This window comes from Streptomyces bicolor (assembly GCF_000719285.1).
Lineage (GTDB): Bacteria > Actinomycetota > Actinomycetes > Streptomycetales > Streptomycetaceae > Streptomyces > Streptomyces bicolor.
Map to the genome: position 1 here is coordinate 112,591 of NZ_JOFS01000009.1, position 57,671 is coordinate 170,261.

A 57,671-nucleotide genomic window follows, 5' to 3' on the forward strand; every position below is an offset into this window, starting at 1 on the left:
CGGGTCCAGCCCGGCTCCTCGCAGCCGACCGCGGTGATGCCCTCGGCACGCAGGCCGTGGCAGAGGCGCCGTACTCCGTCGGTCACGCTGGTGCACACCGTCACCTGGTCAGGGGTCGCCGTGACGCCGCGGGAACGGGCCAGGTACTCGACAAGCAGCCGCCTCAGCCGGGAGTGACCGCCGGCCGGCGGGTACCCGAACTCGGTGAACGGCGTGGTCGTCACCTGTGCCCGTACGGCCTCCGCCCACCGCCGGCGCGGAAACGCGCGCAGGTCGGGCAGACCGGGCCCGAGGTCGAAGCGGGCCTCGGGCGCGCGGCGCGGTGCGTGCCGCCCGGAGGCGGCGTCCGGGGCGTTCGTCCAGCGCACCCGCGTGGCCGAGCCGGTTCGCGCGTGAAGGTATCCCTCGGCGACGAGCTGGCTGTACGCCTCCGTCACCGCCCAGCGGGAACAGCCCAGGTCGGTGGCGAGCTGACGGCTGGGCGGCAGGGCGGTGCCGACCTCGATCCGCCCGTCCCTGATCGCCGCACGCAGCGCCCGCTTCACCCGCTCGTGCAGCGGCCCGTCGCCGGGCCGGCCCAGGTGCAGCAGAAGATCGCCCGCCAGATTGGTCTGTGATTCCCGCATGCCATTGGACGGTAGCAGCGAGCCATTGCTCGCTACCTTCGGATCATCGACGAGGGCGTGCATGGGTGCATGTACGGATGTGAAGGAGGCCGTCGTGGCCACAGTGAGGCGCTCGGTGCCGCTCCAGGACCAACACCAGATGTTCCGCGGCGTGTTCGACGACTGGCAGACCAGCTCCGGTGCCCTCTCGGCGCTGCCGGACGCACCGGTCGTGCCGGACGAGCCCCGGCAGGCGCCGACCGCGTGGCGTCGGCTGCGGACCCGCTTCGCACGGACCGCGCCGACCGGCCGGCCCGTCGCCCTCGACCGGCCGGCCGTGTGACGCGGTGCCGCTGACGACGCGAGGAGGGGCCGCCGGTGTGACCGGCGGCCCCTCCTCTCCCCTCCTGGTGCCGCGCATCCCGGTCCGTCACTACCGGGGCAGCACCACGACATACGCGGCCGGATCGCGGTCCGCCGCCGCCATCAGCGCCGTACGGACCACCGCCGCCTGCTGCTCCATCGCGTCCCGCAGCTTCTTCGGGGTGATGTACACGACCGTGATGCCCAGTCGCTCCAAGTGCTCACGCTTGCGGGCGTATTCGGACCAGAGCGCGTCGTCGTCCTGCCGGTCCCCCTGGCGCGGGGCCCGGGTGTCCAGCTCCACCGCCACCGCCTGCTCCGGCCAGTAGGCGTCCAGACCGCCGAGGTGGGGGCCGCCTGGCAGGCGCAGGTCGACGTTCCAGACGGGGTCGGGGAGGGCGAAGTCGTGGACCATCTCGTACAGCCGGTCCTCGGCGATCGCGCGGCCCTCGGCGAGCAGGGTGTCCACCGCGTCCACGACGTGCGGGCGGCTCAGCAGCTTCGCCTGGTTCAACTCCCGTACCACCGAAGCCGGTTCACAGTGCCCGGCGCGGACGGCCTCCGTCAGCAGCCGGCGTACGGCGCTCGCGTCCGTCAGCTCGGCCACCGCGTCGGCCAGGGCGCGCGGCACCGGGGCCACCGGGAGGCCCGTCACCTGCTGGGGGGTGGGCAGCGCGGGGGTGCGCAGGATGCGGACGCAGCCCGTGGAGCGCAGCCGGCGCAGGCGCGGGACCAGGACGTCGATCGTGTCCAGCGCGGTCAGCGGCGGGGTGGCCGAGAAGCCGTGCAGGGTGAGCGCCGCGAGGCCCGTGATCACCGCCTCGCCGTAGACCGGGGCGGTGTGTCCCTCGCCCGCGTTCGGCTGGGACGGCACCCCGGCCGTCCGCTCCCGCGCCGCGTACATCAGTACCGCGTGCAGGCGCTCCTCGCTGGTGGGCGGGCCGGGGTGGAGCAGGTAGACGCCGGGGAGGAACTGCTGCCAGGGCCCGCCGGGGCGGCACTGGTCGTTCATCTCGGCGGCCGAGATGCCGTGCGACTTCAGCTGTGCGGCGGTCATGACACGGCGGTGCACCTCGGAGAGGTGGCGCAGGGGGCGGGGGGAGAGCGGGGGGACCGGGGTGTTTTGGTTCATGACCCGGAGGTTCCCGCGTCCGATCGGCTCGCTAACCGCTGTTACACGTCCGTCGACAAAAGCGGACAACCTGGCACTAAAGGACGGGTGTTCGGATGCCGAGTAGGCACGGAAAACCCCTGGTCCGTTCGGGTTGGTCCAGGGGTTACGGCTGCTATTGCCTGAATTCCGTAACGGTCACGGAGGGCCGAGACCTTTGGCCAAAGGTGTCGGCTGGTTGACGCGGTTCGGACGACTCGTTCGCCTGCGGGGCGCTTTCAGCCCCTACGGCAGACCCGGGGCGGCTCACCCGCGCGCGTCACACTCCTGCCCCCGCAGCCCCCGCGCCAGATCGTCCCGCGCCTCCAGCACCAGCCGTCGCAGTGCCGGCGCCGCGTCCTCGTGGGCCGCGAGCCACGCGTCCGTCGCGTCCAGCGTGGCCCGCGACTGCTGGAGCGCCGGGAACAGGCCCCGGACCACGTCCATGCCGATCTGGATCGACCGCTCGTTCCACACCCGCTCGATCGCCGCGAAGTACTTGTCGGTGTACGGCGCGAGCAGCTCCCGCTGCGACGGCTGGGTGAAGCCAGCGATGGTCGCCTCGACCAGGGCGTTGGACAGCACGTCCGACTCGACGACCTGCACCCACGCCTGCGCCTTCACCGCCTCCGACGGCCGCGCGGCCAGGCAGCGCACCTGGTGCCGCTTGCCGGACGCGGTGTCGTCGCGGGCCAGCTCGGCCGCCAGCACCGACTCGTCGGCGACGCCGTGCGCCGCCAGCGGTGTCAGGAACGCCCAGCGCAGCTCCTGGTCGACGTCCAGGCCGTCGATCTTCGCGGTGCCCTCCAGCAGGTCCTTCAGCAGCTGGAGGTCGGACTCCTCGGACGCCACCGACGCGAAGAACCGCGCCCACGCCAGCTGCTGCTCGCCGCCCGGTTCGGCGGCCCGCAGCTCCCGCAGCGCGCCCTCGGCGAGCAGCCGTTCGCCGGTCGGACGCCACTCGGGCGCCACATAGTGGACCAGCGACGAGTTCGCCCACGCGTGCAGCATCTGCAGCACGCCGATGTCGGACTCGCGCCCCGCGAACCGCAGCACCAGATCCACGAAGTCCCGCGCCGGCAGCAGCGCGTCCCGCGTCATGTTCCACAGCGCCGACCAGCACAGGGCACGGGCGAGCGGATCAGTCAGCGAACCCAGGTGCTCGCGCAGCGTCGCCAGGGACGTCTCGTCGAAGCGGGTCTTGCAGTACGTCAGGTCGTCGTCGTTGACGAGCACCAGCTCCGGAGCCTCGGCGCCCGCCAGCTCCGCCACGACCGTCCGCGGCCCGTCGACGTCCACCTCGGCCTGCGCGTACCGCTCCAGCGCCCCGTCGGCGCCCCGCCGGTACAGGCCCACGGCGACCCGGTGCGGGCGCAGCTCGGGGTGGGACTCCGCCGCCTCCTGCACCACCGCCAGCTCGTCGACACGGCCCTCGGCGTCCAGCAGCACCTGCGGGGTCAGCGAGTTCACGCCCGCCGTCTGCAGCCAGGACCGCGCCCACGCGCCCATGTCCCGTCCGCTGGTCTCCTCCAGCACCGACAGCAGGTCACCGAGGCGCGTGTTGCCGTAGGCGTGCCGCTTGAAGTAGCGCCGCGCGCCCTCCAGGAACGCGTCCTGGCCGACGTACGCCACGAGCTGCTTCAGGACCGAGGCGCCCTTGGCGTACGTGATGCCGTCGAAGTTCAGCTTCGCGTCCTGCAGGTCACGGATGTCCGCCGTGATGGGGTGCGTGGAGGGCAGCTGGTCGGCGCGGTACGCCCACGCCTTGCGGCGGTTGGCGAAGGTGATCCAGGCGTCCTTGAAGCGGGTCGCGCCGACGTTCGCGAACGTGCCCATGAAGTCCGCGAAGGACTCCTTCAGCCACAGGTCGTCCCACCACACCATGGTGACCAGGTCGCCGAACCACATGTGCGCCATCTCGTGCAGGATGACGTTGGCCCGGCCCTCGTACGACGCCCGCGTCACCTTGCCGCGGAAGATGAACTCCTCCCGGAAGGTCACCATCCCCGGGTTCTCCATCGCGCCCAGGTTGTACTCGGGCACGAACGCCTGGTCGTACTTCCCGAACGGGTACGGGTAGTCGAAGTGGTCGTGGAAGAAGTCCAGGCCCTGCTTGGTGACGAGGAAGACGTCGTCGGTGTCGAAGTACGGGGCGAGGCCCTTGCGGCACATGGCGCCCAGTGGGATCCGCAGCGTCGTCCCGTCGGCGAAGGTGCGCTCGTAGGAGTCCGTGACGTAGTGGTACGGGCCCGCCACCACACACGTGATGTACGTCGAGATCGCCTTCGTCTCGGCGAACTTCCAGGTTCCGTCGGCGAGTTCACCGGCCCCGTTGCTCCACACGGTCCACCCCTCGGGCGCCCGCACCTCGAAGCGGAACGGAGCCTTGAGGTCCGGCTGCTCGAAGTTCGCGAAGACGCGGCGGGAGTCGGCCGGCTCGTACTGCGTGTAGAGGTAGACCTCGCCGTCCTCGGGATCGACGAAGCGGTGCAGGCCCTCGCCGGTGCGGGAGTAGGCGCACTGGGCGTCGACGACGAGCTCGTTGTCGGCGGCCAGCTCCTCCAGGGTGATCCGCGAGCCGTGGAAGACCTCGCTCGGGTCCAGGTCCTTGCCGTTGAGGGAGACGGCCGTCACGCTCGGCGCGATCAGGTCGGCGAAGCTGGTGGCGCCGGGCTCGTTGCAGCGGAAGCGGATCGTGGTGACCGAGCGGAAGGTGCGCGGCGCCCCGCTCTCGGAGTCCCCGTCGCCGACGGCGGAACGCACGTCGAGGGACACGTCGTACCCGTCGACGGACAGCAGGGCGGCCCGCTCCCGGGCCTCGTCGCGGGACAGATTCTCACCGGGCACGGTGGCACTCCCTCGGGGTGGTGTTCAGTATGCGGACAGCACTGATCCTGCCATGCGCTCCTGACGGTGAGCAGGGGAATGACATGCGGGCGGTCCTTGTTGCGCTTTCAAACGACCGCATCCAGAGGAGAGCCATGTCCGAGAGCGCGACCACCTCCGCGAAGACCCCCGTCGACTTCTGGTTCGACCCGCTGTGCCCGTGGGCCTGGATGACCTCGCGCTGGGTGCTGGAGGTGGAGAAGGTCCGCGACATCGAGGTCCGCTGGCACCTGATGAGCCTCGCCGTCCTCAACGAGGACAAGCTCGACGACCTGCCCGAGGAGTACCGCGAGCTGCTCGAGACCAAGGCGTGGGGCCCGGTCCGGGTCGTCGTCGCGGCCCAGGAGGAGCACGGCACCGAGGTGCTCGGCGACCTCTACACCGCGCTCGGCACCCGCATCCACAACCAGGGCGAGGGCCCCGAGAAGGAGACGGTCGCCGCCGCCCTGAAGGACGTCGGCCTGCCCGAGTCCCTCATGGAGCACTGGGACGGCACCGAGTACGAGCCGCAGCTGCGCGCATCCCACAAGGAGGGCATCGAGAAGGTCGGCCAGGAGGTCGGCACCCCGGTCATCGCCGTCCCCGGCGCCGACGGCGAGCAGATCGCCTTCTTCGGCCCCGTCGTCACCCCGGCCCCCAAGGGCGAGGACGCCGCGAGGCTGTGGGACGGCACCCTCGCCGTGGCCTCCGTGCCGGGCTTCTACGAGATCAAGCGCACCCGTACCAGGGGTCCGGACTTCAGCAACCTGTAGGGGTCACTTCTCGGCGGCCTCCTCACCGAACTGTTCGGGGAGGAGGCCGTAGCCGGCCTTGTTGAACTGGGGGAAGTACGTCCGACAGCCCTTGGCGGTGCAGCGCCAGAGGTTGTCCACGTAGTAGCGGGGATTCTTCATCTGCGCACGGACCGCTGCCCGCTCCTCCTTGTTGAGTTCCCGGAAGACCTGCATGGTGCCGCACTTCGGGCAGTCCAGTACGCGCGTCCCCATCAACCCCTCCTCGCCATCACTGCCAGATCCGGGAAGTCGGTCACCACGGCGTCGACCCCCAAGCCGTAGTACAGCGCGTACTCCGCGAACGCGTCCCCGAAATCGGTCGCGCCGGTACCCCGCCGCAACTCCGCCGGCAGGAACTGGTTCTCCGCGCGGAAGGTGTACGGCCCGATCCGCAGCCCCGCCGCATGCCCGTCCGCGACGAGGGACGTGCCGGCGACCGAGGACTTGTCCGGCCCGATCCAGTCCGCGTACCCGGCGATCCGCGCCAGCCCCGCCGGCGTCATCATGTCCCGGTACGTCGTCGGATCACCGGACGAGACCAGGTCGTACGGCCCACCCGTGGTCCCCAGCGCCTGCCACAGCGGTACGCCCAGACCGGTCATGCGCTGCAGGCTCGTCGGCTCGAAGGACTGCAGGACACACTCGCGCGGACCGAGCCGGTTACGGCGGACCGCGGACGCCAGCCTCGGCTCCAGCGGCAGGCCGATCGAGCGGAAGTACGTCGGATGCTTGGTCTCCGGGAAGACCGCAATCGTACGGCCGTAGGACCTGGACAGCCTGCGCGCCAGGTCCACCACCTCCTGGAAGGTGAGGATCTGCTCCCGGCCGTCGAAGACCGTGTTGCGGTTGCGGACGAGGGGGAGGCGTTCCACCGCCCGCAGCGTCTTCAGCTCCGCCAGCGTGAAGTCCTCGGTGAACCAGCCGGTCACCGCCCGACCGTCCACCGTCTTCGTCGTACGCCGGTCCGCGAACTCCGGGTGCCGTGCCACGTCGGTGGTCTGGGAGATCTCGTTCTCGTGCCGGACCACGAGCACGTGGTCCTTCGTCGGCACCAGGTCCGGCTCGATCCAGTCGGCGCCGGTCTGCACGGCGTACGTGTACGAGGACGCGGTGTGCTCGGGGCGCCAGCCGGCCGCGCCACGATGACCGATGACGATCGGGCCCGGCGGCCGGGAGCCGACGGCTTCGGAAGCGGTCGCCGTCGTGGGCACGGCAGCGGCCGCCGTGGTGCCGGCGGCCGCGAGCAGCAGGGATCTACGTCTCGGGTGCATACAACTCCCTTTCGTCGTACGGCTCTTCACGCGCGTGCCCGGCCGCGCGCCTGCGTCAGACGGGACAGGTGTTCCTCGTATCCCTTCGTGTAGTACGCCGCCCGCCCCTCGTCCGGCTCGACGACGTCCGTCGGCCGCGTCCACGCCTGAGCGTCCAGCGCCACCCCGTACCGCTCGGCCGCCGCCAGCACCGCGCCCCGCGCGCCGACCTCGCCCTCGACGACCCTGAGCGGGCGCCCGAGCACATCGGCGAGCAGCCGCATCCAGGCCGGGCTGCGGGTGCCGCCGCCGCACACGGCCAGCGTCCCGGTGAGCCCGGCCGCCTGCAGGCAGTGCCGGGCGGCATAGCCGATGCCCTCGCAGGTCGCCCGGACCAGGTCGGCGCGGGTCGACTCCAGCGATACGCCGGACAGTTCGGCGCGCAGACGTGGTTCGACGAAGGGGGCGCGTTCGCCGGAGGGTGCGAAGTACGGCAGTACGCGGACGCCATTCGCTCCCGGCGGGGTCTCGGCCAGCAGCCCGTCGACCTCCTCGTGCCGTACGCCCGTCGTCGACAGCACCCAGTCCAGCGCGGCCGTACCGACCATCGCGGGCATCGCGCGCAGCCAGTGCCCGGGCCGGTCGGTGTTGATGTACAGGCCGGCCGGTTCGCCGGTCAGGTCGAGGTCGGTGGTGGCGACCAGGCTGGCCAGACAGGTGCCGACGATGAGAAGACCGTCCCCGGGGGACGTCACCCCCGCGCCCAGCGCACAGGCCGGCAGGTCGTACGGCCCGTTCGCGATCCGCGTCCCGGACGGGAGCCCCTCGCCGCGCGTCCGAGCCGTCGAGACCGGGTCGCTGACCGGGGCGAGGAGCCCGCGCCGGTGGGTCAGCCCGAGCAGCTCGACGACCCCGTTGTCGTACGTCCGCGTCCGCGGGTCCAGGAAGGGCATCGACGCATCCGACACATCCGTTGTCGGGCCCGCGCCCGTCAGCCGCTGGAACACCATGTCCTTGCAGTACAGGGCGGCGATCGCGGCATCCAGCGCCTTCGGTTCATGGCTGTCAAGCCAGGCCAGCAGCGGCCCCGGACACCCCGGGAACATCGCGCTGCCCGTCCGCCGGAACACCGTCTCGAACGTGCCGTCCGCCAGCCAGCGGTCGACCAGTTCGTGTGCGCGGCCGTCCATCCAGGAGGCGGCTGGGCGTACAGCGCGGCCGTCTGTGTCGACCAGCCAGACGCCGTCGCCCTGGCCGGTGAGGCCGGCGAGCTCGACTGGTTCCGGGACGCGTTCGGTTACCTCTTGGAGTACGGCGACCACTGCGCCGTACACCTCGTCCATGTCCTGCTCGACGAGCCCGCCCTGCAGGCTGAGGCGCACCGGGCGGGATGCGACGGCCAGTTCACGGCCGGTGGCGTCGAAGGCGGCGGCCTTCACTGTGGACGTGCCTACATCTATGCCGACGTACATTCCAACCCACTTCTTGGCTCGGTCGGGTGTGCAGTGCCTTTTGCAGCTGGCGTGTCGAATATCTGGCTCGGTCGCCTTCGGGGCGCCACATGTCGGTGTCGTCGGCCCAGTCACGTTGGTGAGCTCTCACCCGAGGCTGGGCTCACGTCAGGCAGTGGGCCAGCGGTTCGCCGCGTGCCCAGCGGCCCACCTCCGCCGCCGCGATCGCCGCCGCCTTCTCCGCCACCGCCCGGCTCGCACCGCCCAGATGGGGAGTGAGGACGACACGGTCGCCGAAACCGAACAGGCGCGAACCGGGCGGCACCGGTTCCGTCTCGTATGTGTCGAGGGCCGCCGCCGACAGGCGCCCGCTCTCCAGCGCGTCGCACAGCGCGTCCTCGTCCAGCAGCGGGCCGCGGGCCACGTTCACCACCACCGCGCCCTCCGGCAGCAGGGCCAGTTCGCGGGCGCCGATCAGGCCTCGGGTCTCCGTGGTGAGCCGGGCGTGCAGGCTGATCACCCGGGATTTCCGCAGGAGTTCGTCAAGCGACGCGACCCTCAGGCCGTGGATCTCGCCGTGCACGTACGGGTCGAAGACCATGACCCGGGCCCCGAACGCGCACAGCACCCGCGCGACCCTGCTGCCCACGGCTCCGTAGCCGACCAACCCGACCGGCAGGTCCTCCAGCTCCAGTCCGCTGTGCTCGTACGTGTAGTACGTCGCCCCCTCCCAGCTCCCCTGCCGGGCAAGGAGTTCATGGGCCTGAGGAATGCGCCGCAGGGCCGCCAGCATCAGGCCGACCGTGAACTCGGCGGTGGCGGCGGCGTTGCGGCCGGGTGCGTAACACACGCGGACGTCATGTCGTTTGGCCGCGTCCAGGTTGACGTTCACCGGGCCGCCCCGGCACACGACCACCAGGCGCAGCTCCGGGCAGGCGTCGAGGACGCGCTCCGTCACCGGGCCCATCTGGGTGACCAGCACCCGCGCGCCCGTCAGCGCGTCGATCAGCTCGTCCTCGGCGTCGCTCGCCTCCGTCACCTCGGCCACCGGGCCGAAGGGCTCCAGTGGCCAGCCGAGTCGCAGTTCGCGTACGTCACAGGTGAGTTCGTGGTCCAGCGCCTGCCTGATGAGCGACGGCAGGATGAAGTGGTCGCCGGCGGCCACCACGCGCACGCGGTTCCCGTGGGTCATCTGAGGGAGTCTCCCGTCTCGGCGTCGAAGACATGGGTGAGGTGAGGGTCGGCGGTGACGTGGACCCGGTCGTCGTGGGCGAGGCGTACCTCGGGGTCGGTGAGGACGACGAGGGGGCGTTCGACGCCGTCGAGGGCGAGGGTCGCGATGCCCGATTCGAGGAGGGGTTCGTGCGCCACCACGCGGGCGGCGAGGCCGCCGTCCTCGCCGGTCAGGCTCAGGTCCTCCGGGCGGATGCCGACCACCACCTCCCGGCCCGCCGGCACCGGCATCGGCAGCGCGATCCGCACGGTGGGGGAGAGCCGGGCGTGGCCGTCCGCCTCCGCGATGCCGGGGAGGAGGTTGATCGCGGGCTCGCCCACGAAGTCCGCGACGAAGACGTTGGCGGGGCTGTCGTAGATCTCGTACGGGGTGCCGAGCTGCTGGATCACGCCGTCCCTCATCACGGCGATCCGGTCGGCAAGGGAGAGGGCCTCCTCCTGGTCGTGGGTGACCAGGATGGTCGTATGACCCAAGTCGCGCTGGATGCGCTTGAGTTCGCGGCGGGTCGTGTCGCGCTGGGCCGCGTCCAGGTGGGAGAGGGGCTCGTCGAGGAGGAGTACGTCCGGTTCGCGGATCAGGGCGCGGGCCAGGGAGACGCGCTGCTTCTGACCGCTGGAGAGGCCGGCCGGGCGGGCGTCGAGGATGGCGGTGAGGTCGACCCGTTCGGCGATCTCCTTGACCTTGCGGTCGACGTCGCCCCGGTCGGCCCTTCTGCGCGCCCGCAGGCCGAACGCCAGGTTCTCCGCCACCGTGAGCGGTGGGTAGAGGGCGTAGTTCTCGAACGCGACCCCGATGTTGCGCTGCTGGGCCGGTCGTGCGATCACCGATGAGCCGTCCACGAGGATGTCCCCGCCGGTCACCGTCTCCAGGCCGGCGATCATCCGCAGGGTGGTGGACTTCCCGCAGCCCGAGGGCCCCAGCAATCCCAGCAGCTCCCCTGAGCGCAGGGCCAGATCGATACCGCGTACGGCGTCGACCGCCGGGCGGCCCCGCGCCGAAAAGGTCTTGCGCAGATCACGTAGCTCCAGCTCGGTCATCGCTGCCCTTCGTCACGGTCGGTGCCTTCGCGCAGACTTCGTAGGTGACCTTGTGCTCGTCCAGGTCCCGCAGCGCCTCCGCCGACGCCCCGTCGTCCACCAGGAGCAGGTCGAAGCGGGAGAGCGGGACCACCCGGTGCAGGGCGACCCGGGCGAGCTTGGTGTGGTCGATCAGCAGGACGTTGCGGGCGGCCGCGTCGAGCATGGCCCGCTTCACCGACACGATGTGCTGCTCCTGGTGGTAGGCGTAACCCCCGTGCACGGCCGATGTGGACGCGAAGCACACGTCCACCCGCAGCTGCTCTATCGCCTCCACACAGGACACGCCGAGGAAGGAGGAGTGCAGCGGGTCGTAGTCGCCGCCGAGGGCCATGAGGTGGATGCCGCGCTGGTCGGAGAGGAGGTTGATCGCCTCCAGGAAGTTGGTGACGACCGTGAGGGGGGTCACCTCGCCGAGGCGCAGCCTGCGGGCTATCTCCAGGGTGGACGTGGAGTCGTCCAGCATGATCGCCATGCCGGGCTCGATCAGCTTCAGGGCTCGGTCGGCGACGGCGGCCTTCTCGGCGCGCATCGTCTTCAGCCGGTACTGCACGTTCGACTCGAAGACCCCGGAGGGCTGTGCGGTCACCCCGCCCCTGAACTTCCTTACGATCCCCTGCCGTTCGAGTTCGTCGAGATCCCGGTGGATGGTCATCAGGCTCACCCCGAACCGCTCGGCCAGCTCGGCGGCCGTCGCCGACCCGTCGGCGAGGACCTGCTCGGCCATGGCGGCCTGGCGGGCGGCGGGGCCCTGCTGTGCGCTGTTCATTGCCCGGTTCACTGTCCGATCCTTCGTCCTGGACGCTCCGGCCGGTCGGCCTCGAACAGGAGCAGGTTCTCAGGCCGGACCGACAGCCGTACCGGATCGTCGGGACGCAGCCCCGCCGTGTCGCCGCGCGGGGCGACCAGGGACACATGCTGCTCGCCGAGCCGGACGGTGACCTCGACGGACCGGCCGAGCACCTCGGTGACGTAGACCGTGCCGGCGAGTTCATGGCCGGAGCTCTCGCCGAGGGTGAGGTCGCGGGGCCGGACGCCGATCAGGACCTGCGTGCCGGGGGCCGCCTCGGCGCGGATCGGCAGCTCGACCTCGCCGTCCGCGGAACGGAAACCGCCGTCGGCGGCGATCGTCCCCGGCAGCAGGTTGATCCGGGGCCGCCCGAAAGCCCGCGCCACCTCCGTGTCGTACGGCCGGTACCAGATCTCCTCCCGCGTCCCCGTCTGCACGATCCGCCCGTCCCGGATCACCCCGATCCGGTCGCCGAGCGCCAGTGCCTCGACGGAGTCGTGGGTGACGTAGAGGGTCGTGGTGCGCCGCACCGCACCGATCGCCTTCAGCTCGGCCCGCATCTGCTGGCGCAGCTTGGCGTCGAGGTGGGACAAGGGCTCATCGAGGAGGAAGGCGCGGGCGGGCCGGACCAGGACGCGGCCGAGGGCGACGCGCTGGCGCTGGCCGTTGGACAGCCGGCCGACCGGGCGGTCCAGCAGGGCGGAGATGCCGAGGAGTTCGGCGATCTCGCCGATCCGCTCCCGGGCCTGCGCGGCGGGCAGGCGGTGGCGTGGGGAGCGCAGCGGCGAGGCCAGGTTGTCGTAGGCCGACTTGTGCGGATAGAGGGCGTAGCTCTCGAAGCACATCGCCACGCCACGGTCGTACGGCTCGACACCGCGCATGTCCCTGCCGTCGAGCTCGACCGTGCCGGCGTCGGGGGTCTCCAGCCCGGCGACGGTCTTCAGGGTGGTGGTCTTGCCGGCGCCCGATGGGCCGAGCAGGCAGAAGAACTCGCCCTCCCGGACGTCCAGTTCCAGGTCGTCGAGTGCGGTGACCTTGCCGTAGGTCTTGCGGACGCCGGACAGACGGATCACGACTTCACCGCCCCGAACGACAGGCCGCGCACCAGATACCGCTGGATGGTGAGGGCCAGCAGCAGCGGCGGTACGACGGAGACCAGCGCGGCGGCGGCCGTGAGGTTGTACTTGGGCCGGTCCCCGCCGAGGAAGGACAGCGCACCCACGGTCACGGTCTGGGCCTCGTTGGAGGTCAGGATGAGAGGGAAGACGAAGTTGTTCCAGGCGAAGATGAAGGCGAGCAGCGATACGGCCGCCACCCCCGGCTTGACCAGCGGCAGCGCCACCCTCACGAACGCCTGCTTGCGCGTGTAGCCGTCCAGCAGCGCCGCCTGTTCCAGTTCGGGCGTGAGATCGGCGAAGTACGACCGCATGATCCACACGATCAGCGGCAGGGTGACGAGCTGGAGCACCCACACCATGCCGACGTACGTGTCGAACAGTCCGAGCTTCTGGTACAGCACGAACAGCGGGATGATCACGGTCAGTTCGGGCGCGAACCGGAACGACAGCAGCGTGAACATCAGGTTCTCGGAGCCCTTGAACCGCCAGCGCGCCGACGCGTACGCCGCCGGAAGACCGACGATCAGCGAGAGGGCCACCGCGCCCAGCGACACCACCAGGCTGTTGACGAAGAACCGCACGAACGGGATGCCCTCGCTGTCGCCGAGGACGGTGCGGTAGCCGTCGAGGGTGGGGGAGAACGAGAAGTAGGTGGAGAAGAGTTCGTTCGTCGGCTTCAGCGACAGGATCACCATCCAGGCGATCGGGAACAGCGCGAAGAGGAAATAGAGGATGAGGGCGGCGTCCGCCAGCCACCCCAACAGCCGTTTCCTGAACATCATTTGGCAGCCACCTCCGCCGCCTTCCGCTGGATCTTCCCCAGGTGCTTCACCAGCACCATCGCGGCGAGATACACCACGGCCCAGAGCACGATCGTGTAGCTGATGCCGAACGAGTACCGCTGGAAGCGGATCGCCTCCAGATAGGCCCGGATCTGCAGGACGACGGTCGAGTCGCCCGGGCCGCCCTCCGTCAGGGCGTAGATGATGTCGAACACCTTCAGCGAGTCCATGAACCGGAAGATCACCGCGACGAGGACGTACGGCCACAGCATCGGCAGCGTCAGCCGCCGGAAGGTGTACCACCAGCCCGCTCCGTCGACGGCCGCCGCCTCGAAGGGGGAGGTGGGGAGTGACCGCAGCCCGGCGAGGGCGAGGATCGCCACGAACGGGGTGTAGACCCACACGTCCACGGCGATCGACGACAGCAGGGCGCCGGTCGGGGTGTCCGTCCACTGGACTCCGCCCAGTCCGAAGGGTCTGAGCAGGTAGTTCACGACCCCGACCGACGGCTGGAGCATCAGCTTCCAGATGATCGCCGCGATCACCGGGGCGATCATCAGCGGCAGGATCAGGATCTTCTCCAGGATCCGCCCGACGATCGTCGACCGGTGCAGCAGCAGGGCCACGGCGACTCCCAGCACCGTCTCCACGGCGGCGGCCCCGACCGCGTACAGCACCGTCACCCACGCCGAGTTCCAGAAGGCCTCCTGCGTGAACACGGTCTCGTAGTTCTCGAACCGCACCATGTCCGGCTGCGGTTTGCTCGCCGAGAAGTCGAACAGCGTGTAGTACAGGCCGAGCCCGAACGGATAGAGGATCCCGCAGGTCAGCAGCAGGGCGGGGACGATCAGGACGTACGGGCGAAGGGCGAGCCGCCATCCCATCGGGCTAGCCCACCTTGTCGGCGAGATCGCCCGCCAGCCCGTCCAGCACCGACTCGGCACCCTTGCCGCCGTAGATCTCCTGGAGGGCGGCGGCCCAGCTGGTGGTGGCGTCGAAGAACTGGGCCTGCGGGGTGAACTGGATCTTCGTCTGGTCGACGACGGTCTCGAAGGTCTCGATGAAGCCGGGGAGGTTCCTCATCTTGTTCTTGTAGGCGGCGTCATCGGCGATCGATTGGCGCACCGGGTCGATGTGGTTGTGCGTGATCGCGCTCTTGCGCAGGTGCTCCTTGCCGGTCGCCCACTGCAGGAACAGCCAACTGGCGCTCTTCTTCTTGCTCTTGGCGTTCATGCCGAGCGACCAGATCCACATGTTGGTGGCGAGCGACCCGTCCGGCCCCTTCGGTCCGGGGTGGAAGGCGATCTTCCCGGAGGCGGGACTCGCCCCCTCCACGGCCTGGAAGTAGGCGGCCGTGTCCGCGTCGAACAGCATCCCGGCCTTCTTCGCGCCGAGGTCGCTGGAGCACTGGTACCAGGTGTACGACGTCCAGGACGGCGGCCCGCCCTGCTTGACCATGCCGGCCCAGTCCTCGGTGAAGGCGACGGCCTCCGGGGTGTTCATGGCGGGTGTGAGCTTCCCGCCCTCGACCGTGAAGTCCTTGAGCCCGTTGCGCGCGTACATGGTCATGAAGCCCGGGTGGATGGTGGCCCAGCTCCGGGACCCGCGTACGGCGATCCCGTACATGCCGTCGAAACCGGCACCGGGCGCTTTCTGCTTGATGGTCCCGGCGATCTCACGCAGCTCGTCGAAGGTCTCCGCGGGTTTCAGGCCGAGCCGCTTGAAGACATCCGTGTTGTAGGCGACGACGTTCGTCTCCCAGCCCCACGGCAGCGCGTACTGCCCGCCCTGCCCGAGCGGCGCGCCCGCCTTCAGGGACCACTGGTCGGCCTGGAGGAGGTTCGGGAAGAAGTCGGCCTGGTCCCATTCGGCGCCGGTGGCCGAGGAGTTGCGCATCCAGGGGCCGAGGTCCTCCAGCCAGCCCGGCGGTCCGTACTGCCAGACCATGTACGCGCCGAGCATGAAGACGTCGTACGAGGCGCGTCCGCTGGACAGGTCGACGGTGAGCTTGTCGAAGTAGTTGTCCTCGGGGAAGACGTCGTACTCGACCTTGATGCCGGTCTTCTCGGTGAAGGCCTTCAGGTCGGCGACCAGGGCGTCCGTGTACGGGTGCTTGTTGAGCAGCGCCTTGACGGTCGTGCCCTTCTCGCGCTGCCAGTCGAAGGAGCCGGTGACGTCGTCCGCCGCCGAGCCGTCGCTCTTGCTGTCGTCACCGCCGAACCCGGCACCGCAGGCGGAGAGGAGGGGGGTGGCGGCGAGGGCGGCGCTCAGTGCCAGGAAACGTCGGCGGTCGTGCACGTGCGTGTCCATCCGTGACCTCCACGTGGGGCTGGGTCCGGTGCTCGGGGGTTAACACGGCGAGTCGACTCGCTAACCGAGGGTGGAACGGCGGAAGTTGGGCGTCAATCCCTCGCGCAAGGGAAAATCTCAGGGCAGAGTGTGAAGTTCACGGATCGAGATGTGCGGGAGCGAGCCGGAGGGGCAGAAAGCGCCCCGGAGGCGAACGACCAAAAGGGCGGGAGGTCCGGATGGAGCAGGACCAGGAGGCATGGCTCGGGATCGACCTGGGCACCCAGAGCGTCCGCGTACTGCTGGTCACCGGGGACGGCACGGTCCTCGGCAGCGGCTCGGCGCCCCTCGGCGGGCGGCGGGACGGTGTGCGGCACGAGCAGGATCCGGCCGAGTGGTGGGACGGGCTGTGCGCGGCGTCCCGGTCCGCGCTCGGCTCCTTGAGGGGCGTGCCGGTCGGCGGGCTCGCCGTGTGCGGGACGTCCGGGACCGTGCTGCTGACGGACGGGGCAGGGCGGCCGATGAGCCCCGCGTTGATGTACGACGACGGGCGCGCGACGGCTCAGGCGGCGCGGGCGCGGATGGCGGGGATCGGCGTGCAGGACACCTGGGCGCTGCCCAAGCTGCTCTGGCTGACCGAGAACTTCGGCCACGGCCGGGTCACCCACCAGCCGGACCTGATCGTCTCCCTCCTCACCGGCGAGCTGCCCCCGGCCGACTCCAGCCACGCCCTCAAGACCGGCTACGACCTGGAGCGCGACGCCTGGCCGGCCATGCTGCCCCGCCTCGGCCTGCCCGACACGGCGATCCCGGACGTCGTCCGCCCCGGCACCCCCCTCGGCGAGGTCTCCGCGACCGCCGCCGAGGCCACCGGCATCCCCGCCGGCACGCCCGTCATCGCCGGCATGACCGACGGCTGCGCGGCACAGATCGCCTCCGCCGCGCTGCGCCCCGGCTCCTGGAACTCGGTGCTCGGCACCACGCTGGTCCTCAAGGGCGCGGCCCCGGTCCCGGTCCGGGACCCGACCGGCGTGGTCTACAACCACCGTGCGCCGGACGGGAGTTGGCTGCCCGGCGGTGCCTCCAGCGTGGGCGCGGGCGTGCTCACGGCGGCGTTCCCGGGCGCGGATCCTTCGGCCATGGACGCGAGGGCCGCCGCGTACGAGCCGTCGGGGGCGATCACGTACCCCCTGGTGTCACCCGGGGAACGCTTCCCGTTCCTGGCCCCCGACGCCTCCGCAATCGTCCTCGGCGAACCGGAGGCGGACGCCGACCTGTGGGCCGCGCTCCTCCAGGGCGTCGCCTTCACGGAACGCCTGTGCCTGGACTACCTGCACCACCTCGGCGCCCCCCTCGACGGCCCCCTCACCTTCACGGGCGGCGCCGCCCGCAGCCCGTACTGGAACCAACTGCGCGCCGATGTCCTGGGCCGCCCGGCGAGGGTGCCGCAGCAGACGGAACCCGCCCTGGGGATGGCCGCGCTGGCGGCGTACGGCGCGGGCGCGGCGCCGGGCCTGCCGGAGGCCGCGGAGGCCATGGCCCACATCGCCACGACGATCGAACCCCGCCCCGACCGCACGACGCGCTTCGCGGAACCGTACGCCCGTCTGATCGACGAACTCGCCACTCGAGGCTGGCTGCCGCCATCGGTGGCGGCGCACGCGCATGCGCGCCTCGACATGGATACGTCGGCTCCATGAGCCCACCAGCTCGGGGCCTTGGGTTCGATGGCGGCTGCGGGTGGTATGTGGCTGGTCGCGCCCACGCGGCGGAGCCGGATATGTCACAGCCCCGCGCCCCTTGGGGTGCTGCAGCGCTGTCGGCTGTTCAACCCGCCCAGCCTGCGGGCAGTCGTGCCGCTGGGGCGGCTCCCGACCCACAGAAGGCGGCACCCCGTCAGCGCCGGGCTGCGCGACCCCCCGACCTCAGCCCTCACGCCGAGTACTGGACAGCCGATGACCACAGCCACGACCCTCCTCCTCGCCCGCCACGGCCAAACCACCTGGCACGCCGAGAACCGCTACGCCGGCATCAGCGACATCCCGCTCACCGACACGGGCCGAGCCCAGGCCGACGCCCTCGCCCGCTGGGCCGCCGCCCACCCGGTCGACGCGATCTGGACGTCCCCCCTCTCCCGTGCCGTCGCCACCGCAGAACCCGCCTGCCGCGCCCTCGGCCTCACCCCGCACCGCGACCCCGACCTCCGCGAATGCGACTTCGGCGTGCTGGAGGGCCGTACGCTCGCGGAGTTCGAAGCGGAGAACCCGACGGCCGCGGAGGCGTTCCGCACAGACCCGGTGGCCAACCCGTTCCCTCAGGCCGAGGACCCCGTCGCCGCCGCCGAACGTGGCGCCGCCGCCCTGCGCCGCATCGCCGCGGCCCACCCCGGCGCACGCGTCCTCGTCGTCGCCCACAACACCCTGTTCCGTCTGGTGCTGTGCACGCTGCTGTCCATCCCGGCGAGGGAGTACCGCAGAGTGTTCCCGAAGTTGCGCAACGTGGCGATCAGCGAACTCCGCATGAACCCCGACGGATCCGCCGCACTTCTCTCCCTCAATGTGCCCTGCGAGCCCGACCTGCCGTAGCACCATGGGCGCATGACGGAGATCGACACCTCGGTACCGCACTCGGCCCGCATCTGGAACTACTGGCTGGGCGGCAAGGACAACTACCCCGTGGACGAGGCGGCCGGCGACGCCTACACCGCCGTCTTCCCCGGCATCGTCACCATCGCCCGCAGCAGCCGGGCCTTCCTGGGCCGCAGCATCCGGTACCTGGTCGCGGAGGCGGGCGTACGCCAGTTCCTCGACGTCGGCACGGGCCTGCCGACCGTCGACAACACGCACGAGGTCGCCCAGCGCATGGCCCCCGAGTCGAGGATCGTCTACGTCGACAACGACCCCCTGGTCCTGGCGCACGCCCGTGCCCTCCTCACCTCCACGCCCGAGGGCGTGACGGCGTACGAGGACCTGAGCCTGTACGAGCCGGAGAAGATCCTTGAAGCGGCCTCGCGCACCCTCGACCTCTCCCGCCCCACGGCCCTGATCCTCAGCGGCATCCTCGGCCACGTCGCCGACTACGACCAGGCCCGCGACATCGTCCGCGGCCTCCTGGCCGGCCTGCCCTCGGGCAGCTACCTCTCCCTCAACGAGGGCTCCCGAGGCACCGACCCGGCCTACGAGCAGGCCCAGGACGCCTACAACGAGACCGGCGCCGTCCCGTACTTCCTGCGGCCCGTCGACCAGATCGCCGGCTACTTCGAGGGCTTGGATCTGGTGGACCCGGGCATCGTCTCCGTCCCCCTCTGGCGCCCCGAGCCGAGCGACGAGGACCCCCGCCCGATCGGCCAGCACGGCGGCCTGGGCCGCAAGCCCTGACGCCCGCTCTCCCGGCAAGGGGAAGCCCCCGCGAGTCACGTCCTCGCGGGGGCTTCCTTCTTTCCGCCTGCCGTTCGTGAAGGGTGAGAAGACGATCACGAGGCAGGACGACTCAGGGAAAACGGCTCAGGGGGCGAGCAGCAGCACATCGGCACGGGACTTGGCGGCCTCGTAACGACGGGCGACGTCCTGCCAGTTGACGACCTGCCACATCGCCTCGATGAAGTCGACCTTCTGGTTGCGGTACTGCAGGTAGAAGGCGTGCTCCCAGGCGTCGAAGACGAGGATCGGCGTCGCGCCCTGCCCGACGTTGCCCTGGTGGTCGTAGACCTGCTCGACGATCAGCCGCCCGCTCAGCGGCTCGTACGCGAGCACACCCCAGCCCGAACCCTGCGTGGTCGCGGCGGCCTTGGACAGCTGCGCCTTGAAATGGGCGTACGACCCGAAGGACTCGGCGATGGCGTCCGCCAGCTCGCCCACCCCGTCGGCGGCGAGCGGCTCGCCACCGCCGTCACCGGTCATGTTGTGCCAGTAGATGCTGTGCAGGATGTGCCCGGACAGATGGAAGGCCAGGTTCTTCTCCAGGCCGTTGATCGACCCCCACTGCTCCTTGTCCCGCGCCTCCGCGAGCTGCTCCAGGGTGTCGTTGGCGCCCTTCACATAGGCCGCGTGGTGCTTGTCGTGGTGCAGCTCGATGATCTCGGGGCTGATCACGGGCGCGAGCGCGGAGTAGTCGTAGGGCAGTTCCGGGAGTGTGTAGACGGGCATGAAGGGTCCCCTCAGAGCTCTTATTGCAAGTAGCTTGCAACAACAAGCTAACAGCAAAAAGCCCCCGTGTGGATCACACGGGGGCTTTGGTGCCGTCGCAGCGGTGTCGCGGGGCGTCAGCTCTTGGCGCGGGCCTTCTGCCAGGCGTATCCCACGACCGCCAGGAACAGCGTCATCCCACCCGTCGAGTACAGCTGCACACGCGTGTCCGGCTCCCGGGCCATCAGTACGAAGATCGCCACCATCCCCGCCAACGCGACCCACGTCAGCACCGGGAACGCCCACATCCGCACGACCAGCTTCTCCGGCGTCTCCCGCTCCAGCCGGCGTCGCAGTCGCAGCTGGGAGACGGCGATGAAGATCCAGACGACCAGGATGACCGCGCCGATCATGTTCAGCAGCCAGGGGAAGACATCGTCCGGCCGCCAGTAGCTCAGCACCACGCACACGAAGCCGAACACCGAGGAGGCGAGGACGGCGATCCGCGGAACCCCGCCCGACACCCGGCCCAGCGCCTTCGGGCCCTGCCCGCGCTGGACGAGCGAGTACGCGATGCGCGAGGAGCCGTAGATGTTGGCGTTCATGGCGCTCAGCAGGGCGACCAGGACCACCACGTTCATGAGCTGGCCGGCGCCGGGGATGCCGAGGTGGTCGAGGGCGGCGACGTACGGGCCCTTCTCGACGATCTCCTTCGAGTCCCAGGGGACGAGCGTGACGACGACGGCCATCGAGCCGATGTAGAACAGGGCGATGCGCCACATGGCCGTGCGGACCGCGCTCGCAACCCCGCTGACCGGGTTCTCCGACTCGGCCGCCGCGATGGTGACCGTCTCCATGCCGCCGTAGGCGAAGACGGAGGCCAGTAGGCCGATGATCAGTCCCTCGCTGCCGTTGGGCAGGAAACCGCCCTCACCGGTGAGGTTCGTGACGCCCGGCGCGTCCGTGCCCGGCAGGACACCCGCGATCGCCAGCCCGCCCAGCACCAGGAACAGCGTGATCGCGCCGACCTTCAGCGCGGCGAACCAGAACTCGAACTCGCCGAAGTTCTTGACGGCGGCCAGGTTCGCGCCGCAGAAGACGACCATGAACAGCGCCACCCACGCCCACTCGGGCGTATGCGGCAGCCAGGTCGTGACGATCTTCGCGGCGCCGATGCCCTCCAGGCCGACGGCTGTACAGAGCAGCACCCAGAACGACCAGCCGGCCGTGAAGCCCGCCCACGGGCCGATCGCCCGCTCGGCATGCGCCGAGAAGGAGCCCGAGGAGGGGTGGGCCGCCGACATCTCGCCCAGCATCCGCATCACCAGCATCACGAGGAGGCCGGAGAGGATGTAGGCGACGACGATCGACGGACCGGCGGCGGCGATACCGGCGCCGGACCCGACGAACAGGCCCGCGCCGATGACACCGCCGAGGGCGATCATCGACAGATGGCGCTGCTTGAGGCTGTGGGACAGGGTGGCGTCGTCCGCTTGTGGCGGCGTGTCGACCGTGGGGGTGCTGGGCATGGGCGCGGCTCGTCCAATGCGTGAGATGGGCAAAAACGCCCACAGTCTGGGCAGCCTCTCCGCTTGGAAGGAGAGGCTGCCCACTATGCGGACGCACTCGGCACCGGGTGTGACTACGCGGCTACGGATGTGTAGTGCGAGGCGTCGCCCTCGATCGAGTAGCTCTCCTTGCCCTCGATGCCGACCGGCACGTCACCGGCGACGGTCACCCGGTGCAGGCGGCGCGGCAGGCCGTCGTAGTTGTCGATGGCGTAGTGCTGGGTGATGCGGTTGTCGAAGAGGACGAGCTGGTTCTCGGACCAGCGGTGGCGCAGGACGTTCTCCGGCCGGGTCACGTAAGCCTGGAGCAGGTCCAGGATCTTGCGGGACTCGCCCGGCGGCAGACCCACGATCCGCTGGGCGAAGCCGCCGATGAACAGGCCGCGCTCGCCGGTCAGCGGGTGGACGCGGACCACCGGGTGGACCGTGCGGTACTTGATGGACGTGAACTGGGCGCGCTGGGCGGCCTGTTCGTCGTCGATCTCCTCGTCCGGTACGGCGTAGTCGTAGTCGTTGGTGTGCTCCGCCCACAGCGTGTCGGCGAGCTGCCTGAGCGGCTCGGGCAGGTTGCGGTAGGCGGCCGCCGAGCTGGCGATGAGGGTCTCGCCGCCGTACGGCGGAACCGTGATGCTGCGCAGGCTGGTGGCCTGCGGCGGGCTGAGGACGAACGTGACGTCGGTGTGCCAGTGGTTGGCGGCGCGGCCCCGCTCGCTGTCCACGGGGAGGACGTTCGGGACGCCGTCGACGGAGGACACCGTCGGGTGCGCGGTGGTGAGGTCGCCGAAGTGGCGGACGAAGGCCTGCTGGCCCGCGTCGTCCAGGTGAACGTCGTCGAAGACCAGGGCCTTGTGGTCGTTGAGGGCCTCGCGGAGGGCGACGACGGTCTCCTCGGCGAGGGGCTGGGAGAGGTCGATGCCATGGACGCGGGCGCCGATGTTCGCGGTGACCTTGCGGATGTCGAGGGACATGCGGGGGAGTCCTTTCAGACGAGTTTCAGACGAGGGCGGGTGCGGGACTGACGTACTGGTTGGCGGGGCGGGGGAGGCCGTAGCGCTCCCGCAGGGTCCGGCGGGGGCCGTATTCGGTCCGGAGCAGGCCGCGGGCGCGGAGGATCGGGACGACCTGGTCGACGAAGGCGTCGAGGCCGGAGGGCAGCACCGGGGGCATGATGTTGAAGCCGTCGGCCGCGCCCTGCGTGAACCAGGTCTCGATCGCGTCGGCGACCTGCTCGGGCGTGCCGGCGAAGGTGAGGTGGCCGCGTCCGCCGCCGAGCCGTCTGACGAGCTGCCGGACGGTGAGGCGCTCGCGCCGGGCGAGTTCGACGACGAGCGAGTAGCGGCTCTTGGCGCCCTCGACGGCTTCCTCGGACGGCAGGTCGGCGGGGAGCGGGGCGTCCAACTCCAGGGTGCCGGGCTGCAGTTGCAGCAGCCGCTCCAGGCGGTCCACGCCGTGCGCGTACACGATGTGGTCCTCGAGAACCTGCTCGTGTGCCCGCGCCTCGGCCTCCGTCGACCCGATGACCGGGACGATCCCGGGCAGCACCTTGATGTGGTCCGGATCCCGCCCGGCCACCGCCGTACGGGACTTGAGGTCGGCGTAGAAGGCCCGCGCGTCCTCGATCGTCTGCTGCGCGGTGAACACGGCCTCCGCGTACCGGGCGGCGAAGCGCTTGCCGTCCTCGCTCGACCCCGCCTGCACGAGCAGCGGATAACCCTGTGGCGTACGCGGCACGTTGAGGGCGCCCTCGACGCTGAAGTACGTCCCCCTGTGCCGGGGCGGATGGATCTTGGCGTCGTCGCCCCACACCCCGGCCGCCTTGTCGGCGACGATCGCGTCGTCCTCCCAGCTGTCCCAGAGCTTCAGGGCGACGTCGAGGAACTCGGCGGCACGGGCGTACCGCTCGGCGTGGGCGGGCTCGGCGTCCAGGCCGAAGTTGCGGGCGGCCTCGGCACCGGCGGTGGTGACGATGTTCCAGCCCGCCCGGCCGCCGCTGATGATGTCGAGGGAGGCGAACTTGCGGGCCAGGTTGTAGGGGGAGTTGTAGGAGGTCGAGGCGGTGGCGATGAGGCCGATGTGCTCGGTGGCGGTCGCCAGCGCGGTGAGCAGGGTGAGCGGCTCCAGGGCGCCGGCGGGGCGCTGGGCGAGGTTGTTCCACAGCTGCGGGCCGTCGGCGAGGAAGAGCGAGTCGAAGGTGCCGCGTTCGGCGATGCGGGCCAGGTGGACGTAGTGGGCCAGGTCCACATGGGCGTACGGGTCGCTCTCTGGGAGGCGCCAGGAGGCCTCGTGGTGGCCGGTGTTCATGAGGAAGGCGTTGAGGTGGAGTTGGCGGGGCATGGGGTGTCCTTTGCTTCGGGCCGGGGGCGGGGAGGGTCAGGGTGACCGGGGGAGGCTTGCGAGCGCCGGTCCAGGCGATCCAGCCCGTCCGGCGTTTGAGGACGAGGCCCTTTCGGGGCCGACGGGGGTCCAGGGGGCGGAGCCCCTGGCAGGGTCGAAGGGGCGGAGCCCCTTCAGGACGGGACGGGTAGGGGCGGCGGGGGCGAAAACCGCCCGAGCTCGCGGCAGCCGACGGTCACCGCACGTCTTCGGTCACACCCAGCGCCGCAAGCAGCCGCCCCCGGTACTCGCCGCGCGCATGCGCATCGCGGTCGATGGTCAGGTCCAGCCCGATCCGCCCCCGCTCCAGCACGAGCACCCGGTCGGCCAGCACGATCGCCTCGTCCACGTCATGGGTGACCAGCAGCACCGAGGGCCGATGCCGCTCCCACAGCTCCCGCAGCAGACCGTGCATCCGGATCCGCGTAAGGGCGTCCAACGCCCCGAACGGCTCATCGGCAAGCAGCAGCTCAGGCTCCCGAACCAGCGACCGAGCCAGCGCAGCCCGCTGCGCCTCCCCGCCCGACAGCTCGTTCGGCCAGGCCCGCTCACGCCCCTCCAGCCCCACCTCGGCGAGCGCTTCGCGCCCCTTCCGCACCGCCTCCTTCCCGTCGAGACCGAGGAGTACGTTGTCCAGGACCCGGCGCCAGGGCAGCAGCCGGGAGTCCTGGAACACCACGGACACCCGCTCCGGCGCGCTGAGCTGCCCGCTGCCGGCCACCTCATGATCCAGGCCGGCGACGGCCCGCAGCAGCGTGCTCTTGCCGGAGCCGCTGTGCCCCAGCAGGGCCGTGAACTGCCCGGCCGGGATGTCGAGGTCGATGCCGTCGAGGACGGTACGGCCGTCGAAGGAGCGGGTCAGACCCCGGAGCTGGACGGCGGGGCGGGTCAGTTGCTCAGTGTGCGGCGCCACGACAGCACCCTCCGTTCGATGATGCGGACCGTGCTGTCGGAGACGAGGCCGAAGATGCCGTAGACGACGAGGCCGACGAGGATGACGTCCGTCTGGCCGTAGTTCTGCGCCTGGAACATCATGTAGCCGAGGCCGCTGGTGGCGTTGATCTGCTCCAGCACCACCAGGCCCAGCCAGGACCCGGTCACCCCGAGCCGCAGCCCGACGAAGAAGCCGGGCAGCGCGCCGGGGACGACGATCTGCCGGATGAACCGGACCCGGCTGAGCCCCTGCACCTCGGCGAGCTCGACGAAGCGGCTGTCGATGCCGGACAGGGCGGCGTGCGTGTTGAGGTAGATCGGGATGTACACGACGATGGCGATGATCGCGATCTTGAAGGTCTCGCCGATGCCCAGCCAGAGGATGAACAGCGGGATCAGGCCGAGCGTCGGGATCGCCCGGTTGAGGTTCACCGTCCCGTCGATCAGCGCCTCCCCGGTCCGGCTGAGCCCGGAGGCCAGCGCGAGGACGACCCCGGCGGTGAGGCCGATGACGAATCCGGTCCCGGCGCGCTGCAGGGAGGTCAGGATGTCGTCGGGCAGAGTGCCGTCGGTCCACAGGTGGGCGCCGGTGTCCAGCACCGTCCAGGGTGCGGGGATCGCGCCGGGGTCCAGTGCTCCGGCGGCGGAGGCGACGGCCCACAGGACGACGAGGAGGGCGGGGCCGACGAGCCGGGCGGCGGGCACGCGCTTGCCGGGGGCGAGGGAGCGGCGCCGGCGGACGCGGTGGTCCGTTTCCGGGAGGGCGGGGGCCGTACTCACGGCTGTGGCGGTCATGGCTGGGGTCACCTCCGGTATTCCGCGGGTACGGACTTCGCCGCGATGCCCTCGAAGCGGTGGTCGAAGAGCTCGCCGACGTCGAACTTCTTCACGAAGCCGCCCTCCGCGAGAAGATCCGCGGTCTCCTGCTCCCACTGGATGGCCTCGTCCCAACTCGGCGGGAACAGCGGCTTGTTGGCGAGCTCGGAGATGGACTTCGCCTGGGCGAGGGTCAGGTTCTGGGTCTTGACGTAGAACTCCTCGTTCCAGATGTCGGGGTTCTCGTACGTCCACACCTGGCCCTTGGCCCAGTACGGGATGTACGCGGCGACCGCCGCGGCCTTCGCGGGGTCGTTCAGCACGGAGACCGGCGCCCACAGCAGGTTGAGCAGGTCGACGACGTCGGTGGTGATGGTGCGGGCGCCCTTGGACTCGTACTGCGCGAGGTAGGCGGGCGCCTGGGTGTTGCCGAGCGGGGCGATGTCGACCTGGCCGGACTGCAGGGCGGTGAGGAACTGGTTGCTGGTCAGCGGGACCAGCTCCACCTCGTCGTAGGCCAGGCCCGCCTTCTTCAGCGCCCGCAGCAGGACCACGCCCTGCGCCTGGCCCTGCGAGAAGGCGAGCCTCCTGCCCTTGAAGTCCTCGACCGACCGGATGTCGCTGCCGGGCTTGGTGGCGAAGAGGTAGTTGGGCTTGCGGGTGATGTTGATCGCGACGATCTTCGCGTCGAAGCCCTGGTAGTGCGCCTGGATCGGCGGGATGCCCGCGTTGTTGGCGAGGTCCAGGGATCCCGCGCGGAAGGCGTTGATGACATCGGGTCCGGCGCCGATGTTCAGCCAGCCGCCCACCTTGAAGGGCAGCTCGCCCAACTCGGCGAGCTTGAACTGGAGTTGCTGGGTGTTCTGGAACGAGGCGATCTTCAGGCTGGTTCCGGCGGGAACCTTCTTGGCGAGCGGGGCGGTGGAGGCCCCCTCGGCCGCGTCGGCGGCGCTGCTCTCGGCGCAGCCGGTGAGGCCGGCGGCAGCGGCGGTGACGCCCAGCAGTGAGGTCAGGAACAGACGGCGATCGATGCCCGGGGCAGGCAGAGACGGCATGGCAGGACTCCATAAGCCAAAGTGACGGGAAGGCAGGCGGAATTCCGGGCAGGGAAAAGCCAGGGCGGGGGAAATTCACGCAGGGGGAAATGAGCGCTTCACACGCGGCAACGTGTCAGCAACAAAGGGTGCGACAGCTCACGAACAGGCTCATGAGCAGGATGTTCCTGGTCATCGGTGGCCCCTGTCAACATTCCGAGTTTCTGAATTAAATAGCCTCAGGTGAAGCGGCCAGCGGATCCCGGTAGAGCACGTCGAGCGCCACCGATCCACCGGCCACGGCGAGCACGGAATGCGGGAAACCCGTCGGCACGACGGCCGTCGCGCGTTCGTCCCCGACCTCCGCGCGCAACGCGGCGAGGCAGTCCTCCCGGTGCACGACCCCCAACTCGGTCACCACCACCGTCTCCGGATTGAGCACGTCGAGCAGCAGCCCCACCGCCCGGCCGGTCATCCGCGCCCGCTCGGTCAGCAGCCGTACCGCCACCGGATCGCCGTCCGCCGCCGCGCGCACGACATGCATCGGGTTCACCCCGTCGATGACCCCGGCCGCCCGCGCCCTACGGCACAACGTCCGCTCGCTCAGCTCAACTTGGAGGCAGCCGAAACGCCCGCAGTCGCACGTCTCCGTACCGCCCGGCACCGGCAGATGGGCGATGGTCCCGGCCTGGGAGCGGGGCCCGTGGTGCACCTCGTCGTTGGTGGCGAACGCCGCGTCGACCACATTGCCCACGAACAGATGCAGCACGCTCCGGCTGCCGCGCGCCCGCCCGAACAGCCGCTCCGCGTTCACCAACGCCCGCGCGTGCCCGTCCACATGGACCGGCAGCCCGGTGCGTGCGCCGAGCACCTCCCGCACCGGCACCTCGCGCCAGCCCAGCAGCGGGTGTTCGACGACGGTCCCGGAGTCCCGGTCCACCCAGCCGCCGGCCGCGAAGCCGACACCGAGCGGCCGGCTGCCCGGCGCCCCGTCCAGCAGCGCGGCGAGCCCGTCGGCGGCCCCGGCCAGCACGCCGTACGGCTCGATCGACCCCGCGTGCTTCACCTCCCGCTCGGCGACGACCCGTCCGCGCAGATCGAGCAGCGCCACCGTGGTGTACGGCACGGCCACATGCACCCCGCCCACCACGAACCGGGAATCGTCCAGGTCGACCGGCACATGCGGCCGCCCGACCCCCTTGGCCTGCCGGGGCGCGGCGGCCTCCCGGATGAGCCCGAGCTGAGTGAAGCGGGCGCAGTAGTCGGTCACCGAGGCCGGCGACAGCCCGGTCAGCCGGGCGATGGTGCTGCGCGCGACCGGCCCGTGCTCGAGTACGGAGCGCAGGATCACGCTGGCGCTGGTCCGGCGCCGGTCACGGTCGGCGACGCGGGGGACGGGGGACGAAAGGGTGGGTGTCGCGGTATGGGGCATGGGGAACTTCCTCGGGAGCCGGTCCGACACTGCGCCGTTGGGAGCGGGCGAGTCGTACCGACGGGCCGACTCACCCGGGACGGCGACAGGCGGCCGCGCCCACGCGTCGCAGGTCGACATGGCGACGCGACGAGAAGTTCCGGGACTGGGCGACCATGCGCTCGAAGCTAGCAAAGCGGCCACCCGCTGCCCAGACGACGACCGACGGGCGAGACGGCGTCGTCCCACACGGGTCACACGATTGGCGAAACCCCACAGTCGGCTCCCGGACCGGAATGTGAGCTCAACGTCCCTGCCTCAGTGACCGGCATCACGCCGTACCCGGTGTAACAGCCACTCTTTGTCCGGAGCCCACCAAGCCCGCGAACGCGCCTTTGTCGACCACTGACGGTGATCGAGCGAAACACCCTGGGATAGCGTCACACCGTCCCGTACTGCCCTCACCCCGCGGAGTCCCCATGAGCACCGCTGCCGCCGCCCCCGCTCGCACCGGACAGGTCCTCGCCGACCTGATCCCGGCCTCCCGCGCCCGCGACATCGCGCTCGTCGTCGGCGGCGCCGCGTTCACCGGCCTCGCCGCCCAGATCTCCGTGCCCGTGCCGGGCTCCCCGGTGCCGGTGACCGGCCAGACCCTCGCGGTGCTGCTGGTCGGCACGGCCCTCGGCGCCGGCCGCGGCTTCCTCTCCCTCGCGCTGTACGCGCTGGCGGGCATCGCGGGCGTGCCGTGGTTCGCGGACGGCACCTCCGGCGCCGCGGCCCCGTCCTTCGGCTACATCCTCGGCATGATCCTCGCCTCCACCGTCGTCGGCGCCCTGGCCCGCCGCGGCGCCGACCGCACCGCGCTGCGCACGGCCGGCGCGATGCTGCTCGGCGAGGCGATCATCTACGCCGTCGGCGTCCCCTACCTGGCCCTCGCCACCGGCATGTCGGCGACCGCCGCGATCGCGGCCGGCCTCACCCCGTTCCTGATCGGCGACGCCCTGAAGGCGGCCCTGGCCATGGGCGCGCTGCCCACGGTCTGGAAGCTCGCCAACCGCTGACACGCGGTTTCCATGAGGAAGGCCGGGGCGCGGCTTCGCGCCCCGGCCTTCCTCAGCTCTCCGTGGAGTCAGCCCTCCATCCGCCGAGGCCGCCGCTGAGACCACCACAGCCCGGCCGTGCCCGCCGCGATCAGCGTCGCGCCCGCCGCGCCCAGCGGCAGGACGTCACGGCCGAGGCCCGTCTTGGGCAGCTCGTCGGCGCCCGGTGCGACCGGCGTGTTGTCGGTGCCCAACAGCAGCGGGGTGGCCGGGGCGTCGGGCGACGGGTTCGTCGTACCGAACGGCACCGGGCCCTGCTGCCAGTACGTCTTCTTGCCGTCACCGGTCTGGACGGGAAGACAGATCTTGCCGGTCTTGCTCAGGTCGTACGTCGCGTCGACGGCGTACGACTTCGACTCACCGGCGGGGAGATTGTCGATGGGGCAGCTGAATCCGCTGTTCGAGCCCTCGGGAAGGCCGCTTTCCTCGATCGCTGAACAGCCCTCGACATTCTTGACGGTGAGGCCGTCGAAACCGACGACCAGAAGCCTGATCTCTCCGCTGTCCTTGGTCCCTTCGTTCTTCACCGTGGCGGTGATGTCGGTTTCTTGCGAACTATTGTCCACCGAGATTTTTTCGGGCAGCTCGGTGGTCAGTTCCACCCCGGCCGGCGCCTCGTCGATGACCTTTCCCCCCTCGCTGCTGCCGGGTCCCTGCTCGTCCGCGCCGGCAGTGGCGGAAAGGATCAGCACTGCCGAGAAAGATGCCGCGACCAGCGATCCCGCGATGGCCGTCGTGCGACGAGAACTCATGTTCGTCCCCCTTGCCTGCGCCTGAATTCGCAGTACTTGAAGAGCTACCACAAGATTTCTCCGCACTATGCTGGTACGGCGCGAAGTGTGACCATTGTGTTTCAATGGCGGATGTCCGATGCGGCTTCGAGGGGGGTGCAGTGGATTGCCGGGGAATACGGGAAATGCGGGAAGCGCGGGAAATACGAGGAGTGGCGGGCTTCCCGGTTTACTGGTGACGGGGCGCTACCGGCTGGTCGAGAGTATCGGTCAGGGGGGAATGGGGCGGGTGTGGCGAGCGGTCGACGAAATACTCGATCGACTGGTCGCCGTCAAGGAAATGCGCATCGACGGCCTCGATCCGGAGGACACCCGCACCCGCCGCGAACGCACCCTGCGCGAGGCGCGGGCGACGGCGCGGATCGACCACCCCCACGTCGTACGGGTCTACGACGTGGTCGACGAGGGCGAACGCCTGTGGATCGTCATGGAGTTGGTGGCCGGCCGCTCCCTGGAACGGATCGTGGCGGAAGAGGGCCCGCTCGGCCCGTGCGAAACGGCCCGGATCGGCATGGGCCTCGTGGCGGCACTGCGCCAGGTCCACGCCCGCGGTGTCCTGCACCGGGACATCAAGCCGGGCAACGTCCTGGTGGAGGCCGAGGCGCAGGCGGCGAGCGGGCGGGGCCGGGTGGTGCTGACGGACTTCGGCATCGCGGCGATCCAGGACGCCAAAGCCCTCACCATGGTCGGCATGCTGGTCGGCTCGCCCGACTACATGGCGCCCGAGCGCGTCTCCGGCCGCCCCCAGGGCCCACCGTCCGACATCTGGTCCCTGGGCGCCACACTGAGCGCGGCCCTGGCCGGCCGTTCCCCGTTCTCCCGCGACACGACCCTGGCGACCCTGCACGCGGTCCTGTACGAGGAGCCCGAACTGCCGCCGACGGCAGGCCCGTTGAGGGGCGTACTCGCCGCGCTCCTGGACAAGGACCCGTCGGCCCGGCCCGGCCTGGACGATCTGGAGACGGCTCTGCAGCCGGTGGCCTTTCCGGCACCGGTGCCGACGATGCCGGTGCTCGGGGGAGTGGTCGGCGAGTTCCGGGAGCCGGTGGAGGGGCGGGGGCAGGGGGAGCCGGGGAGCGGCGAACCGGGGCAGCGTGAGCCGGTGCGCGGAGGGCCGGTGCGCGGGGAACCCGCCTCGGCGGAGGCACCGGAGCTGCGGCCTGAGCCGCGGCCCGCCCCGCAGCCCGATCAGGGGTCGGCGATCGAGCTCGAGCGGATGGACAACCTCACGCACGAAACCGAGCCGACGCCGGATCCCCCAACGACGGCCGCGCTCAATCCCACCCCCCAGCCGACCCCGCATCCAGAGCCCACGCCGGCCATCCCGGCACCCCAGCCGCCCCCGACGGAGACACCCACTCCCGCCCTTCTGCCGACGCCCCCGACTCTCACCCCGCGCGACCCCCGGCGACCGGACGACGCCGTACACGACGCGATACCGCCGCAACCCTCGATCACCAAGCCGGCCCCATCCTCAACCTCTTCCGCCCCGCGCTCCTCCTCCACCACCAACCCCTCCACCACCCCTCCCTCCTCCACAGAGCCCCCCTCAGAACCCCGCTCAGAGGCCCGCTCCCACCCCCCGGCGGCCCATCATCCCGGCAGTCCCACCCCCCGCCGCCCCGGCGTCTCCCTGTCCCGAGCCGATGCGGTGACCGAGCGGCGGCCCGCCCCGGAGCCGGAGTTCTTGCCCGGCGCCGCACGGCCGTACCACCCGATGCCACCCGGCGAGCTCCCCGGCCCGCCGGTCCCGGCCGAACCCCGGCGAGGGCGGCGCCGTACGGGACGTGTCGCCGTGGCCGTCGGTGTCGTCGCGGCGGGGGCTGTCGTCGCGGTCGTCCTGGCGACCAACCTGGGGTCGCCGGGAGGCAAGGAAGCCGGATCCTCGGCGTCCGCCTCCGCAGAGTCCTCCCCGGGCGCCGGCCCGTCGTCCACGGTCGAGGGCACGTCGAGGCCGCAGAGCCTGCCGCCCGGGTCGCGTCGGGAAGCGGGCGGGTTCGCGTGGGTGCCGCCCGAGGGGTGGCGGCGGGACGTCAAGACCGGGTCGGAGGTGCACTACACCTCGCCGGACGGCAAGCAGGAACTCGCCGCCAAGTCGTCCCTGGCCCGCGACGACCTGATGGACTCCTGGCGGAAGTCGGAGAAGAACGCCCAGCAGGGGCAGCAGTACCGCAAGATCCGCCTGGAGCGGACGACGTTCCGCGGGCACCCGGCGGTCGTCTGGGAGTACACCTTCACCCTGCAGGGCGCGCCCTGGCACGCCCAGCTGCTGGGCTTCACCATGGACGGCAAGTCGTACCAGATCAACACGTGGTACCAGCCGGACATCGAGGCCGAGGCCCTGCGGACCTACGAGAAGGTGAAGGACGGCTTCACGGTGCTGTGACCGCACGGAAAAAGGGAGGGGCGGTGGGGTGCACAGCGCACCCCACCGCCCCTCCACAGGGCGACAGCAGCACGGTCTTGCGGCCGTCGTGCTCGGTGTCGGTGAGCATGTAGCCGAGGACGAAGACGATCAGCGCGGCCGTGGCCCAGGTCAGGTACGGGTACAGCCACATCTTCACGACCAGCTTCTCCGGCGCCTCGGCCTGGATGATCTTGCGCATGCGCAGCTGCGAGAAGCAGATGACCAGCCAGACGAACAGGGCGACCGCGCCGGAGGAGTTGACGAGGAAGAGGAAGACGGAGTCCGGGTAGGCGTAGTTGAAGAACACCGCCACGAATCCGAAGACGACGGAGGCCAGGATCGCCGTGCGCGGCACGCCGTTGCCGGTCGTGCGGGCGAAGGCCCTCGGGGCGTCACCGCGCTCGCCGAGGGAGAAGGCCATGCGGGAGGCGGTGTAGAGGCCGGAGTTCAGACAGGACAGCACCGAGGTCAGCACGATGAAGTTCATGATCTGACCGGCGTGCGGGATACCGAGGGAGTCGAGCGCGGCGACGTACGAGCCGTCGTCGGCGATGGACTTGCTGTCCCACGGCAGCAGCGAGACCACGACGAAGATCGAGCCGAGGTAGAAGACGGCGACTCGCCAGATGATGCTGTTGGTGGCCTTGGTGACGGCCTGCTGCGGGTTCTCGGACTCACCGGCGGCAAGCGTGGCGATCTCGCTGCCCATGAAGGAGAAGACGACCAGCAGCACACCGGTGAGGATGGCCCCGGCACCGTTGGGCAGGAAGCCGCCGTGCTCGGTGAGGTTGCTGATCCCGGCCTGGTCGCTGTCGACGCCCGGCAGCAGACCGAAGACGGCCAGACCGCCGATGACGATGAACGCGGCGATCGCGACGACCTTGATCCCGGCGAACCAGAACTCGAACTCGCCGTACGACCCGACGGACACGAGGTTGGTGGCGGTCAGCACCACCATCACGATCAGGGCCCAGGCCCACTGCGGTACGGCCGGTATCCAGCCCTCCAGGATCACCGCACCGGCGGTCGCCTCGACCGCCAGCACGACGACCCAGAAGAACCAGTACAGCCAGCCGATGGAGAACCCGGCCCAGCGCCCGAGCGCCCGGTCGGCGTGGGCGGAGAACGACCCCGAGGTCGGGTTGGCCGCGGACATCTCACCCAGCATCCGCATCACCAGCACCACGAGCGTGCCGACGAGGGCGTAGGAGAGGAGGATGCCGGGGCCGGCGGTGGCGATACCGGAGCTGGACCCGACGAAGAGTCCGGCGCCGATGACACCGCCGATGGCGATCATGGAGAGATGGCGGTTCTTGAGCCCGGCCTGTAGGCCGTGGCCGCCGGGGGCGGGTCCGGCCGGTCCGGCCGATCCGGCCGTCTTCTGGGTCGGCTGCGAAGTCATGGAACGGATTTCCTTTGCGCCGTGGGGAGCGGTTCTCGTACGGGGGGTGAACGAGCGGTGTACGAGTCGGACCAGTGAATCGGAGGAGAACTGATTCGGAAACCTTTGATTCGGGATTGTTACTTGAGGTTTCCTTGAGCTTCCATAGCCTGCGTCACATTTGACGTGATCGACACCCGACGCTGCTGCCCGGAAACAGCCGTGTCACACTCGTTCCATGCGCGTGTATCTCGGCTCCGACCATGCGGGCTTCGAACTCAAGAACCACCTCGTCGAGTGGCTGAAGGCGGCCGGCCACGACCCGGTCGACTGCGGCCCCCACATCTACGACGCCCAGGACGACTACCCGCCCTTCTGCCTCCGTGCGGCGGAGCGGACGGCCGCGGACGCCGACTCCCTCGGCATCGTGATCGGCGGCTCCGGCAACGGCGAGCAGATCGCCGCGAACAAGGTGAAGGGCGTCCGCGCGGCGCTGGCCTGGAGCGAGGAGACGGCCGCGCTGGGCCGCCAGCACAACAACGCCAACGTCGTCGCGGTGGGTGCGCGCATGCACACGACGGAGGAGGCGACGAAGTTCGTCGAGACGTTCCTGGGCACGCCGTACTCCGGTGATGAGCGTCACACCCGACGCATCGACATGCTCGCGTCCTACGAGACGACAGGCGACCTGCCCCCGATCCCGCCGCACCACCCGCAGCAGTAGCTGGTTTTTTCAGCCCGTCCGGCGTCTGAGGACGAGGCCCTTCAGGGGCCGAAGCGGGGGTCTGGGGGCGGCAGCCCCCAGGGAACCGGGTGGAAGGGGCGGAGCCCCTTCAGGATGGGACGGGCAGGGGCGGCGGGGCGGAAACACCGCACGCCCGGCCCCACCCACCCGCACACGACGAAGGAGCCACCGTGCCTGAGGGGCACACCATCCACCGGCTCGCCCAGGACTACGCGAGCCGGTTCGCCGGCACGGCAGTGCACGTCACCAGCCCCCAGGGCAAGTTCTCCGACGCCGCAGCCCTCCTCGACGGCGCCGAACTCACCCACACCGAGGCCCACGGCAAGCACCTCTTCCTCGGCTTCCGCGACACCGACTGGATCCACATCCACCTCGGCCTCTTCGGCAAGGTCAACTTCGGCGACGCCCCCGCACCCCCAGCCACGGACACCGTCCGCCTCCGCCTGGCCAACGCCACCGCATACGTCGACCTGCGCGGCCCCACCACCTGCGCCCTGATCACGCACACCGAGAAGCAGGCGATACACGACCGTCTCGGCCCCGACCCCCTCCGCGCGGACACCGACGCCGACCCGCACCTGGCATACCGCCGGATCTCCCGCAGCCGTACGACGATCGCCGCCCTGCTCATGGACCAGAAGGTCATCGCGGGCGTAGGCAACGTCTACCGCGCCGAGGTCCTCTTCCGGCACCGCATCGACCCCTACCGCGCGGGCAAGGACATCGCCCCCGCGCAGTGGGACGCCATCTGGACGGACCTCGTCGAGCTCATGCGCGAGGGCGTCCGCAACAACCGCATCGACACCGTACGCCCGGAGCACACCCCCGAGGCGATGGGCCGCCCGCCCCGCGTCGACGACCACGGCGGCGAGGTCTACGTCTACCGCCGGGCCAACCTGCCCTGCCACATCTGTGGCGGCGAGATCCGCACCGCCGACCTCGCCGCGCGCAACCTGTTCTGGTGCCCGAACTGCCAGACTCCGTAGGGGCGTTGCCGGATCCGCCCCCGGCTCGGGCTCAGAACCCGTGCGGCAGCCAAGGCGCCACAGCCGAAGCGAACCCCACCGAGGTCTCCGCCAGCGCCCTCTGCCGCAGCTCCCGCACCCGCCCGGCCGCGCCCAGCGCCTCCAGGCTCACGCCACCGAGATAGGCCGCCCCCAACTCCCGTACGGACAGGGCGAGATCGGCCGCGTCGGTCGTACGCTCGCAGGACGCGCCCTTGGCGTCGCCGGACAGCCGCCAACGCCCGGCGTTCCAGGGGCAGAAGGCGTCCTCGACCTCCAGCACCACATCCACCGGCGCCTGATAGGTCCGCGCCTCCAGTGCGGCCCCGAGGTCCACCAGCCGTACATGCAGGGAATCCCGCACCCGCAGCGCGCAGCGCCGGATGTCGGACACCTGGTACTGCCAGGCCTCGTCCACCGGGCGCCCGTACGCCTTCACCGTGGACGTGAGGTCGATGTCGAACAGGAACCGCCACAGCGCGGCCTGCGCCGCCGGGTCCAGGGCCTCGGTGTCCCGCAGATGGACGACGCCCTTGGGTCCGCCGGCATCCCACTCCGGCTTGACCCGGAAGCGTACGTACCCCACGACCTCGCCGTCCCGCTCCGCCAGCACGCACTGCAAGGGTGACCCGCCGTCCCGGTCGCTCTCCGGGTCGAGCAGCCGGAGCCGCTCCCAGCCGGGCGTCCGTACGAGCATCCCCGGCCGGCCGGGGACCTTGCGCGCGTACACGGCCTCGCACACGTCGAGGACGTCGGCCGCGACGGCGTACCGCAGACGTACGTCATCCGTGCCGGGCGGCACGGACAGGCGGACGCGGGCCGTGTCGATCTCGGAGTTCACATGGAACGTGCCGATGCCGTACCCGAACCGGCCGTAGATCTCCGGCTCGGAGGCGGTCAGCACGGCAAGCGGCCAGCCCCACGCGCGCACGTCGTCGAGCTGCCGGCGCATCATCGACGTCAGGACGCCGCGCCGGCGGTGCGTCGCGGCCACGCTGACCATGGTGACCCCGGCGGCGGGCACGGCGGCACCGCCGGGCACGGTCAGCCGGAAGCTGAAGGCACCGGCCGTGCCCACACACGCGTCCCCGTCCCAGGCACCGAGGGAACGGTCGAACTCGGTGAGGGAGTTCCACAACTCCCGTTCCTCGGCCGCCTCCGGGACCCCGCCGAAGCCGCGGATCAGCGTGTCGTACCAGTTGTCCCAGTCGTCCCGGCGCAACACCCGCAGCTCGGCGTACCCGGGGTGGCTCGCACTGTCTTTCGCCATGAACCATGCCTACCAGGGCATTGCGGGACGAGCGAGGGAATTTCTCGTTGGCGGCGGCGAGACCGCTTTCCGTGAAGTTCACTGTGAAGTTGAACCTCGGACGGGGGACAAGTGGGACCTCCCGTGCCAAGCAGCTGGTCCGATGGATAGGGTCCCGAACTAATGGCAGCAGGACGAGAGCGGCGCACGGCGGCCGAGACGTTCATGGCCCGGTTGAGGATGCAGTGGCACCGGGCCCGCGTCGGCGTGCGCAGAAGCGCGGTGGACTACTTCCGCGGCGACGGCTCGGACTGGATCGCACTGGCCGGCCTGCTCCTGACGGTTCCCCTGATCTGCGCCGTGACGATGGCCAACCCGGTGTGGTTCTCCCCGGCCGCACTGGTCCTCCCCATCGTCGCCGGCGGTCTGCTGCTGCGCCCGGCGAGCCTGCTGGGCCTGTACGCGGCGGCTGCCACGGCGCTGATCGTGGAGTCCGTGCAGCTGGGGCCGTACACGGAGGGCCCGTCCCGCGTGACCCCCGGCGTGGTCCTCGTCGTCGCGGCCTGCGGCTTCTTCGGCCTCCTCATCGCGCAGTTCCGCAGCCGCGTGGGCGTGCCCTGGCGGCGCGGCGGCACGATGCTCTTCGACCTGCGCGAACGCATCCGCGTCCAGAGCAAGCTGCCGAGCCTGCCGCACGGCTGGCATCGCGAGATGGCGCTGCGCCCGGCGGGCGGCCAGTCCTTCTCCGGCGACTTCGTGGTGGCGGCCCGCACCAACGGCGGCCGCACCCTGGAGGTCGTCCTGACGGACGTGTCCGGCAAGGGCATGGACGCGGGCTCGCGCGCCCTCCTCCTCTCGGGCGCCTTCGGCGGCCTCCTGGGCAGCCTCCCCCCGCACGCCTTCCTGCCCGCGGCCAACGGCTACCTCCTCCGCCAGGACTGGGACGAGGGCTTCGCCACGTCGATCCACCTGGTCCTGGACCTCGACTCGGGCGACTACGAGCTGTACTCGGCGGGCCACCCGCCGGGCCTGCAACTGAGCGCGGGCAGCGGCCGCTGGGAGGAGAAGGCGGCCGAGGGCCCCCTTCTCGGCGTGTACGACGGCGCCCAGTTCGACCCCGTGAAGGGCTCGCTGCGCCCCGGCGACGTGCTGATGCTCTTCACGGACGGCCTGGTCGAGACATCGGACCGCGACATCGTCGAAGGCATCGACCGCCTCACCGGCGAGGCCGACCGCTACGTCGCCGGCGGCTTCCACGGCGCCGCGTGGCACCTCATCGAGGCGGTCGCAAAGGACGTCAACGACGACCGCGCCCTCCTACTGATCTGCCGCGAGGGCCCCACAGCAACGGCGACCCGCTGACCCTCCGGGTCCACACGTCACGCCGCCGGTCACGACCTTTCAGCGGATCCGGCGTTGAGGACGGGGCGACTCCGTCCCGGGGCCCAGTGTCCGGTGTCCGAGGCCGAGGCCACACCACCCCCCAGCCCCCACCCACCCGCGGGGGGTGTCTTCGTCGGGTGGCGGTGCTTTCTCGGTGTCGGCCAGTGTCTTTGAGCGGGTCGGGTGTTCGAGGCCGAGGCCACACCGTTCCTAGCTTCCGCCCGCCCGCGAGGGGTGTCTTCGTCGGGTGGCGGTGCTTTCTCGGCGTCGGCCAGTGTCTTTGAGCGGGTCGGGTGTCCGAGGCCGAAACCACGCCACCCCCCAGCCCCACCCACCCGCAGGGGGTGTCTTCTTCGGGTGGCGGCGCCTTCTCGGTGTTGGGCAGTGTTTTTCAGTGGGTCGGGTGTCGAGGCCGAAACCACACCACCCCCCAGCCCCCACCCACCCGCAGGGGGCGTCTTCCTCGGGCGGCGGCGACTTTTCGGCGCCGGGCCGTATCTCTCAGCCCGTCTGGGGGTGCCCCCTCTGGGGGAGTTTGAGGACGAGGCCCTTTCGGGGCCGAAGCGGGGGTCTGGGGGCGGCAGCCCCCAGAGGGGCCGGGGTCGAAGGGGCAGCGTCCCTGGGGGATGGGACGGGTAGGGCCGGCGGGGGCGAGACACTGGACCGGTGACCGAGACACCCCGAACCCAGCTGTCCCTCGCCGCCGTGGAGGCCATCGCCCGCGCCGCCCACGAGGGCCAGACCGACAAGGCCGGACGCCCCTACACCGAGCACCTGAGGGCCGTGGCCGACGGCGTACGCACCCGCGGCGGCGACCCCGAACAGATCGCCGCAGCCTGGCTCCACGACGCCGTCGAAGACGACGCGCTCGACGAACGATGGCTCGCAGAGGCCCCCCTGAGCCCCCGCACGAAGGCCATCGTGCTCGCGCTCACCAAGCGCGACGGAGAATCCCCCGAGTCGTACGCACAGCGCATCCTCGCCACCGACGGCGCGCTCCTGGTCAAGCAGTCCGACCTGGCGCACAACGCGGACCCCACACGCCTCGCGCTCCTCGACGAGGCGACCCGGAAACGACTGACCGAGAAGTACGCAAAGATGCGCGCACTTCTCGGTCTGGCCGGCGAGTGACGTCCCACAGAAGGAACCGGGGCATTCCGGTCAGGCGTTGACCTTCTCCCGAGCGGCCGCACCCTCACGCTTCTCGCGCTCACGCGCCAGCTGCGCCGCATCCCGCTTGAACGCCCACTCCATCTTGGGCTCCATCGCGAACCGGAACACCCGCTGCACCGGCTTGGTGCACAGCAGGGTGACACCGATCGCCGCGCAGACGGTGACGAAGATCTCGCCCAGCGGGCGCTGCAGCCACGCGTGGTCGAACCAGCCCTGGTAGTCACCGGCCTTCACGACGAAGCCGTGCAGCAGATAGCCGTACAGCGTGCCCGCGCCCAGTGCCGTGAACCACATGTGGCGGCGCGGCACCCAGGCGAAGAAGCAGGCCGTCAGCAGCAGCGAGCAGCCGAACATCGCCAGCACCATCACCGGCCCGCTCCACCACGGCGCGGCCAGCTCCTGCGCGGCGTCACGGTGGTAGAACCACGCGGTGTTCATGCGCGGCACGGCCCACCATCCGAAGGCCAGCGCCACCGCGAACACCGGCACGGACAGGATCCGCACCGTACGCGTGCGCACCATGTGGAAGTGCTCGGGCTTCATGATCAGACCCAGCACGAAGTACGGCAGGAACTGCAGCACCCGCTGCAGGTCCAGGTCGTCGCCGATCTCCGGGGTGACCGTCGCCGCCATGGCGAGGCCGAGCGCGACGGGCAGCGGCCAGCGCACCATCTTCCAGATGGGGGTGGTCATCCGCCAGATGAACAGCGCGCACAGGAACCAGGTCAGATACCACGGGTCCAGGAGACTGATCTCCTGGCTCGGGTCCTCGTCGATCCAGCGCTTGAAGAGCGGATACGCCGTCTCGAAGACGATGTACGGCACGGCGACGCCGGTGATCAGCCGCTTGAGCCGACTGGGAGTCGCGTCGAAACTGCGCGAGAAGAAGCCGGAGATGATGATGAACGCCGGCATGTGGAAGGTGTACACGACGGTGTACACGCCCTCCAGGATCCGGCTGTCGCCCTTGATGGGCTCCCAGGCGTGTCCTATCGCGACCAGTACGATCGCCAGGTACTTGGCGTTGTCGAAGAACGCGTCGCGCTGCTTGGCACCGCTGGACGCGGGTCTGTTGTCCGCCTGAGCCTGCCGGCTCTGCGGTGAGCGCGGACTCGGCACGCCGTCCGCCGACGACTGTGCCGGGGGAAGGGGCGCTCTGTTGTGGCCGTGCGGGCGCAGCGAGTTCGTCACAGACCCTCCCGCCGGAATCCGGGGGAGTCGATCCGGGACCTCGCTGCGCATACGGGGGACGAGACAGCGTGGAACATCTGAGGCACCCTAGCGTTGTCTGTGTGATTTCGTAAAACCCCCGAGGTTGTTCGTGGTTATTGCGCTCGATGACGCGTGTACAACGAACATGCACCTGTCGGCCACCTGTTGGCCACCCGTCTTGTCCGGATTCATCCTGACTAAAAGGTGCATATGACCAGGAGTTGCCTGCGGCGCAATGATCATTGAATGATCACCACGTCAAGAATTCGAAATGCCCGCGAACACGTTGTGTGCCGATGGAAACGATCTCGCCGAATTCCCTGTGCGGGTGTCCGGTCGAAAAGCAGTACGGGCACAAGACGCAAGGTCCGGAGCGCTCGCGACCCGCACAGATCCGGCACAGGTGTGGCGAACGAAACGTCACGTGCCGCATAGCGGGGCCCGGTTGGTGGCACGATGGTTCTGGCGGGGGTGCGCGGGGTCGCGTCCCCGGGCCGGGAGAGCGGACCGACCGAGGGTGTGATCTGTTGTGGCCATTTCGCTGTCAGTGGTGCTGCTGTTGGCGATCGTCTTGGTGGTGCTGATCCGTGGCGGATCCCTGAAGGCCGGCCCCGCCGTAGTCGCCGTGCTGTTCGGCTTCTTCCTGGCCTCGACCGGGATGGCCGACGACATCCAGCGGTTCCTCAACTCGATAGCCGAGACCATCAACTCGATCCAGTTCTAGGGTCCGTGGGGCCGCCCGGAAGGGTACGGATACCCTCGTTCGTGATCGTCGAACGTACGAAACGACGGTGCGGAACGGGGGACGTACGGGATGGCGCTGCGCGAGACCGACCCGGCGGAAGTGGGCGGCTACCGGATCGAGGACCGCCTCGGCTCCGGTGGCATGGGCGTGGTGTACCTGGCCCGTTCCGCCTCCGGCCGCCGTCTCGCCCTCAAGGTCGTGCACGCGCAGTACGCCGACGACGACGAGTTCCGCATCCGCTTCCGCCGCGAGGTGGCCGCCGCCCGCCAGGTCAGTGGTGCCTTCACGGCCCCCGTCGTGGACGCGGACGCCGACGCGCCGCGCCCCTGGATGGCCACGCTCTACATCCCCGGCGAGGACCTCGGCACCCATGTCCGCCGCCACGGCCCGCTGCCGCTGCCGAAGTTGCGCGAACTCGCCGCAGGGCTCTCGGAGGCGCTGCGCGACATCCACCGCGCCGGAATGATCCACCGGGACCTGAAACCGGCCAATGTGATGCTCGCCGAGGACGGCCCCCGCGTCATCGACTTCGGCATCTCCCGCGCCGCCGAGTTCGCGGCCTCCGACGTCCTCACCCAGACCGGCCGCGTGATGGGCACCCCGCCCTACATGTCCCCCGAGCAGTTCTCCTCGCCGCAGGAAGTGGGCCCCGCCGCCGACGTCTTCTCCCTCGGCTCGGTCCTCGCCTACGCCGCCACCGGCCGCGGCCCCTTCGACAGCCCGAGCCCCTACGAGACGGCCCTACGGGTCGTCGACGGCGATGCGGAACTCGACGGCGTACCGGACGAATTGCTCCCTTTCATCCGCCTGTGCCTGGAAAAGCATCCGAAGTCCCGCCCCACCACCACCGAACTCCTCACGCTCCTGCGTGACGGCCGCCTGCCCGACCCACGCCCCGAACCCGGCCCCGCGACCACCCCGGACGAGCCGTCCGCCCCACGCCGGCGGCGCCGCAGCCGACTCCTCCTCGTCTCCGCCCTGAGCGCCCTGCTGCTGGCCGCCGCGACCACCGTCACCGTCGTGGCGGTCAACGCCGAGCCGACCCCGGCCGCGCGCGACCTCCCCGCCGGCTGGCGTGCCTGGCAGGCCAAGGACACCCACGACCCCGAGGGCTTCGCCGGGGGCTCCTTCACGAACTGTGCCGTCGCCGACGGCGGCCTCATCTGCGCGGGCGACGACGTCAAGGCGGCACGCTTCGAGCTCGCCACCGGCAGGGTCGCCTGGAGCAGCCCCGTGGATCCCACCCCGGACGAGACGGGCAGCTCCGAGGGCGAGGTGCTCGGCACCAACGAGGACCGGGTCTACGTCTACGAGAACAACGAGGTCCCGAACAAGAACGAACCCGGCTCGATGATCTACGACTACTCGATCCAGGGCCTCGACGCCCGCTCCGGCTCGGTCCTGTGGTCCCGGCGCGTATGGCACGGCACGGAGGCGAGCGCCCCCAGCATTGGCCCGGGCGGCGCCCAGTCGAACGTCGGCGTCGTCCCGCAGGGCGTCCTGAGCGCGGACCCGGTCAAGTCGATGTCGTACACGCTGCTCGACGCCGCCACCGGCAAGCCGCGCTGGCGGCGTTCCCTGCCCAAAGCCGACATCTGCGACCTGCGTGCCGTCGCCGGGAACGGCTACCTCCTGTGCTCCGACGCCGGGGGCGAGCGGGCCAGGGTCATCCGTATCGACCCCGCCACCGGCGCACCTCGCTGGACGGTCGGCGTGTCCGGCTCGCTGACGCTGGTGGGGCAGGCCGACGGCCGCCTGCTGTTCGTCGACGACAGCACCGCCGCCTACGGCTCCCTCACCGCGATCGACGTCGCCGACCACACCAAGCACACCGTGCGCCTGGCCCGCCCGGTGGCCGCCGGCGGCACAGGTACCGTCAGCGACGGCACGGTCTTCTTCACCACCTCCAGCGGACGCGTCCAGGCGGTGGACCCCCGCACCGGCCGCCGCCTCTGGGACACCCGCTCCTCCGTCGAGTCCCCCGGCCCCCCGCTCGCCTTCGGCGCGTACGTCATCATCGCCTCGCCCGGCGGCCGCCTGGCCGCCCTGGACCGCGACACCGGCAGGGAACGCGACGCCCGCCCCAGCCCCGGCGGCGACGCCGCGGCCGGCAGCGGCCTCCCCATCACCCGCTCCGGCGACGCCCTCTACGTCCCCTACGGCGTGCGCTCCGTCTACTCCGTGGACGCGGCCAACCTCTAGACCAGGCGCGTGCGCGTCTCGGGACACGCGGCCGGACATGCGAAGGGCCCGGTTCACGGAACCGGGCCCTTCGGCATACAGAGCGGGCGACGGGAATCGAACCCGCGTAGCTAGTTTGGAAGACTAGGGCTCTACCATTGAGCTACGCCCGCACAGCGACACGCCGCAGGTCAGGTGACCGCGGCACTGCAGGCATCGTAGCGGGTCGGGCCCCCTCGGCGCACACCCCGTAAATGCGGCCGCCCCACTGCCTGCGGCCATGTACCCTACGTGTCGCACCAGCACGGGGTGTGGCGCAGCTTGGTAGCGCGTCCGCTTTGGGAGCGGAAGGCCGTGGGTTCAAATCCCGCCACCCCGACCACGACCGGTCACCACCGGCCATCATGTGCGACGACCTCGGGTGATCGTGTCCCTTGATCGCCTTTGAGGGCGTGTGGCCGCTGCCGTTACTATGCAAGCTGCACGCCCGTGTGTCTCTCCGTACGAAGTCACGAAGTCCTCCGGGCGGCGAATCCGCCGGACCAGTCTGGCTCCGGCAGAAACCAAGAAGTCAGCCACAAGGAGACCGAACCGTGAAGAGCGCCGTGGAGACCCTGAACCCGACCCGGGTTCGGCTCACTGTCGAGGTGCCCTTCGAGGAGCTCAAGGACAGCCTCGACGCGGCGTACAAGAAGATCAACCAGCAGGTCACGGTGAAGGGCTTCCGGAAGGGCAAGATCCCGGCGCGCGTCATCGACCAGCGGTTCGGCCGCGGTGCGGTCCTGGAGGAGGCGGTCAACGACGCGCTTCCGAAGTTCTACACCGAGGCGGTCAACGAGGCCGAGCTCTCCGTCCTGGGCCAGCCCGAGGTCGACATCACCGAGCTGAAGGACGGCGAGACGCTGAACTTCACCGCCGAGGTCGACGTCCGCCCGGCCATCGAGATCCCGGACTACTCCGGCATCGAGGTCGAGGTCGACGCCGTGGAGGTGACCGACGAGGACATCGAGAAGTCGGTCGAGCAGCTCCGCGAGCGCTTCGCCTCCACCTCCCCGGTCGAGCGTGCCGCCGAGGACGGCGATGTCGTCACCATCGACCTGGAGGCCAAGGTCGACGGCGAGGTCCTCGAGGACGGCGTCGCGAACGGCGTCTCGTACACCATCGGCTCCGGCGAGCTGCTGGACGGCATCGACGACGCCGTGAAGGGCCTGGAGGCCGGGGCTGAGGCCACCTTCACCTCCGAGCTCAAGGGCGGCTCGGCGGCCGGCAAGGAGGCCGAGGTCACCGTCAAGGTCACCCAGGTCGCCGCGCGCGAACTGCCCGAGCTGGACGACGACTTCGCGCAGCTCGCCTCCGAGTTCGACACCCTCGACGAGCTCAAGGCCGACAGCCGCAAGCGCCTCGAGAACATGAAGCAGTTCGACCAGGCCACGCAGGCCCAGGAGCGCGTCCTGGAGAAGCTGCTGGAGCTCGTCGAGGTGCCCGTCCCCGAGAAGCTGCTCGAGGACGAGATCAACACCCGTAAGCACAACCTCGAGCACCACCAGCTCGGCCAGATGGGCCTCACCCTCGACAAGTACCTGGAGATCCAGGGCAAGAGCGCCGAGGAGTTCGAGACCGAGACCCGCGAGGCCGCGGTCAAGGGCATCAAGACCCAGTTCGTGCTCGACGAGCTCGTCAAGCAGGAGAAGCTGAACGTCAACCAGGAGGAGCTCACCGAGCACCTCATGCGCCGCGCCGCCTCCTCCGGCATGTCCCCCGACCAGTTCGCCCAGGCGGTCGTCGAGGGCGGCCAGGTTCCGCTCCTGGTCGGCGAGGTCGCCCGCGGCAAGGCCCTGGCCGTCGTGGTCGAGAAGGCCGTGGTCAAGGACACCAACGGCGAGATCATCGACCTGGAGGACGAGGACGAGATCGAGGCCGCCGTGGAGACGGTGGAGGCCGCCGAGGGCACCGCCGACGAGGCCGCCGAGGAGAAGTCCGAGGGCTGAGCCCACGGCACCGAGTAACTCGTAGGAAGGGCCCTGGGGAGCACAATCCCCGGGCCCTTCTTCCGTACGGCCGTGCAGCGTCCCCAAAGGGGCGCGGGGCTGTATCGATGTGCGGCTCCGCCGCGCGGGCGCGACCAGCCACAATCAGCCCGCAGCCGCCCACTGCCCGCGGAGCTACGGCGAGGGACGCGGCCCACTCTGCGGAGCGCACCGCGCTACGCCCCCGGCGAACACCCGGGGAACCGGGATGGCACCGCCCAGCCTGCGCGTTAGGGTCCATGAGTATGAGGGCAGGGGAGCCTCCGTTGCCCACAGAAGACGTAAGACGGCCCGGCGCCGTCGTAAGACGAGCAGGTGGATACGTGACGAATCTGATGCCCTCCGCCGCCGGCGAGCCTTCCATCGGCGGTGGCCTCGGCGACCATGTCTACAACCGGCTGCTCAACGAGCGGATCATCTTCCTCGGCCAGCCGGTCGACGACGACATCGCGAACAAGATCACCGCGCAGCTGCTGCTCCTTGCCGCTGACCCGGACAAGGACATCTACCTCTACATCAACAGCCCCGGCGGCTCGATCACGGCCGGTATGGCGATCTACGACACCATGCAGTACATCAAGAACGACGTGGTGACGATCGCCATGGGCCTCGCCGCCTCCATGGGCCAGTTCCTGCTCAGCGCGGGCACCCCCGGCAAGCGCTTCGCGCTGCCGAACGCCGAGATCCTGATCCACCAGCCCTCCGCGGGCCTGGCCGGCTCGGCCTCCGACATCAAGATCCACGCCGAGCGGCTGCTGCACACCAAGAAGCGCATGGCCGAGCTCACCTCGCAGCACACCGGCCAGTCGGTCGAGCAGATCACCCGCGACTCGGACCGCGACCGCTGGTTCGACGCGTTCGAGGCCAAGGAGTACGGCCTCATCGACGACGTGATCGCCACGGCCGCCGGCATGCCGGGCGGCGGCGGCACCGGGGCCTGAGCCCCAGCAGGGGGCGCACGGCCCCCAGCACAGCCCCCAGCCGACCGCCTCAGCCCCTAGGAGACAGACAGTGAACGACTTCCCCGGCAGCGGCCTGTACGACCGCGCACGCGCCGAGAGCACGGTGCCCGTCGCCGAGTCCCGGTACGTCATCCCCCGCTTCGTCGAGCGCACCTCGCAGGGCATCCGCGAGTACGACCCGTACGCGAAGCTCTTCGAGGAGCGCGTGATCTTCCTCGGTGTGCAGATCGACGACGCCTCCGCCAACGACGTCATGGCGCAGCTGCTGTGCCTGGAGTCGATGGACCCGGACCGGGACATCTCGGTCTACATCAACAGCCCGGGCGGCTCCTTCACCGCGCTCACGGCGATCTACGACACGATGCAGTTCGTGAAGCCGGACATTCAGACGGTCTGCATGGGCCAGGCGGCCTCCGCCGCCGCCGTCCTGCTGGCCGCCGGCACGCCCGGCAAGCGCATGGCGCTGCCCAACGCGCGCGTGCTGATCCACCAGCCGTACAGCGAGACCGGCCGCGGTCAGGTCTCCGACCTGGAGATCGCCGCCAACGAGATCCTCCGGATGCGCTCGCAGCTGGAGGAGATGCTGGCCAAGCACTCCACCACGCCGATCGAGAAGATCCGCGAGGACATCGAGCGCGACAAGATCCTCACGGCCGAGGACGCGCTGTCGTACGGGCTGATCGACCAGATCATCTCCACGCGGAAGATGAACAACGCCGACGTTCGCTGACGCGGACCCGGTATTGTCTGCTGCCCCTTGGCACGGTTTGGGACGGTGCACGTCAAAGTGAACCGCGCCAAGGGGGGCCCGAACGGGGGGCTCGGCAAGGTACCGTCGGACATAAGGCAGCACCAGGAGCCGCTGGATACGAAACGTCCAGTCGTCTCCCAGGCGAAGGGGAAGCACACCGTGGCACGCATCGGTGACGGCGGCGATCTGCTCAAGTGCTCGTTCTGCGGCAAGAGCCAGAAGCAGGTCAAGAAGCTCATCGCAGGCCCTGGTGTGTACATCTGCGACGAGTGCATCGATCTCTGCAACGAGATCATCGAGGAAGAGCTCGCGGAGACCAGTGAGGTCCGCTGGGAGGAACTGCCCAAGCCGCGCGAGATCTACGAGTTCCTCGAGGGGTACGTGGTCGGCCAGGAGGCGGCGAAGAAGGCCCTCTCCGTCGCCGTCTACAACCACTACAAGCGCGTCCAGGCCGGCGAGAACGGCGGCGGTCAAAGCCGCGAGGACGCCATCGAGTTGGCGAAGTCCAACATCCTGCTGCTGGGCCCCACGGGCTCCGGCAAGACGCTGCTCGCGCAGACCCTGGCCCGCATGCTGAACGTCCCGTTCGCGATCGCCGACGCGACGGCGCTGACGGAGGCCGGGTATGTCGGCGAGGACGTCGAGAACATCCTGCTGAAGCTGATCCAGGCGGCCGACTACGACGTGAAGAAGGCCGAGACCGGGATCATCTACATCGACGAGATCGACAAGGTCGCGCGGAAGAGTGAAAATCCGTCGATCACCCGGGACGTCAGCGGCGAGGGTGTCCAGCAGGCCCTGCTGAAGATCCTCGAGGGCACCACCGCCTCGGTCCCGCCGCAGGGCGGCCGTAAGCACCCCCACCAGGAGTTCATCCAGATCGACACGACGAACGTCCTGTTCATCGTGGGTGGCGCCTTCGCCGGACTGGAGAAGATCATCGAGTCCCGGGCCGGCGCCAAGGGCATCGGCTTCGGCGCGACGATCCGCTCCAAGCGCGAGCTGGAGGCCAAGGACCAGTTCGAGGACGTCATGCCCGAGGACCTGGTCAAGTTCGGCATGATCCCCGAGTTCATCGGCCGGCTGCCCGTCATCACGAGCGTCCACAACCTGGACCGCGAGGCCCTGCTCCAGATCCTGGTCGAGCCCCGCAACGCGCTGGTGAAGCAGTACCAGCGCCTCTTCGAACTCGACGGCGTGGAACTCGACTTCGAGCGCGAGGCCCTGGAGGCCATCGCCGACCAGGCCATCCTCCGCCAGACCGGCGCGCGCGGCCTGCGCGCCATCATGGAGGAGGTCCTGATGTCGGTGATGTACGAGGTCCCGTCCCGCAAGGACGTGGCGCGGGTCGTCATCACGGCGGACGTCGTTCACTCGAACGTGAACCCGACGCTGGTGCCGCGCATCCTGGGCAAGAACGACGGGCGGCACGAGAAGAGCGCGTAACGCTGCACTGTGCTCGTACACAGATGAGGGTGCTCAGCCGATGAGTCGGCTGGGCACCCTCACTGCTTACCGAAAAGATCAAGACGATCCCCATCGAACGCTTGTGCCTTACATCTGCCCTCGGTTTAGATCTTCTGTGACCGAAGGAAACGGGAGGTAAGGACATGGCGTCCTTGAAGACGAAGCGTGTGCTGGCGACCGTGGCCGTGACGGTTGCTGCGGGGGTCCTTCCCCTGGTGGCAGCGGCCCCGGCACACGCCGATTTGGCTGACTGCGCGGCTTATCTTCACCACAGGGACTATGTGGTGGGTCCCAAGGTGAAGCATGCTTGCGGCTGGCCGGCTACTCATGCTCCGGCTCCTTGGGGCGATATACCGAGTCCGCAGTGTCTCGTGGAGCTGAAAGCCATTAACGTCAAGGAGGCCCATGCCGTCGCTGCCTGTAAGCGGGCTTAGAGCGGGGCGAATTGTGTCGCGGGCTACTTAGTTCGTAGCGATACGTCTCCTATGCGTGAGGGGCTCAGCCAGCTGGCTGAGCCCCTCACGCATGAGTCCTGATGGGTCAGGCCTTGACGCGAATGTCTTCGCGAACCTTGGCCGCCAGCTGTGCAGCCTCCTCCATCGGTGTGCTCTTGCCCGCGGCCAGGCTGGCAACATCGAATCCCAGCACGTAGGTGACTGTGCTGTGGTCAGCCCAGATGCAGAACGGCATCGTCACGGTCTGGCCGGATTCTGTGGTCTCGATCTCCTGGCACTTCATGATGCCGTTCTCGAAGCCAGTGGGTGTGAACTCCTTGGGGCTGCCCACGATTTTGCCGCTACCGGAGCCCTTCGCAGCGCCCTCACTGACTTGCGAGAACATCGCATCGACGACCACTTCCGGGTTGTTGATGGTGCCGTACACGCCGGCGAATATCAGACTCTTCGCCGTGAGGCCCGATCCTGCGGTGTAGCTCGCGCTGACACCCTTGGGATCCTCCACGCCCCACGACTCCGCGTCGTCAAGGTCGCTCTCGGTCATAGCGCCGTTACCAGCGTCGCTGCCCTTCTTGTATTCCCCGTCGAGAATCGTCGACGGGGTGGTCAGCTTGTGTGCCCCGTCGTCGGCGATGTCCGAACCGCCGCTCCCGCTGCCGAACACGAAGTACGCCCCGACGCCGATGGCGACCACGACCGCGACCGCGCCGAGGATGATGGCCGTCTTCTTGTTGCCGCCGCCCTCCGGGGCCGGCGGCTGCGGCATCCCGTACGGGGCCTGGCCGTAGGGCGGCTGCTGGCCGTACGGCGGCTGCTGGGGCGGGACACCCTGCGGGGGCTGCTGCGGATAGCCGTAGCCGGGCTGGGGCTGCGGCGGAGCTGGAGGAGCCTGCTGGGGGTAGCCGTAGCCGGGCTGCGGCGCCTGCGGCTGCTGGCCGTACGGACCGGGCTGGCCGTGCGGTCCGGGCTGCTGGGGCTGCCCGCCGTACGGGCCCGGCTGGTTGTAGCTCATTTCTGGGTTCCCCTCCAGATGTTTATGTGTTCCCGACATCCTGGCGCAGGCCCGGAAACGGCGTTGCATCGGGGGGCGCACCGTTACAGAACAAACGCGTTTCGGGACACCGCCGGGACACCCCTAAACTGAGCGCGTGACCGAGAACGCTCAGCAGCAGCCACCAGCGCCCGACACCGAACTGCCGACCCAGTACGCGCCGGCCGACGTAGAGGGGCCGCTGTACGAGCGCTGGGTAGAGCGGGGTTACTTCGAGGCGGACGAGAAGAGCGACAAGCCGCCGTACACCATCGTCATCCCGCCGCCGAACGTCACGGGCAGCCTGCACCTCGGGCATGCCTTCGAGCACACCCTCATCGACGCCCTGACGCGCCGCAAGCGCATGCAGGGCTACGAGACGCTGTGGCAGCCCGGCATGGACCACGCCGGTATCGCCACGCAGAACGTCGTCGAGCGGGAGCTCGGCAAGGAGGGCAAGTCCCGGCACGACCTCGGCCGTGAGGCCTTCGTCGAGCGGGTCTGGCAGTGGAAGGCCGAGTCCGGTGGGCAGATCTCCGGCCAGATGCGCCGCCTCGGTGACGGCGTCGCCTGGTCGCGCGAGCGCTTCACCATGGACGAGGGCCTGTCCCAGGCCGTCCAGACCATCTTCAAGCGCCTCTACGACGACGAGCTGATCTACCGCGCCGAGCGCATCATCAACTGGTGCCCCCGGTGCCTGACCGCCATCTCGGACATCGAGGTCGAGTACCAGGACGACGACGGCGAGCTCGTCTCCATCCGGTACGGCGAGGGCGACGACTCCATCGTCGTGGCAACGACCCGTGCCGAGACGATGCTCGGCGACACCGCGGTCGCCGTCCACCCCGAGGACGAGCGCTACCGCCACCTCGTCGGCCGTGAGATCGAGCTGCCGCTCACCGGCCGCCGTATCCCCGTCGTCGCCGACGAGCACGTCGACCCGGAGTTCGGCACGGGTGCCGTCAAGGTGACCCCGGCGCACGACCCGAACGACTTCGAGATCGGCCAGCGCCACGACCTGCCGTCCCTCACCGTCATGGACGAGCACGCGGTCATCACCGCCCACGGCCCCTTCCAGGGCCTTGACCGCCTGGAGGCCCGCTCGGCCATCGTCGCCGCGCTGCGCGCCGACGGCCGGATCGTCGCGGAGAAGCGGCCGTACGTCCACTCCGTCGGCCACTGCTCGCGCTGCAAGACGACCATCGAGCCGCGCCTGTCCATGCAGTGGTGGGTCAAGGTCGGCCCGCTCGCGAAGGCCGCCGGTGACGCGGTCCGCGACGGCAAGGTCAAGATCCATCCGCAGGAGATGGAGAAGCGGTACTTCGACTGGGTCGACAACCTCCACGACTGGTGTATTTCGCGGCAGTTGTGGTGGGGTCACCGGATTCCGGTCTGGTACGGCCCGAACGGCGAGGTCGTCTGCGTCGGCCCCGACGACGAGGTCCCGACCGGCGAGGGCTGGCACCAGGACACCGACGTCCTCGACACCTGGTTCTCCTCCGGCCTGTGGCCTTTCTCCACCCTCGGCTGGCCCGAACGGACCGAGTCGCTCGCGAAGTTCTACCCGAACTCCGTCCTGGTCACCGGCTACGACATCCTCTTCTTCTGGGTCGCCCGGATGATGATGTTCGGCCTGTACGCGATGGACGGCACCCCGCCGTTCCACACCATCGCCCTGCACGGCATGGTCCGCGACCAGTTCGGCAAGAAGATGTCGAAGTCCTTCGGCAACGCGGTCAACCCGCTGGACTGGATGGACAAGTACGGCTCCGACGCCCTGCGCTTCACCCTCGCGCGCGGCGCCAACCCGGGCGTCGACGTCCCGATCGGCGAGGACTGGGTCCAGGGCTCCCGCAACTTCGCCAACAAGATCTGGAACGCGACGCGCTTCGCGCTGATGAACGGCGCGACGGTCGAGGGCGAGCTGCCGGAACCGTCGAAGATGTCCTCGACGGACCGCTGGATCCTGTCCCGCCTGAACTCCGTCGTCGCCGAAGTCGACGCGTTCTACGAGGACTTCCAGTTCGCCAAGCTGTCGGACGCGCTGTTCCACTTCGCGTGGGACGAGGTCTTCGACTGGTACGTCGAGCTGTCGAAGACGACGTTCGCCGCGGGCGGCGAGCCGGCCGAGGTCTCCAAGCGCGTCCTCGGCGAGGTCCTCGACGTCACCCTCAAGCTGCTGCACCCGGTGGTCCCGTTCGTCACGGAGACGCTCTGGACCACGCTGACCGGCGGCGAGTCGATCGTGATCGCCGACTGGCCGACGGACAGCGGCTTCCGTGACCCGGCGGCCGAGCAGGAGATCGCGACGCTCCAGCAGGTCATCACCGAGGTCCGCCGCTTCCGCGCCGACCAGGGTCTCCAGCCGGGCCAGCGCGTCCCGGCCCGCCTGACCCTCGACGGCACGGCACTCGCCCCGCACGAGCCGGCCATCCGCCAGCTCCTGCGCCTCCAGCCGGAGGGCGACGCCTTCACGGCGACGGCGACACTGCCGGTGGGGGGCGCGGAGGTCGCGCTGGACCTCTCGGGCGCGATCGACGTGGCGGCCGAGCGCAAGCGCCTCGCGAAGGACCTCGCCGCCGCCGAGAAGGAGAAGGCCCAGGCGAACGCCAAGCTCGGCAACGAGGCTTTCCTCTCGAAGGCCCCGGACCACGTGGTGGAGAAGATCCGCACGCGGCTGGCGAAGGCGGAGGAGGACATCGCCCGCATCCAGGCGCAGCTGGAGAAGCTGCCACCTGCGTAGGCGTTCGTACGTCGGAGGTCCCCGGTGCTGTGCCAGCGCCGGGGGCCTTCGTGCCCCAAGGGGCGCGGGGAACTGCGCGATCAACCACAAACGACCCGCAGCCGCCGGACAACACAAGCCACCCCGCCCCTTGGGCGCACCACCCCCAAGCCACCGCGAACATTGTCAGTCCCGCTCCGTAGACTGGCCCCGTGAGCGACCAGAACGAGCCCGACCCCCTCGACTCCTTCGAAGAGATCATCGCGGCCGAGACCGACCGCGACCCCGACCTCGCGGTCATCGAGGCCGGCAGCCGCACCCTGCGCACCCAGGGCGGCCCGCCGGAGGCAGACGTGCCCGCGCGCCCCGAGGACCCCGAGGTCGACAAGGCCCTGCGCGAGGTCGAGGCGGAGCTCGCGACGAGGTGGGGCGAGACCAAGCTCGAGCCCTCGGTGAGCCGCATCGCCGCTCTGATGGACGTGCTGGGCGAGCCGCAGCGCTCGTACCCCTCCATCCACATCACCGGCACCAACGGCAAGACCTCGACCGCCCGCATGATCGAGGCCCTCCTCGGCGCCTTCGAACTCCGCACCGGCCGCTACACCTCCCCGCACGTCCAGTCGATCACCGAGCGGATCAGCCTGGACGGCGCCCCGATCTCCGCCGAGCGCTTCATCGAGACGTACAACGACATCAAGCCGTACATCGAGATGGTCGACGCCTCGCAGGAGTACCGGCTCTCCTTCTTCGAGGTGCTGACCGGCATGGCGTACGCCGCCTTCGCCGACGCGCCCGTCGACGTCGCCGTCGTGGAAGTGGGGATGGGCGGTTCCTGGGACGCCACCAACGTCATCGACGGTGACGTCGCCGTCGTGACGCCCATAGACCTCGACCACACCGACCGCCTCGGCAGCACGCCGGGCGAGATCGCCGCCGAGAAGGCCGGCATCGTCAAGCAGGACGCCACCGTGATCATGGCCCAGCAGCCGGTGGACGCCGCGCAGGTGCTGCTGAAGAAGGCCGTGGAGGTCGACGCCACCGTGGCCCGCGAGGGCCTGGAGTTCGGGGTCGTGGCACGTCAGGTCGCCGTCGGCGGGCAGCTGGTCACGCTGCGCGGACTGGGCGGCGAATACCCCGAGGTGTATCTGCCGCTGCACGGCGCGCACCAGGCGCACAACGCCGCCGTCGCCCTCGCCGCCGTGGAGGCGTTCTTCGGCGTCGGTGCCGCGCGGGCCGAGTCGCTCGACATCGACACGGTCCGCAAGGCGTTCGCCACCGTCGCCTCGCCGGGCCGTATGGAGGTCGTACGGCGCTCTCCCACCGTCGTGCTCGACGCCGCCCACAACCCGGCCGGCGCGCGGGTCACCGCCGAGGCGATCGGTGAGGCCTTCGACTTCAGCCGGCTGATCGGGGTCGTGGGGGCGAGCGGCGACAAGAACGTGCGGGAGCTGCTCGAGGCCTTCGAGCCGATCTTCGCCGAGGTCGTCGTCACACAGAACTCCTCGCACCGCGCCATGGACGCCGACGAACTCGCCGCCATCGCCGTCGAGGTGTTCGGCGAGGAGCGCGTGCAGGTCGAGCCGCGACTGCCCGACGCGCTGGAGGCCGCGATCACGCTGGCCGAGGAAGAAGGCGAGTTCGCGGGCGGCGGCGTGCTCGTCACCGGGTCCGTCATCACGGTCGGCGAAGCCCGGCTGCTCCTGCGGAAGGGCTGAGTCCGAAAGATGCGTACGCTCTGTTCCTCGACGCTGATCGGCGAGTTCTTCGTCATCGGCTTCGCCGGTCTGGTCGCCATGAAGGACCCCGACCTGTCGATGTCGCAGGTGTGGACGGTCAGCGGCATCGCGATGTTCCTGTGCCTGCTGCTGTGCGGCCTGGTGACCCGCCCCGGCGGCGTCGCCCTCGGCTGGGCCCTGCAGATCGCCCTCATCGCCTCCGGCTTCATCGTCCCCACGATGTTCTTCCTCGGCGTGGTCTTCGCGGCGCTCTGGTGGGCTTCGGTGCACTTCGGCAGGAAGGTCGACGAGGCGAAGGCGAGATTCGCGGCGCAGAGCGGTGAGAGCAGCCCGTCCGGGGCCTGAGCGCAAGCTGACACTGCGTAACAGGCACCTGGGAACGCCCTGTAGCCTCATCCCACCGCACCACCGGCTGTAAGAAGGAGCCCTCCCGTGACCCAGCGCACCCTCGTCCTGCTCAAGCCCGACGCAGTCCGCCGCGGCCTGACCGGCGAGATCATCAGCCGCATCGAGCGCAAGGCCGGCTGGCAGATCACCGCGCTGGAGCTGCGCACGCTGGATCAGGAGACCCTGGAACAGCACTACGGAGAGCACAAGGGCAAGCCCTTCTACGAGCCGCTGGTGGAGTTCATGGCCTCCGGCCCGGTCGTCGCCCTGATCGTCGAGGGCGAGCGGGTCATCGAGGGACTGCGTCAGCTCGCCGGCCCGACCGACCCGATCGCCGCCGCGCCCGGCTCCATCCGCGGCGACTACGGTGTGATCGTCCGCGAAAACCTCATCCACGCCTCCGACTCCGAGGAGTCCGCCGAGCGCGAGGTGAAGATTTTCTTCCCGGGCCGCGCCTAGGTCCGCAGCAGTCGTGAAATCGCGGTGTGGGGGCTGAAGTCCCGGTAGTCCCCACTCGTGCGTGCATATGTGTGACACCCGCGTGCATATGCGTGGCGATCGAGGGAACGAGTGCCCCCGATGGCCCGTCTCCACAAGCGGGGCGGTTCGCCATCTGCTGACAATTGGCGAAGACCCTCCCGCAGTGTTCGTGCAGGCGCGTCTACGATGGAAGCCTTCACGTCACAGCACCCACTTCGCCGACCTGAAAAGCCGTCAAAAGCTCCCGGGAAGGCCAGACGAATCCTGATGGGGAACTCAATGTCGTTCATCGGCCGTGACATGGCTGTCGACCTCGGGACCGCCAACACGCTGGTGTACGTCAGGGGTCGCGGGATCGTACTCAACGAGCCGTCCGTCGTCGCGATCAACACGAACACCGGTGGCATCCTCGCGGTCGGCGCCGAGGCGAAGAAGATGATCGGGCGCACGCCCGGCAACATCGTTGCCGTACGTCCGTTGAAGGACGGCGTGATCGCCGACTTCGAGATCACCGAGCGGATGCTCCGCTACTTCATCCTGAAGATCCACAAGCGGCGCTATCTGGCTCGCCCGCGGGTCGTCGTCTGTGTGCCCTCCGGCATCACGGGCGTCGAGCGCCGCGCCGTCATCGAGGCGTCGTCCCAGGCCGGCGCCCGCCAGGTGCACATCATCGAGGAGCCCATGGCCGCGGCCATCGGCTCCGGCCTGCCGGTCCACGAGGCCACGGGCAACATGGTGGTCGACATCGGCGGCGGCACCACCGAGGTCGCGGTCATCTCCCTCGGCGGCATCGTCACCGCCCAGTCCATCCGTGTCGCGGGCGACGAACTGGACAACGCGATCATCCAGCACATCAAGAAGGAGTACTCCCTCCTGCTGGGTGAGCGCACGGCGGAACAGATCAAGATCACGATCGGTTCGGCGTACGACCTCGATGCTGACGAACACACCGAAATCCGCGGCCGGGACCTCGTCTCCGGGCTGCCGAAGACCGTCGTCATCTCCGCGGCCGAAGTGCGCAAGGCCATCGAGGAGCCGGTCAACGCGATCGTCGACGCGGTGAAGACGACCCTCGACAAGTGCCCGCCGGAGCTGTCCGGCGACATCATGGACCGAGGAATCGTTCTGACCGGCGGCGGCGCCCTGCTGCGCGGCCTCGACGAGCGGCTGCGCCGCGAGACCGGCATGCCGATCCACATCGCCGAGGACCCGCTGGACAGCGTGGCGCTCGGATCCGGCAAGTGCGTCGAGGAGTTCGAGGCGTTGCAGCAGGTGCTGGACGCCCAGCCGCGCAGATGACGTAACTCTTCGATTCCGCCGTACGGGATGATCTCCTCTCGTACGGCGGATCGTTGATATAGAGGCATAAGCTTCCCGAAGAGCGTTGAAACCTCGAAGCATCGAAACCTCGCATACAACTCCGCGTACAAACTCCGTATACAGAACCCCTGGGGTTTACCGGGGGTTTCCCGAATTCCTATGAAGAAGGGCACGGCCGCCGCACGTGAGGGACACACGAGAGAGCCGGCTGCTCCTGGTGCTGCTGATCGCCATCGCGTTCGCGCTGATCACGGTGGACATCCGCGGCGGTGAGGATTCCCCCGTCGACGGCGCCCGGTCCGCCGCCGCGGCGGTCTTCGGCCCGATCGAGGACGGTGTGTCGGCCGCGGTGAACCCGGTCGGCAACGCGGTCGCCGCGATCCGCGACTCCGGCGAGCGCCACGACCGGCTCGCCCAGCTGGAGCAGGAGAACGCGGCCCTCAAGGCCAAGCTCGGCAGCGACGACCGCAACCGCAGCCGGCTGCGGCAGCTCGACAAGATGCTGAAGATCGCGGGCCAGGGGCAGTACGGCATCAAGGGCGCGGAGGTCATCGCGATAGGGGCCGCCCAGGGCTTCTCCTGGACGATCACCATCGACGCCGGCGCGAACGACGGCATCCAGCGCGACATGACGGTCCTCAACGGGGACGGACTGGTCGGGCGGGTCACCACCGTCGGCCCGAACACAGCGACCGTGCTCCTCGCCAACGACCCCGACTTCACCGTCGGCACCCGCATGGAGTCCACCGACGAGCTTGGCTTCGCCTCCGGCCAGGGCGACCGGCCGCTGCGCGTCGAACTCCTCAACGGCAAGGCCGAGGTGAAGAAGGGCGACCGCCTCGTCACCTTCGGCTCGCAGGCCGACAAACCCTTCGTGCCAGGCGTCCCCGTCGGCGTCGTCTCACGCGTCGACCCGTCCGGCGGCAACCTGACCCGC

Annotated in this window: 49 protein-coding genes and 2 tRNA genes (2 of these 51 only partly in view); 24 read left to right on the forward strand and 27 right to left on the reverse strand. The window is 69.9% G+C overall.

The features are described from left to right. Window positions 1-626: the 5' end (the start) of a MocR-like pyridoxine biosynthesis transcription factor PdxR gene (gene pdxR / locus IF78_RS0113650; RefSeq protein WP_031476812.1), read on the reverse strand. It extends 784 nt beyond the left edge of the window; the window shows 626 of its 1,410 coding nt (coding positions 1-626); it begins with the start codon at window positions 624-626; its stop codon lies beyond the left edge, outside the window. 94 nt (window positions 627-720) lie between these two features. Between pdxR and IF78_RS0113655 the strand changes: the two genes are divergently transcribed. Then, a complete protein-coding gene (locus IF78_RS0113655) occupies window positions 721-948 on the forward strand; it encodes a hypothetical protein (RefSeq protein WP_158751368.1) in 228 nt (75 codons plus the stop codon). Between the two features lie 90 nt (window positions 949-1,038). Here IF78_RS0113655 and IF78_RS0113660 read toward each other — a convergent pair whose 3' ends face one another. Together IF78_RS0113660 and pepN are read right to left on the reverse strand one after the other, a co-directional pair. Beyond that, window positions 1,039-2,100, reverse strand: a complete 1,062-nt coding sequence (locus IF78_RS0113660) for a hypothetical protein (RefSeq protein ID WP_031476814.1) — start codon at window positions 2,098-2,100, stop codon at window positions 1,039-1,041. 285 nt (window positions 2,101-2,385) lie between these two features. Then, a complete protein-coding gene (gene pepN, locus IF78_RS0113665) occupies window positions 2,386-4,965 on the reverse strand; it encodes an aminopeptidase N (protein WP_031476815.1) in 2,580 nt (859 codons plus the stop codon). Window positions 4,966-5,099: 134 nt separating this feature from the next. Here pepN and IF78_RS0113670 point away from each other — a divergent pair, with 134 nt between their 5' ends. After that, window positions 5,100-5,756, forward strand: coding sequence for a mycothiol-dependent nitroreductase Rv2466c family protein (locus IF78_RS0113670; RefSeq protein WP_031476816.1), 657 nt, complete (start codon window positions 5,100-5,102; stop codon window positions 5,754-5,756). Between the two features lie 3 nt (window positions 5,757-5,759). On the opposite strand, the gene IF78_RS0113675 is transcribed toward IF78_RS0113670, so the two are convergent. The 10 genes from IF78_RS0113675 to IF78_RS0113720 all read right to left on the reverse strand — a co-directional run bounded on the left by IF78_RS0113675 (window position 5,760) and on the right by IF78_RS0113720 (window position 15,788). Beyond that, window positions 5,760-5,990, reverse strand: a complete 231-nt coding sequence (locus tag IF78_RS0113675; RefSeq protein ID WP_031476817.1) for a hypothetical protein — start codon at window positions 5,988-5,990, stop codon at window positions 5,760-5,762. Next, on the reverse strand, window positions 5,990-7,048 hold the full coding sequence (locus IF78_RS0113680; RefSeq protein ID WP_031476818.1) for a glycerophosphodiester phosphodiesterase family protein: 1,059 nt from the start codon (window positions 7,046-7,048) through the stop codon (window positions 5,990-5,992). The genes IF78_RS0113675 and IF78_RS0113680 overlap by 1 nt, the downstream gene beginning before the upstream one ends. A gap of 26 nt (window positions 7,049-7,074) precedes the next feature. Then, window positions 7,075-8,499 carry an FGGY-family carbohydrate kinase gene (locus tag IF78_RS0113685; protein WP_031476819.1) on the reverse strand — a complete coding sequence of 475 codons (1,425 nt, stop codon included), beginning with the start codon at window positions 8,497-8,499 and terminating at the stop codon, window positions 7,075-7,077. Window positions 8,500-8,641: 142 nt separating this feature from the next. Continuing rightward, window positions 8,642-9,670, reverse strand: a complete 1,029-nt coding sequence (locus IF78_RS0113690; protein WP_031476820.1) for a 2-hydroxyacid dehydrogenase — start codon at window positions 9,668-9,670, stop codon at window positions 8,642-8,644. Next, window positions 9,667-10,749 (reverse strand): ABC transporter ATP-binding protein, encoded by a 1,083-nt coding sequence (locus IF78_RS0113695; RefSeq protein WP_031476821.1) that lies wholly within the window; start codon window positions 10,747-10,749, stop codon window positions 9,667-9,669. Before IF78_RS0113695 ends, IF78_RS0113690 begins: the two co-directional genes overlap by 4 nt. After that, entirely contained in the window at window positions 10,727-11,557 is an 831-nt protein-coding gene (locus IF78_RS0113700) for a DeoR/GlpR family DNA-binding transcription regulator (RefSeq protein ID WP_031476822.1), read from the reverse strand. The genes IF78_RS0113695 and IF78_RS0113700 overlap by 23 nt, the downstream gene beginning before the upstream one ends. Window positions 11,558-11,565: 8 nt before the next feature. After that, complete coding sequence (locus IF78_RS0113705) at window positions 11,566-12,651, reverse strand: ABC transporter ATP-binding protein (RefSeq protein WP_031476823.1); 1,086 nt, start codon at window positions 12,649-12,651, stop codon at window positions 11,566-11,568. Beyond that, a complete protein-coding gene (locus IF78_RS0113710; protein WP_031476824.1) occupies window positions 12,648-13,478 on the reverse strand; it encodes a carbohydrate ABC transporter permease in 831 nt (276 codons plus the stop codon). Before IF78_RS0113710 ends, IF78_RS0113705 begins: the two co-directional genes overlap by 4 nt. Continuing rightward, window positions 13,475-14,362: a carbohydrate ABC transporter permease gene (locus IF78_RS0113715; RefSeq protein WP_031476825.1), complete on the reverse strand. Its 888-nt coding sequence runs from the start codon at window positions 14,360-14,362 to the stop codon at window positions 13,475-13,477. The genes IF78_RS0113710 and IF78_RS0113715 overlap by 4 nt, the downstream gene beginning before the upstream one ends. A gap of 4 nt (window positions 14,363-14,366) precedes the next feature. Continuing rightward, window positions 14,367-15,788 (reverse strand): ABC transporter substrate-binding protein, encoded by a 1,422-nt coding sequence (locus IF78_RS0113720; RefSeq protein ID WP_031476826.1) that lies wholly within the window; start codon window positions 15,786-15,788, stop codon window positions 14,367-14,369. A gap of 218 nt (window positions 15,789-16,006) precedes the next feature. On the opposite strand from IF78_RS0113720, the gene IF78_RS0113725 reads away from it, so the two are divergent. The 3 genes from IF78_RS0113725 to IF78_RS0113735 all read left to right on the forward strand — a co-directional run bounded on the left by IF78_RS0113725 (window position 16,007) and on the right by IF78_RS0113735 (window position 19,144). Then, window positions 16,007-17,467 carry an FGGY-family carbohydrate kinase gene (locus tag IF78_RS0113725; RefSeq protein WP_031476827.1) on the forward strand — a complete coding sequence of 487 codons (1,461 nt, stop codon included), beginning with the start codon at window positions 16,007-16,009 and terminating at the stop codon, window positions 17,465-17,467. Window positions 17,468-17,722: 255 nt separating this feature from the next. Then, on the forward strand, window positions 17,723-18,352 hold the full coding sequence (locus IF78_RS0113730; RefSeq protein ID WP_031476828.1) for a histidine phosphatase family protein: 630 nt from the start codon (window positions 17,723-17,725) through the stop codon (window positions 18,350-18,352). A 12-nt stretch (window positions 18,353-18,364) separates the two neighbouring features. Beyond that, window positions 18,365-19,144, forward strand: a complete 780-nt coding sequence (locus IF78_RS0113735; protein WP_031476829.1) for an SAM-dependent methyltransferase — start codon at window positions 18,365-18,367, stop codon at window positions 19,142-19,144. Between the two features lie 126 nt (window positions 19,145-19,270). Here the strand turns inward: IF78_RS0113735 and IF78_RS0113740 are convergent, their stop codons facing one another. The 8 genes from IF78_RS0113740 to IF78_RS0113775 form a co-directional block, all read right to left on the reverse strand. Beyond that, window positions 19,271-19,912 (reverse strand): superoxide dismutase, encoded by a 642-nt coding sequence (locus IF78_RS0113740; RefSeq protein ID WP_031476830.1) that lies wholly within the window; start codon window positions 19,910-19,912, stop codon window positions 19,271-19,273. A gap of 116 nt (window positions 19,913-20,028) precedes the next feature. Next, window positions 20,029-21,420, reverse strand: a complete 1,392-nt coding sequence (locus IF78_RS0113745) for an amino acid permease (RefSeq protein ID WP_031476831.1) — start codon at window positions 21,418-21,420, stop codon at window positions 20,029-20,031. Window positions 21,421-21,533: 113 nt separating this feature from the next. Next, a complete protein-coding gene (locus IF78_RS0113750; RefSeq protein WP_031476832.1) occupies window positions 21,534-22,427 on the reverse strand; it encodes a TauD/TfdA dioxygenase family protein in 894 nt (297 codons plus the stop codon). A 25-nt stretch (window positions 22,428-22,452) separates the two neighbouring features. After that, on the reverse strand, window positions 22,453-23,793 hold the full coding sequence (locus tag IF78_RS0113755) for an LLM class flavin-dependent oxidoreductase (RefSeq protein ID WP_031476833.1): 1,341 nt from the start codon (window positions 23,791-23,793) through the stop codon (window positions 22,453-22,455). Between the two features lie 235 nt (window positions 23,794-24,028). Beyond that, window positions 24,029-24,745, reverse strand: a complete 717-nt coding sequence (locus tag IF78_RS0113760) for an ABC transporter ATP-binding protein (protein ID WP_031476834.1) — start codon at window positions 24,743-24,745, stop codon at window positions 24,029-24,031. Further along, on the reverse strand, window positions 24,721-25,560 hold the full coding sequence (locus IF78_RS0113765; RefSeq protein WP_031476835.1) for an ABC transporter permease: 840 nt from the start codon (window positions 25,558-25,560) through the stop codon (window positions 24,721-24,723). Before IF78_RS0113765 ends, IF78_RS0113760 begins: the two co-directional genes overlap by 25 nt. 8 nt (window positions 25,561-25,568) lie before the next feature. Then, window positions 25,569-26,636 (reverse strand): ABC transporter substrate-binding protein, encoded by a 1,068-nt coding sequence (locus tag IF78_RS0113770; protein WP_031476836.1) that lies wholly within the window; start codon window positions 26,634-26,636, stop codon window positions 25,569-25,571. Window positions 26,637-26,844: 208 nt separating this feature from the next. Continuing rightward, on the reverse strand, window positions 26,845-28,047 hold the full coding sequence (locus IF78_RS0113775) for an ROK family transcriptional regulator (RefSeq protein ID WP_031476837.1): 1,203 nt from the start codon (window positions 28,045-28,047) through the stop codon (window positions 26,845-26,847). 458 nt (window positions 28,048-28,505) lie between these two features. Here IF78_RS0113775 and IF78_RS0113780 point away from each other — a divergent pair, with 458 nt between their 5' ends. Further along, complete coding sequence (locus IF78_RS0113780; protein WP_031476838.1) at window positions 28,506-29,087, forward strand: biotin transporter BioY; 582 nt, start codon at window positions 28,506-28,508, stop codon at window positions 29,085-29,087. A gap of 68 nt (window positions 29,088-29,155) precedes the next feature. Here the strand turns inward: IF78_RS0113780 and IF78_RS0113785 are convergent, their stop codons facing one another. After that, a complete protein-coding gene (locus tag IF78_RS0113785; RefSeq protein WP_031476839.1) occupies window positions 29,156-29,878 on the reverse strand; it encodes an LPXTG cell wall anchor domain-containing protein in 723 nt (240 codons plus the stop codon). Between the two features lie 259 nt (window positions 29,879-30,137). Here IF78_RS0113785 and IF78_RS0113790 point away from each other — a divergent pair, with 259 nt between their 5' ends. Further along, complete coding sequence (locus IF78_RS0113790; RefSeq protein WP_037640404.1) at window positions 30,138-32,303, forward strand: protein kinase domain-containing protein; 2,166 nt, start codon at window positions 30,138-30,140, stop codon at window positions 32,301-32,303. On the opposite strand, the gene IF78_RS0113795 is transcribed toward IF78_RS0113790, so the two are convergent. After that, window positions 32,290-33,726, reverse strand: a complete 1,437-nt coding sequence (locus IF78_RS0113795; protein ID WP_051827811.1) for an amino acid permease — start codon at window positions 33,724-33,726, stop codon at window positions 32,290-32,292. The two genes, IF78_RS0113790 and IF78_RS0113795, sit on opposite strands and share 14 nt — an antisense overlap. A 217-nt stretch (window positions 33,727-33,943) precedes the next feature. Between IF78_RS0113795 and IF78_RS0113800 the strand changes: the two genes are divergently transcribed. After that, window positions 33,944-34,429 carry a ribose-5-phosphate isomerase gene (locus IF78_RS0113800; protein WP_031476842.1) on the forward strand — a complete coding sequence of 162 codons (486 nt, stop codon included), beginning with the start codon at window positions 33,944-33,946 and terminating at the stop codon, window positions 34,427-34,429. A gap of 191 nt (window positions 34,430-34,620) precedes the next feature. Beyond that, the gene (locus IF78_RS0113805; RefSeq protein WP_031476843.1) at window positions 34,621-35,436 is read left to right on the forward strand and encodes an Fpg/Nei family DNA glycosylase; all 816 of its coding nucleotides are present in this window, start codon (window positions 34,621-34,623) and stop codon (window positions 35,434-35,436) included. A gap of 31 nt (window positions 35,437-35,467) precedes the next feature. Here the strand turns inward: IF78_RS0113805 and IF78_RS0113810 are convergent, their stop codons facing one another. After that, entirely contained in the window at window positions 35,468-36,724 is a 1,257-nt protein-coding gene (locus IF78_RS0113810) for a GNAT family N-acetyltransferase (protein ID WP_051827813.1), read from the reverse strand. 162 nt (window positions 36,725-36,886) lie between these two features. Here IF78_RS0113810 and IF78_RS0113815 point away from each other — a divergent pair, with 162 nt between their 5' ends. Then, complete coding sequence (locus IF78_RS0113815) at window positions 36,887-38,065, forward strand: PP2C family protein-serine/threonine phosphatase (protein ID WP_031476845.1); 1,179 nt, start codon at window positions 36,887-36,889, stop codon at window positions 38,063-38,065. Window positions 38,066-38,752: 687 nt separating this feature from the next. Further along, a complete protein-coding gene (locus IF78_RS0113820) occupies window positions 38,753-39,217 on the forward strand; it encodes an HD domain-containing protein (RefSeq protein ID WP_031476846.1) in 465 nt (154 codons plus the stop codon). Between the two features lie 30 nt (window positions 39,218-39,247). Here the strand turns inward: IF78_RS0113820 and IF78_RS0113825 are convergent, their stop codons facing one another. Next, window positions 39,248-40,450: an acyltransferase family protein gene (locus IF78_RS0113825; RefSeq protein WP_037640407.1), complete on the reverse strand. Its 1,203-nt coding sequence runs from the start codon at window positions 40,448-40,450 to the stop codon at window positions 39,248-39,250. Window positions 40,451-41,000: 550 nt separating this feature from the next. On the opposite strand from IF78_RS0113825, the gene IF78_RS0113830 reads away from it, so the two are divergent. Both IF78_RS0113830 and IF78_RS0113835 read left to right on the forward strand, forming a co-directional pair. Further along, window positions 41,001-41,195: a hypothetical protein gene (locus IF78_RS0113830; RefSeq protein WP_004001285.1), complete on the forward strand. Its 195-nt coding sequence runs from the start codon at window positions 41,001-41,003 to the stop codon at window positions 41,193-41,195. 90 nt (window positions 41,196-41,285) lie between these two features. Then, window positions 41,286-43,418, forward strand: a complete 2,133-nt coding sequence (locus IF78_RS0113835; protein WP_031476848.1) for a serine/threonine-protein kinase — start codon at window positions 41,286-41,288, stop codon at window positions 43,416-43,418. An 81-nt stretch (window positions 43,419-43,499) separates the two neighbouring features. On the opposite strand, the gene IF78_RS0113840 is transcribed toward IF78_RS0113835, so the two are convergent. Beyond that, a tRNA-Gly gene (locus IF78_RS0113840) sits at window positions 43,500-43,570 on the reverse strand. 132 nt (window positions 43,571-43,702) lie between these two features. Between IF78_RS0113840 and IF78_RS0113845 the strand changes: the two genes are divergently transcribed. The 5 genes from IF78_RS0113845 (at window position 43,703) to clpX (ending at window position 48,583) form a co-directional block, all read left to right on the forward strand. Next, window positions 43,703-43,779, forward strand: a tRNA-Pro gene (locus IF78_RS0113845). Between the two features lie 211 nt (window positions 43,780-43,990). Beyond that, window positions 43,991-45,385 carry a trigger factor gene (gene tig, locus IF78_RS0113850; protein WP_031476849.1) on the forward strand — a complete coding sequence of 465 codons (1,395 nt, stop codon included), beginning with the start codon at window positions 43,991-43,993 and terminating at the stop codon, window positions 45,383-45,385. Between the two features lie 374 nt (window positions 45,386-45,759). After that, window positions 45,760-46,365, forward strand: coding sequence for an ATP-dependent Clp protease proteolytic subunit (locus IF78_RS0113855; RefSeq protein ID WP_031476850.1), 606 nt, complete (start codon window positions 45,760-45,762; stop codon window positions 46,363-46,365). A gap of 70 nt (window positions 46,366-46,435) precedes the next feature. Further along, complete coding sequence (locus IF78_RS0113860; protein ID WP_031476851.1) at window positions 46,436-47,116, forward strand: ATP-dependent Clp protease proteolytic subunit; 681 nt, start codon at window positions 46,436-46,438, stop codon at window positions 47,114-47,116. Window positions 47,117-47,296: 180 nt separating this feature from the next. Continuing rightward, the gene (clpX, locus tag IF78_RS0113865) at window positions 47,297-48,583 is read left to right on the forward strand and encodes an ATP-dependent Clp protease ATP-binding subunit ClpX (RefSeq protein WP_031476852.1); all 1,287 of its coding nucleotides are present in this window, start codon (window positions 47,297-47,299) and stop codon (window positions 48,581-48,583) included. A 561-nt stretch (window positions 48,584-49,144) separates the two neighbouring features. Here the strand turns inward: clpX and IF78_RS0113870 are convergent. Further along, window positions 49,145-50,071 (reverse strand): hypothetical protein, encoded by a 927-nt coding sequence (locus IF78_RS0113870; protein WP_031476853.1) that lies wholly within the window; start codon window positions 50,069-50,071, stop codon window positions 49,145-49,147. Between the two features lie 136 nt (window positions 50,072-50,207). Here IF78_RS0113870 and IF78_RS0113875 point away from each other — a divergent pair, with 136 nt between their 5' ends. The 6 genes from IF78_RS0113875 to mreC form a co-directional block, all read left to right on the forward strand. Beyond that, window positions 50,208-52,832 carry a valine--tRNA ligase gene (locus IF78_RS0113875; protein WP_031476854.1) on the forward strand — a complete coding sequence of 875 codons (2,625 nt, stop codon included), beginning with the start codon at window positions 50,208-50,210 and terminating at the stop codon, window positions 52,830-52,832. 191 nt (window positions 52,833-53,023) lie between these two features. Then, on the forward strand, window positions 53,024-54,526 hold the full coding sequence (gene folC, locus IF78_RS0113880; RefSeq protein ID WP_031476855.1) for a bifunctional tetrahydrofolate synthase/dihydrofolate synthase: 1,503 nt from the start codon (window positions 53,024-53,026) through the stop codon (window positions 54,524-54,526). A 9-nt stretch (window positions 54,527-54,535) separates the two neighbouring features. Next, window positions 54,536-54,892: a DUF4233 domain-containing protein gene (locus tag IF78_RS0113885; RefSeq protein ID WP_031476856.1), complete on the forward strand. Its 357-nt coding sequence runs from the start codon at window positions 54,536-54,538 to the stop codon at window positions 54,890-54,892. A gap of 87 nt (window positions 54,893-54,979) precedes the next feature. Next, window positions 54,980-55,393 carry a nucleoside-diphosphate kinase gene (gene ndk, locus IF78_RS0113890; RefSeq protein ID WP_004001296.1) on the forward strand — a complete coding sequence of 138 codons (414 nt, stop codon included), beginning with the start codon at window positions 54,980-54,982 and terminating at the stop codon, window positions 55,391-55,393. A 300-nt stretch (window positions 55,394-55,693) separates the two neighbouring features. Next, complete coding sequence (locus tag IF78_RS0113895; protein WP_004931372.1) at window positions 55,694-56,713, forward strand: rod shape-determining protein; 1,020 nt, start codon at window positions 55,694-55,696, stop codon at window positions 56,711-56,713. A gap of 205 nt (window positions 56,714-56,918) precedes the next feature. Next, window positions 56,919-57,671, forward strand: the 5' portion of a protein-coding gene (mreC, locus tag IF78_RS0113900; protein WP_031476857.1) for a rod shape-determining protein MreC. It continues 225 nt past the right edge of the window; only the first 753 of its 978 coding nucleotides appear in the window; it begins with the start codon at window positions 56,919-56,921; the stop codon falls past the right edge of the window.

Bases quoted from the DNA above. Each gene is read 5' to 3' on its own strand.
- IF78_RS0113660 (WP_031476814.1), bottom strand. From the start codon at position 2,100: ATGAACCAAAACACCCCGGTCCCCCCGCTCTCCCCCCGCCCCCTGCGC.
- IF78_RS0113670 (WP_031476816.1), top strand. From the start codon at position 5,100: ATGTCCGAGAGCGCGACCACCTCCGCGAAGACCCCCGTCGACTTCTGG.
- IF78_RS0113675 (WP_031476817.1), bottom strand. From the start codon at position 5,990: ATGGGGACGCGCGTACTGGACTGCCCGAAGTGCGGCACCATGCAGGTC.
- IF78_RS0113680 (WP_031476818.1), bottom strand. From the start codon at position 7,048: ATGCACCCGAGACGTAGATCCCTGCTGCTCGCGGCCGCCGGCACCACG.
- IF78_RS0113685 (WP_031476819.1), bottom strand. From the start codon at position 8,499: ATGTACGTCGGCATAGATGTAGGCACGTCCACAGTGAAGGCCGCCGCC.
- IF78_RS0113690 (WP_031476820.1), bottom strand. From the start codon at position 9,670: ATGACCCACGGGAACCGCGTGCGCGTGGTGGCCGCCGGCGACCACTTC.
- IF78_RS0113695 (WP_031476821.1), bottom strand. From the start codon at position 10,749: ATGACCGAGCTGGAGCTACGTGATCTGCGCAAGACCTTTTCGGCGCGG.
- IF78_RS0113700 (WP_031476822.1), bottom strand. From the start codon at position 11,557: ATGAACAGCGCACAGCAGGGCCCCGCCGCCCGCCAGGCCGCCATGGCC.
- IF78_RS0113710 (WP_031476824.1), bottom strand. From the start codon at position 13,478: ATGATGTTCAGGAAACGGCTGTTGGGGTGGCTGGCGGACGCCGCCCTC.
- IF78_RS0113715 (WP_031476825.1), bottom strand. From the start codon at position 14,362: ATGGGATGGCGGCTCGCCCTTCGCCCGTACGTCCTGATCGTCCCCGCC.
- IF78_RS0113720 (WP_031476826.1), bottom strand. From the start codon at position 15,788: ATGGACACGCACGTGCACGACCGCCGACGTTTCCTGGCACTGAGCGCC.
- IF78_RS0113725 (WP_031476827.1), top strand. From the start codon at position 16,007: ATGGAGCAGGACCAGGAGGCATGGCTCGGGATCGACCTGGGCACCCAG.
- IF78_RS0113730 (WP_031476828.1), top strand. From the start codon at position 17,723: ATGACCACAGCCACGACCCTCCTCCTCGCCCGCCACGGCCAAACCACC.
- IF78_RS0113735 (WP_031476829.1), top strand. From the start codon at position 18,365: ATGACGGAGATCGACACCTCGGTACCGCACTCGGCCCGCATCTGGAAC.
- IF78_RS0113740 (WP_031476830.1), bottom strand. From the start codon at position 19,912: ATGCCCGTCTACACACTCCCGGAACTGCCCTACGACTACTCCGCGCTC.
- IF78_RS0113745 (WP_031476831.1), bottom strand. From the start codon at position 21,420: ATGCCCAGCACCCCCACGGTCGACACGCCGCCACAAGCGGACGACGCC.
- IF78_RS0113750 (WP_031476832.1), bottom strand. From the start codon at position 22,427: ATGTCCCTCGACATCCGCAAGGTCACCGCGAACATCGGCGCCCGCGTC.
- IF78_RS0113755 (WP_031476833.1), bottom strand. From the start codon at position 23,793: ATGCCCCGCCAACTCCACCTCAACGCCTTCCTCATGAACACCGGCCAC.
- IF78_RS0113765 (WP_031476835.1), bottom strand. From the start codon at position 25,560: ATGACCGCCACAGCCGTGAGTACGGCCCCCGCCCTCCCGGAAACGGAC.
- IF78_RS0113770 (WP_031476836.1), bottom strand. From the start codon at position 26,636: ATGCCGTCTCTGCCTGCCCCGGGCATCGATCGCCGTCTGTTCCTGACC.
- IF78_RS0113775 (WP_031476837.1), bottom strand. From the start codon at position 28,047: ATGCCCCATACCGCGACACCCACCCTTTCGTCCCCCGTCCCCCGCGTC.
- IF78_RS0113780 (WP_031476838.1), top strand. From the start codon at position 28,506: ATGAGCACCGCTGCCGCCGCCCCCGCTCGCACCGGACAGGTCCTCGCC.
- IF78_RS0113785 (WP_031476839.1), bottom strand. From the start codon at position 29,878: ATGAGTTCTCGTCGCACGACGGCCATCGCGGGATCGCTGGTCGCGGCA.
- IF78_RS0113790 (WP_037640404.1), top strand. From the start codon at position 30,138: ATGGGGCGGGTGTGGCGAGCGGTCGACGAAATACTCGATCGACTGGTC.
- IF78_RS0113795 (WP_051827811.1), bottom strand. From the start codon at position 33,726: ATGACTTCGCAGCCGACCCAGAAGACGGCCGGATCGGCCGGACCGGCC.
- IF78_RS0113800 (WP_031476842.1), top strand. From the start codon at position 33,944: ATGCGCGTGTATCTCGGCTCCGACCATGCGGGCTTCGAACTCAAGAAC.
- IF78_RS0113810 (WP_051827813.1), bottom strand. From the start codon at position 36,724: ATGGCGAAAGACAGTGCGAGCCACCCCGGGTACGCCGAGCTGCGGGTG.
- IF78_RS0113815 (WP_031476845.1), top strand. From the start codon at position 36,887: ATGGCAGCAGGACGAGAGCGGCGCACGGCGGCCGAGACGTTCATGGCC.
- IF78_RS0113835 (WP_031476848.1), top strand. From the start codon at position 41,286: ATGGCGCTGCGCGAGACCGACCCGGCGGAAGTGGGCGGCTACCGGATC.
- IF78_RS0113855 (WP_031476850.1), top strand. From the start codon at position 45,760: ATGCCCTCCGCCGCCGGCGAGCCTTCCATCGGCGGTGGCCTCGGCGAC.
- IF78_RS0113870 (WP_031476853.1), bottom strand. From the start codon at position 50,071: ATGAGCTACAACCAGCCGGGCCCGTACGGCGGGCAGCCCCAGCAGCCC.
- IF78_RS0113885 (WP_031476856.1), top strand. From the start codon at position 54,536: ATGCGTACGCTCTGTTCCTCGACGCTGATCGGCGAGTTCTTCGTCATC.
- IF78_RS0113895 (WP_004931372.1), top strand. From the start codon at position 55,694: ATGTCGTTCATCGGCCGTGACATGGCTGTCGACCTCGGGACCGCCAAC.